47 protein-coding genes, 2 tRNA genes and 1 pseudogene (1 of these 50 cut by a window edge) are annotated in these 56,408 nt (G+C 71.0%); 20 read left to right on the plus strand and 30 right to left on the minus strand.

Annotation, left to right across the window (positions count from 1 at the left end; all coding sequences use genetic code 11):
• Window positions 1-264: 264 nt before the first annotated feature.
• The 7 genes from ACZ49J_RS00280 to ACZ49J_RS00310 form a co-directional block, all read right to left on the minus strand.
• Window positions 265-338: transfer RNA gene (locus ACZ49J_RS00280), tRNA-Lys, on the minus strand.
• Complete coding sequence (locus ACZ49J_RS00285; RefSeq protein ID WP_467454833.1) at window positions 329-976, minus strand: bifunctional DNA primase/polymerase; 648 nt, start codon at window positions 974-976, stop codon at window positions 329-331. Before ACZ49J_RS00285 ends, ACZ49J_RS00280 begins: the two co-directional genes overlap by 10 nt.
• Before the next feature lie 189 nt (window positions 977-1,165).
• Window positions 1,166-1,528 (minus strand): hypothetical protein, encoded by a 363-nt coding sequence (locus ACZ49J_RS00290; protein WP_467454832.1) that lies wholly within the window; start codon window positions 1,526-1,528, stop codon window positions 1,166-1,168.
• Between the two features lie 106 nt (window positions 1,529-1,634).
• A complete protein-coding gene (locus ACZ49J_RS00295) occupies window positions 1,635-3,008 on the minus strand; it encodes an AAA domain-containing protein (protein ID WP_467454849.1) in 1,374 nt (457 codons plus the stop codon).
• 23 nt (window positions 3,009-3,031) lie between these two features.
• Window positions 3,032-4,651, minus strand: coding sequence for a hypothetical protein (locus tag ACZ49J_RS00300; RefSeq protein WP_467454848.1), 1,620 nt, complete (start codon window positions 4,649-4,651; stop codon window positions 3,032-3,034).
• A 124-nt stretch (window positions 4,652-4,775) separates the two neighbouring features.
• Window positions 4,776-5,915 carry a hypothetical protein gene (locus ACZ49J_RS00305; RefSeq protein ID WP_468347441.1) on the minus strand — a complete coding sequence of 380 codons (1,140 nt, stop codon included), beginning with the start codon at window positions 5,913-5,915 and terminating at the stop codon, window positions 4,776-4,778.
• Complete coding sequence (locus ACZ49J_RS00310; protein ID WP_467454831.1) at window positions 5,866-6,903, minus strand: phosphatase PAP2 family protein; 1,038 nt, start codon at window positions 6,901-6,903, stop codon at window positions 5,866-5,868. Before ACZ49J_RS00310 ends, ACZ49J_RS00305 begins: the two co-directional genes overlap by 50 nt.
• Window positions 6,904-7,183: 280 nt before the next feature.
• Between ACZ49J_RS00310 and ACZ49J_RS00315 the strand changes: the two genes are divergently transcribed.
• Entirely contained in the window at window positions 7,184-7,789 is a 606-nt protein-coding gene (locus ACZ49J_RS00315; RefSeq protein WP_467454830.1) for a histidine phosphatase family protein, read from the plus strand.
• 22 nt (window positions 7,790-7,811) lie between these two features.
• On the opposite strand, the gene ACZ49J_RS00320 is transcribed toward ACZ49J_RS00315, so the two are convergent.
• Window positions 7,812-9,245 (minus strand): hypothetical protein, encoded by a 1,434-nt coding sequence (locus ACZ49J_RS00320; RefSeq protein ID WP_467454828.1) that lies wholly within the window; start codon window positions 9,243-9,245, stop codon window positions 7,812-7,814.
• Window positions 9,246-9,589: 344 nt separating this feature from the next.
• Between ACZ49J_RS00320 and ACZ49J_RS00325 the strand changes: the two genes are divergently transcribed.
• Both ACZ49J_RS00325 and ACZ49J_RS00330 read left to right on the plus strand, forming a co-directional pair.
• Window positions 9,590-9,958: a hypothetical protein gene (locus ACZ49J_RS00325; RefSeq protein ID WP_467454827.1), complete on the plus strand. Its 369-nt coding sequence runs from the start codon at window positions 9,590-9,592 to the stop codon at window positions 9,956-9,958.
• A 58-nt stretch (window positions 9,959-10,016) separates the two neighbouring features.
• Complete coding sequence (locus ACZ49J_RS00330) at window positions 10,017-10,886, plus strand: spermidine synthase (protein ID WP_467454826.1); 870 nt, start codon at window positions 10,017-10,019, stop codon at window positions 10,884-10,886.
• Window positions 10,887-10,933: 47 nt separating this feature from the next.
• Here the strand turns inward: ACZ49J_RS00330 and ACZ49J_RS00335 are convergent, their stop codons facing one another.
• The gene (locus ACZ49J_RS00335; protein WP_467454824.1) at window positions 10,934-11,467 is read right to left on the minus strand and encodes a hypothetical protein; all 534 of its coding nucleotides are present in this window, start codon (window positions 11,465-11,467) and stop codon (window positions 10,934-10,936) included.
• A 127-nt stretch (window positions 11,468-11,594) separates the two neighbouring features.
• Here ACZ49J_RS00335 and ACZ49J_RS00340 point away from each other — a divergent pair, with 127 nt between their 5' ends.
• Both ACZ49J_RS00340 and ACZ49J_RS00345 read left to right on the plus strand, forming a co-directional pair.
• Complete coding sequence (locus tag ACZ49J_RS00340) at window positions 11,595-12,299, plus strand: response regulator transcription factor (RefSeq protein WP_467454823.1); 705 nt, start codon at window positions 11,595-11,597, stop codon at window positions 12,297-12,299.
• Window positions 12,296-13,717: a HAMP domain-containing sensor histidine kinase gene (locus ACZ49J_RS00345; protein ID WP_467454822.1), complete on the plus strand. Its 1,422-nt coding sequence runs from the start codon at window positions 12,296-12,298 to the stop codon at window positions 13,715-13,717. The genes ACZ49J_RS00340 and ACZ49J_RS00345 overlap by 4 nt, the downstream gene beginning before the upstream one ends.
• Before the next feature lie 12 nt (window positions 13,718-13,729).
• On the opposite strand, the gene ACZ49J_RS00350 is transcribed toward ACZ49J_RS00345, so the two are convergent.
• Window positions 13,730-16,279, minus strand: a complete 2,550-nt coding sequence (locus ACZ49J_RS00350) for an AMP-binding protein (protein ID WP_467454820.1) — start codon at window positions 16,277-16,279, stop codon at window positions 13,730-13,732.
• Between the two features lie 373 nt (window positions 16,280-16,652).
• On the opposite strand from ACZ49J_RS00350, the gene ACZ49J_RS00355 reads away from it, so the two are divergent.
• The 10 genes and pseudogenes from ACZ49J_RS00355 to ACZ49J_RS00400 all read left to right on the plus strand — a co-directional run bounded on the left by ACZ49J_RS00355 (window position 16,653) and on the right by ACZ49J_RS00400 (window position 26,856).
• Window positions 16,653-17,702, plus strand: a complete 1,050-nt coding sequence (locus ACZ49J_RS00355) for an iron ABC transporter substrate-binding protein (protein WP_467454819.1) — start codon at window positions 16,653-16,655, stop codon at window positions 17,700-17,702.
• A gap of 167 nt (window positions 17,703-17,869) precedes the next feature.
• Window positions 17,870-19,354 (plus strand): ABC transporter permease, encoded by a 1,485-nt coding sequence (locus ACZ49J_RS00360; RefSeq protein WP_467454845.1) that lies wholly within the window; start codon window positions 17,870-17,872, stop codon window positions 19,352-19,354.
• A complete protein-coding gene (locus tag ACZ49J_RS00365) occupies window positions 19,351-20,394 on the plus strand; it encodes an ABC transporter ATP-binding protein (RefSeq protein ID WP_467454818.1) in 1,044 nt (347 codons plus the stop codon). The genes ACZ49J_RS00360 and ACZ49J_RS00365 overlap by 4 nt, the downstream gene beginning before the upstream one ends.
• A 244-nt stretch (window positions 20,395-20,638) precedes the next feature.
• Complete coding sequence (locus tag ACZ49J_RS00370) at window positions 20,639-21,952, plus strand: ABC transporter substrate-binding protein (protein ID WP_467454817.1); 1,314 nt, start codon at window positions 20,639-20,641, stop codon at window positions 21,950-21,952.
• Window positions 21,952-22,932 carry a carbohydrate ABC transporter permease gene (locus ACZ49J_RS00375; protein WP_467454816.1) on the plus strand — a complete coding sequence of 327 codons (981 nt, stop codon included), beginning with the start codon at window positions 21,952-21,954 and terminating at the stop codon, window positions 22,930-22,932. The genes ACZ49J_RS00370 and ACZ49J_RS00375 overlap by 1 nt, the downstream gene beginning before the upstream one ends.
• Window positions 22,929-23,816 carry a carbohydrate ABC transporter permease gene (locus tag ACZ49J_RS00380; RefSeq protein WP_467454815.1) on the plus strand — a complete coding sequence of 296 codons (888 nt, stop codon included), beginning with the start codon at window positions 22,929-22,931 and terminating at the stop codon, window positions 23,814-23,816. The genes ACZ49J_RS00375 and ACZ49J_RS00380 overlap by 4 nt, the downstream gene beginning before the upstream one ends.
• 26 nt (window positions 23,817-23,842) lie before the next feature.
• Window positions 23,843-23,983: pseudogene (locus ACZ49J_RS00385) on the plus strand (alpha-galactosidase); the annotation flags it as partial.
• Between the two features lie 29 nt (window positions 23,984-24,012).
• Window positions 24,013-26,019 (plus strand): beta-galactosidase, encoded by a 2,007-nt coding sequence (locus tag ACZ49J_RS00390; RefSeq protein WP_467454814.1) that lies wholly within the window; start codon window positions 24,013-24,015, stop codon window positions 26,017-26,019.
• A 211-nt stretch (window positions 26,020-26,230) separates the two neighbouring features.
• Window positions 26,231-26,440: a type II toxin-antitoxin system VapB family antitoxin gene (locus ACZ49J_RS00395; RefSeq protein ID WP_467454812.1), complete on the plus strand. Its 210-nt coding sequence runs from the start codon at window positions 26,231-26,233 to the stop codon at window positions 26,438-26,440.
• Window positions 26,437-26,856 (plus strand): PIN domain-containing protein, encoded by a 420-nt coding sequence (locus ACZ49J_RS00400; protein WP_467454810.1) that lies wholly within the window; start codon window positions 26,437-26,439, stop codon window positions 26,854-26,856. The genes ACZ49J_RS00395 and ACZ49J_RS00400 overlap by 4 nt, the downstream gene beginning before the upstream one ends.
• 60 nt (window positions 26,857-26,916) lie before the next feature.
• On the opposite strand, the gene ACZ49J_RS00405 is transcribed toward ACZ49J_RS00400, so the two are convergent.
• The 4 genes from ACZ49J_RS00405 to ACZ49J_RS00420 form a co-directional block, all read right to left on the minus strand.
• Complete coding sequence (locus tag ACZ49J_RS00405; protein WP_467454809.1) at window positions 26,917-28,350, minus strand: GH1 family beta-glucosidase; 1,434 nt, start codon at window positions 28,348-28,350, stop codon at window positions 26,917-26,919.
• A 110-nt stretch (window positions 28,351-28,460) separates the two neighbouring features.
• The gene (locus tag ACZ49J_RS00410; RefSeq protein ID WP_467454808.1) at window positions 28,461-29,369 is read right to left on the minus strand and encodes a carbohydrate ABC transporter permease; all 909 of its coding nucleotides are present in this window, start codon (window positions 29,367-29,369) and stop codon (window positions 28,461-28,463) included.
• Between the two features lie 12 nt (window positions 29,370-29,381).
• On the minus strand, window positions 29,382-30,395 hold the full coding sequence (locus tag ACZ49J_RS00415) for a carbohydrate ABC transporter permease (protein ID WP_467454807.1): 1,014 nt from the start codon (window positions 30,393-30,395) through the stop codon (window positions 29,382-29,384).
• Window positions 30,396-30,400: 5 nt separating this feature from the next.
• Window positions 30,401-31,720, minus strand: a complete 1,320-nt coding sequence (locus ACZ49J_RS00420; RefSeq protein ID WP_467454805.1) for an ABC transporter substrate-binding protein — start codon at window positions 31,718-31,720, stop codon at window positions 30,401-30,403.
• Between the two features lie 416 nt (window positions 31,721-32,136).
• Between ACZ49J_RS00420 and ACZ49J_RS00425 the strand changes: the two genes are divergently transcribed.
• The gene (locus ACZ49J_RS00425) at window positions 32,137-33,192 is read left to right on the plus strand and encodes a LacI family DNA-binding transcriptional regulator (RefSeq protein WP_467454804.1); all 1,056 of its coding nucleotides are present in this window, start codon (window positions 32,137-32,139) and stop codon (window positions 33,190-33,192) included.
• A 231-nt stretch (window positions 33,193-33,423) separates the two neighbouring features.
• On the opposite strand, the gene ACZ49J_RS00430 is transcribed toward ACZ49J_RS00425, so the two are convergent.
• The 4 genes from ACZ49J_RS00430 to ACZ49J_RS00445 all read right to left on the minus strand — a co-directional run bounded on the left by ACZ49J_RS00430 (window position 33,424) and on the right by ACZ49J_RS00445 (window position 36,578).
• Window positions 33,424-33,496, minus strand: a tRNA-His gene (locus ACZ49J_RS00430).
• 114 nt (window positions 33,497-33,610) lie between these two features.
• Window positions 33,611-34,213, minus strand: a complete 603-nt coding sequence (gene orn / locus ACZ49J_RS00435; RefSeq protein WP_467454803.1) for an oligoribonuclease — start codon at window positions 34,211-34,213, stop codon at window positions 33,611-33,613.
• A gap of 391 nt (window positions 34,214-34,604) precedes the next feature.
• Window positions 34,605-35,828 (minus strand): helix-turn-helix domain-containing protein, encoded by a 1,224-nt coding sequence (locus ACZ49J_RS00440; protein ID WP_467454802.1) that lies wholly within the window; start codon window positions 35,826-35,828, stop codon window positions 34,605-34,607.
• A gap of 378 nt (window positions 35,829-36,206) precedes the next feature.
• On the minus strand, window positions 36,207-36,578 hold the full coding sequence (locus ACZ49J_RS00445; RefSeq protein ID WP_467454801.1) for a hypothetical protein: 372 nt from the start codon (window positions 36,576-36,578) through the stop codon (window positions 36,207-36,209).
• A 370-nt stretch (window positions 36,579-36,948) separates the two neighbouring features.
• Here ACZ49J_RS00445 and ACZ49J_RS00450 point away from each other — a divergent pair, with 370 nt between their 5' ends.
• Window positions 36,949-37,479 (plus strand): universal stress protein, encoded by a 531-nt coding sequence (locus ACZ49J_RS00450; protein ID WP_467454799.1) that lies wholly within the window; start codon window positions 36,949-36,951, stop codon window positions 37,477-37,479.
• A gap of 333 nt (window positions 37,480-37,812) precedes the next feature.
• Here the strand turns inward: ACZ49J_RS00450 and glmS are convergent, their stop codons facing one another.
• Together glmS and ACZ49J_RS00460 are read right to left on the minus strand one after the other, a co-directional pair.
• Window positions 37,813-39,630 (minus strand): glutamine--fructose-6-phosphate transaminase (isomerizing), encoded by a 1,818-nt coding sequence (gene glmS, locus ACZ49J_RS00455; protein WP_467454798.1) that lies wholly within the window; start codon window positions 39,628-39,630, stop codon window positions 37,813-37,815.
• Window positions 39,631-39,707: 77 nt separating this feature from the next.
• Complete coding sequence (locus tag ACZ49J_RS00460; protein ID WP_131567882.1) at window positions 39,708-39,965, minus strand: hypothetical protein; 258 nt, start codon at window positions 39,963-39,965, stop codon at window positions 39,708-39,710.
• Between the two features lie 186 nt (window positions 39,966-40,151).
• Between ACZ49J_RS00460 and ACZ49J_RS00465 the strand changes: the two genes are divergently transcribed.
• A complete protein-coding gene (locus ACZ49J_RS00465) occupies window positions 40,152-41,714 on the plus strand; it encodes a purple acid phosphatase family protein (protein ID WP_467454795.1) in 1,563 nt (520 codons plus the stop codon).
• Between the two features lie 83 nt (window positions 41,715-41,797).
• Here ACZ49J_RS00465 and ACZ49J_RS00470 read toward each other — a convergent pair whose 3' ends face one another.
• Window positions 41,798-42,691: a DUF4429 domain-containing protein gene (locus ACZ49J_RS00470; protein WP_467454793.1), complete on the minus strand. Its 894-nt coding sequence runs from the start codon at window positions 42,689-42,691 to the stop codon at window positions 41,798-41,800.
• An 81-nt stretch (window positions 42,692-42,772) separates the two neighbouring features.
• Between ACZ49J_RS00470 and ACZ49J_RS00475 the strand changes: the two genes are divergently transcribed.
• Window positions 42,773-44,368: a beta-N-acetylhexosaminidase gene (locus tag ACZ49J_RS00475; protein WP_467454792.1), complete on the plus strand. Its 1,596-nt coding sequence runs from the start codon at window positions 42,773-42,775 to the stop codon at window positions 44,366-44,368.
• A 67-nt stretch (window positions 44,369-44,435) separates the two neighbouring features.
• Here the strand turns inward: ACZ49J_RS00475 and ACZ49J_RS00480 are convergent, their stop codons facing one another.
• The 6 genes from ACZ49J_RS00480 to ACZ49J_RS00505 all read right to left on the minus strand — a co-directional run bounded on the left by ACZ49J_RS00480 (window position 44,436) and on the right by ACZ49J_RS00505 (window position 51,664).
• Window positions 44,436-46,208: an IucA/IucC family protein gene (locus ACZ49J_RS00480; protein ID WP_467454791.1), complete on the minus strand. Its 1,773-nt coding sequence runs from the start codon at window positions 46,206-46,208 to the stop codon at window positions 44,436-44,438.
• A complete protein-coding gene (locus ACZ49J_RS00485) occupies window positions 46,205-46,756 on the minus strand; it encodes a GNAT family N-acetyltransferase (protein ID WP_467454790.1) in 552 nt (183 codons plus the stop codon). Before ACZ49J_RS00485 ends, ACZ49J_RS00480 begins: the two co-directional genes overlap by 4 nt.
• Window positions 46,753-48,045, minus strand: coding sequence for a lysine N(6)-hydroxylase/L-ornithine N(5)-oxygenase family protein (locus ACZ49J_RS00490; RefSeq protein WP_467454788.1), 1,293 nt, complete (start codon window positions 48,043-48,045; stop codon window positions 46,753-46,755). The genes ACZ49J_RS00485 and ACZ49J_RS00490 overlap by 4 nt, the downstream gene beginning before the upstream one ends.
• Window positions 48,029-49,495 (minus strand): lysine decarboxylase DesA, encoded by a 1,467-nt coding sequence (gene desA / locus ACZ49J_RS00495; RefSeq protein ID WP_467454787.1) that lies wholly within the window; start codon window positions 49,493-49,495, stop codon window positions 48,029-48,031. The genes ACZ49J_RS00490 and desA overlap by 17 nt, the downstream gene beginning before the upstream one ends.
• Window positions 49,496-49,639: 144 nt before the next feature.
• Window positions 49,640-50,497, minus strand: a complete 858-nt coding sequence (locus tag ACZ49J_RS00500; protein WP_467454786.1) for a siderophore-interacting protein — start codon at window positions 50,495-50,497, stop codon at window positions 49,640-49,642.
• 117 nt (window positions 50,498-50,614) lie between these two features.
• Window positions 50,615-51,664 (minus strand): ABC transporter substrate-binding protein, encoded by a 1,050-nt coding sequence (locus ACZ49J_RS00505; protein ID WP_467454785.1) that lies wholly within the window; start codon window positions 51,662-51,664, stop codon window positions 50,615-50,617.
• 412 nt (window positions 51,665-52,076) lie between these two features.
• Here ACZ49J_RS00505 and ACZ49J_RS00510 point away from each other — a divergent pair, with 412 nt between their 5' ends.
• Entirely contained in the window at window positions 52,077-52,553 is a 477-nt protein-coding gene (locus ACZ49J_RS00510) for a hypothetical protein (protein ID WP_467454783.1), read from the plus strand.
• Between the two features lie 11 nt (window positions 52,554-52,564).
• On the opposite strand, the gene ACZ49J_RS00515 is transcribed toward ACZ49J_RS00510, so the two are convergent.
• The 3 genes in view from ACZ49J_RS00515 to ACZ49J_RS00525 are tightly spaced (at most 6 nt apart) and all read right to left on the minus strand, a layout consistent with a single transcriptional unit that may run on beyond the window.
• Entirely contained in the window at window positions 52,565-53,725 is a 1,161-nt protein-coding gene (locus ACZ49J_RS00515) for an acyl-CoA dehydrogenase family protein (protein ID WP_467454782.1), read from the minus strand.
• 6 nt (window positions 53,726-53,731) lie between these two features.
• Window positions 53,732-54,694: a hydroxymethylglutaryl-CoA lyase gene (locus tag ACZ49J_RS00520; RefSeq protein WP_467454781.1), complete on the minus strand. Its 963-nt coding sequence runs from the start codon at window positions 54,692-54,694 to the stop codon at window positions 53,732-53,734.
• A protein-coding gene (locus ACZ49J_RS00525; protein WP_467454779.1) for an acetyl/propionyl/methylcrotonyl-CoA carboxylase subunit alpha crosses the window boundary here: on the minus strand, window positions 54,691-56,408 show its 3' portion. 199 nt of this gene lie beyond the right edge of the window; the window shows 1,718 of its 1,917 coding nt (coding positions 200-1,917); its start codon lies off the right edge, out of view — the gene reads right to left on this strand; the stop codon is at window positions 54,691-54,693. The genes ACZ49J_RS00520 and ACZ49J_RS00525 overlap by 4 nt, the downstream gene beginning before the upstream one ends.

Raw genomic sequence — 56,408 nt, forward strand, 5'->3', positions numbered from 1 at the left:
GCCGTCCTGCGGGTCTCGTTTCTCGCCCTGGGGGTTCGCCGGTCTCCGGTGTCCGTCCTGCGGGCCTCGCTTCTCACCCTGGGGGTGCGCCTTGCCTCCGGCGTCCGCCCCGCGCGGCCCTCACCTCTCAGCCCACGGTCCCCCCGCCTCCGCCGATGGGGGTGTGGGTGGCGAAGCCCCCACAACGCGCGGCGAAGCCGCGCAAAAACAACGATGGCGAGGCCGGTTCGCGCTTTCCGCGAACACGCCTCGCCATCGCCATCGTGCGCCGCCAGGGACTCGAACCCCGGACCCGCTGATTAAGAGTCAGCTGCTCTAACCAACTGAGCTAGCGGCGCCTGCTGACGTCGTAGACCTTAGCACCCTGATCGGCGGGAGGAAAAATCGATATCCGCACGGCCGAAGAGGCCGCGGAACGGGCCGCGCGGACGGCCGCCCACAGCAGAACCTCGGGTCCGGGAAGCCAGGGGGCGCGGGTGCCGGGGGCGACGAGCCAGCGGCTCGCGAGCCGGTCCGAGGGGGTGCTCTCGGGCTCAGACCGCAGGGCCGGAACGGTCACCGCGTCACCGGCCCCGTGGCACAGCAGCGGCGGCACGGCCCCCGTCCTGCCGGGCGAGCCCCACTCCTCCCACGCCATGAGCGAGGGCAACCGCTGGGCGGTACCGGGCGAGGCGAACAGGAGTATGCGCCCCCGGTGCGCGGCCACGGGCCCCGAGCCCGGGCCGTCGTCCCACAGCCGGTCCAGCATCCGCCGCCCGAAGAGCGTGGGCACGCTGACGACATCGAACGCCGTGCCGCAGGGCAGGACGACCGGCGCGCCGGGCCGTTCCTCCCACAGCGTGAGCGTGCTGCGCGGATACGTTCCTGCCGAGGCAAGCCAGGCCGCCCCCTCCGAGGTGACCTCCGAGACGGTCGAGGCGGTGCTGCCCGGAGCGTCGGTGTCGTCGGGGATGCGGTGGTGGGGGCGCGCGCTCACCGAACGATTCTGCGGATGAGTGTGCTTGCTCATGCCGTACAGATCTACCGGCGGTGAGCGCCCGATTCCGAAGGGTTGCCGGAAATCGGGACAGTGGGTACGCGAGTGGGGTATCTTCCCGCCCGGCATATGCCAGCGTCGTAGCCGAGGGTCATGGGTTCGCGTTGTGAGCCGGCCTTCGGCCCTCGCTCACAGCACCTCGGGGCCCTGCCCGTCCCGCCCCCGCATCAGGTCCCGGCCGAACTCGACCATCTTCTTCGCGTAGTCCTCGGTCCACTCGGCCCGCTCGGCGATGTCCGCCGTGGTCAGCCGGTCGAAGCGGCGCGGGTCGGCGAGCTGGGCGGCGGCGATCGCCTGGAACTCCACGGCCCGGTCCGCCGCGGCGCGGAACGCCTGCGTCAGCTCCGTCGCACGGGCCAGCAGCGCCCGCGGGTCGTCCATCGACTCCAGGTCGAAGAAGTGCTCCGGGTCGGAGGCCGCCTCCGCGGGCTCGAAGAGCAGGGGCGCGGGGCGTAGCCGCGGTTCGTTCCGACGCGGCGTGGGCTCCGCCATGTCTTCTCCTCCTCGTACGGGTCCGGTGGCCTCCTGGGGGTGGGCCACCGTCCATTGTCTCCCGCCCACGCAAGTGGGCCTCGAACCACAGCCGTGGCACCCAGGCTCAGGGCCGCCAGGACACCCGGTGCCGCGCCAGGTGCGACAACACCGCGTGGTTCGCCTCCCAGCCGTCCGGGAACTTCACCGTGACCCCGAGCTGGACCGGCTCCGTCGACGGATGGTCGTCCAGGAGCTCCGGGACCCCCTCCCGGCAGACCACGATGCACGCGTGCCGGTGCCGGGAGGCCAGCACGCACAGCCGTCCCGTCTCCAGGTGGAACGCGGTCGCGTCCGGGCGGCCGGACAGCGGGTGCAGGACCACCGTCACGTCGTACTCGCGGCCCTGCAACCGGTTCGCCGTGTCCACGACCACGTCGGTGACCCCCAGGGCGGCCAGCGCGGACCGGACCGACGCGGCCTGGTCCCGGTGCGCCGTGCCGACGGCGATCCGGTCGGCGGTCAGCGGCACGGGCTTGTCCGACCGCTCGGAGACCGCCGCGCCGCCCCGGTCCAGCAGCCGCCGTACGACCCGCGCGACCGCCCGCACCGCCTCCGGGTCGGTGCGGGGCGTGTGCCGGGCGGGGAGCTCCAGCAGGCCCCAGCCCGCCTGCGCCGCCTCGTCGATGACCCGGTCCGGGCCGGAGCCGTCCGACGGGACGGCGAAGGTGAGCCCCCGGTCGCCGTGGTCCGTGCCGCTGCGGAAGGGCGTGTACGGGTAGAAGGCGTCGGAGACGAGGGGCGCCGCGGACGCCGGCAGCCGCCACGACACCGGCAGACGGTGCTGCGGCAGCTCCGGGTTGTGGGCCAGCAGTGTCGTGACCGCCGAGGCCGACGGGTCGTACGACAACCCCGCCCACTGCTCGCTGCCCACGATCGCGAACGGGTCCAGCTGCCCCGGGTCGCCCACGAACAGCGCCCGCTCGAACAGCCCCGCCACGGCCAGCAGCGCGTCCGACCGCATCTGGTACGCCTCGTCGACGATCGCGTGCCCCCACGGCTCGACGCCCTTGACGTGGGCCCACTTGGCGGCCGTCGAGATCACGACGTCGAGGCCCGCGAGGTCGGCCGCCTTGGCCGACTTGCGGACGTTGGGCAGGTCGTCGAGTGCCTTGTCGTACGGGTCGGTGTCGCTGCTGTGCAGCCGGCCGACCGGCAGTTCGGCGTCCTTCTCCGCCAGCCTCAGCACCAGGTCGTCGACCTGGGCGTTCGTCTGCGCGATGATCATCAGCGGGCGTCCGGCGGAGGCTAGTTCGAGCGCGGCGCGCACGACCAGGGTCGACTTCCCGGCGCCGGGCGGCGAGTCGACGACGACTCCGCGGTGCGTGCCGTGCAGGGTGTCACGCAGGATCGCGTCGGTGGCCCGGCCCGCCGCGGCGCCTGGATCGAACACCGAGCCGGCCGTCGCGGCCGGGACCGCGGTCTCGGCCTCGGTCCCGATCTCGGTCTCGGTCTCGGTCTCGGTCACAGCAGGTCCTCTTCGGTCGGCGGATCCGGCTGCTCCGGCAGCGGTACGGCATCGGGCTCGCCCGGCGGGCCGCCGTGGGTCCACGGGGTCTCCTCCGGGTCGGGCAGCTTCGCGCCGCCCCGCTGGTCGTGCTCGAAGAGCGTGAAGCAGACGCGGTCGCCCTTCTCCGGCACCGAGCCCTCCTCCGGCTCCTTGCCGCGGCCCATCTTGTCGACGATCCGCAGTACGACGAGATCGGCGTGGTCGCCTCCCTCGGGCCCGTCGTACCCGACGAACTCGGCGGCCTGCGGCTTTCCGCCCAGCGAGCGGTACACCTTCGTGCGCTCCCCGAGGTGCGGCCGGTCGTCCGTGCGGACCGTGACGAGGGGGCGGGGGCTGGGCCGCTTGCCCTCGCTGTACGCCATCACCACGTCCGTGACCTCGCCCGCGAAGGCCTCCCCGGCGAGGCGGCGGCCTGCCATGACGAGCGGGTCGTCGAGGGCTTCCTGGGCGTCGAGACGGGCCTGTTCGCGCTCGCGCGTGGCCAGCTTGTTCGCCGCGGTGACCGCGTCGTCGCGGCGCGGCTGCGGGGGTTCGCCGGCGACGACCCGGTCCCGGTGGCCGGTGAACGACCAGCGGTCGCGGGTCCACCGGTCGGCGACATGGGCGCCCTCGGGCAGCGTCCGCAGGAGGTCCAGGCCGTGCCACACCGCGTCCCAGGTGGGGCGGGTGCGGCTCTCGACCAGGGCGCGGATCTCCCGCTCGGCGGCGGTGAGGTCACCGAGCCGGTCGTCCGCCTCAAGGCCGTCCTCGGCGGCGGCGAGCGCGGACCGCGCGCGGTCGTAGCGCTCGATGGCCGGGGCGAGCAGCTTGTTGTCGAACGCCGGGTCGGTGGCGGGGCCGGCCGACGGATACAGCAACTGGCCGTCGGCGTCGCGCGCGAGCTCCGCCCGCCGCGCCGCCGCGTCGCCCGACTCTCCCTCCGGGGGGTCGATCCAGGCGAGCAGTGCCCCGAGGTGCTGGTCCTCCAGGCTCGACTGCCCGGTGGCCCAGTGCCGCGTCAGCAGGTCGGTGGCGGCGAGGAGGAGCGAGGAGCCGGGCACACGCGCCCGCTCGCCGAAGTGCGTGAACCAGCGCCCGAGCAGCGGCACCCGGGGCGGTGCCGGGTGGGGCGCCTCCGGCTCCTGCTCGGCGGTGCGCCGGAACCGCATGGAGCGCCCGAGCAGCCGTACGAAGTCGATGCCCGTGCGGCTCGGCACGATCAGCTGCGGGGCGTCCGCGCACAGGTCGACCTCGACCTTGACGCGCTTGCCGGTCTCCGGGTCGGTCTCGCTGCGCTCGGCCGCCTCCACGACGTCGGCGTAGGCGTCCACGTACGGCAGGACGATGTCCGCGAGTTCGGCGAGGAACGCGAACCGCAGGTCCCGGTCCCGTGGCTGCGGTACCACGAGCAGCCGGGGCGCGTCCCGGTCCGTGCCGACGAGCGCGCCGAGCGGGGCCCCGGCCTCACCGGCGGTGATGAGCGGCACGAAGACGAGCGGCCGCTCGGACAGGTGCCGGTGCCGGACGGTGGCGGCGGGCTGGGCGCGGCCGGAGCGGACGGCCTCAAGCCGGGACAGAGTCGCGATCAGGGACATGGGGTGCTGCCCTTCCGGCGGGCGGCCGCCGACGTGCTGGTGCTCGGCAGGACGGCTCTTGATACGGCGGCCCTTGGTACGGCGGCCCTCCATGCGACGGTCCGGAGCCGAGTGAGCCGTGCGGTCAGTGACACGGGGCACCCTCCCGGCGGGCGGCGGCGCCCAGGGCCTCCGCCCGCAGCTCCGCGGCCCTGCGCAGGGCCGCCACCGCGGGATCCTCGGGGTCGCCCGCCGTGCCGTGGGCCGCCGCCAGGACGTCGTCCACCGTCGTCAGGTTGCCGAGCTCGGCCCGCAGCGAGCGGCCCAGGGACGTCACCGCGCCCTCCTCGCGGGAGCGGGTCCGGCAGTGGAAGGCCAGCTCACAGGCGGCGAGGCACTCGGGGGCGTACGTCGCGGGGAGCGCCTCGACGGCCGCGGCCAGCTGCTCCTGGGGGAGGTCGGGAGCGAAGCAGGTTCCCTCGGGGAGTGCGTCGGCGATCTCCTCGATGCGGGTCAGGCGGGCCAACTGCCTGCGTGTGACCGCCCGCTGCTTGCGGACGTCCACCGCGGCGGCCGTCGGCAGGTTGGTGAAGTCCTTGGGGCAGACCAGCAGTACGCGGTGGCGCACCTCGGGTGCCGGATCGAGCCTGGCCGCGACCTCCTCCAGTGCCAGCACGTACACGGCGGACTGCCGGGCGGCGGCGCCCACCTTCGCCGGGTCCGCGGAACCGTCCAGCATCGGGAAGGACTTGATCTCGACGACCGTCCACGTCCCGTCCGGGTGCACCACCACCGCGTCCGGCTCAAGGAAGGCGGGGGAGCCGGCCACGTCGAGCGCCAGCATGGGGTGGTCGAGGAGTGCCCAGCCGCCGGACGCGGAGGCCTCGCGCAGCGCCAGTGCCGTACGGGCCGCGCGTCCCTCAGGGCCGATCGCGGCGAGGTCGGGGACGGCCGCGTCGGCGGGCGGCTCGGCGGAGGAGTCAAGACTCTCGTGCACCAGGCGCAGCAGCTCCGCGCCGCCGTCCGCCTTGACCCGCGCCTCGAACGCGTTGCCCCGCATGAAGGCGAACTGCGACATGCCGAAGGCGGAGGGGGAGCCGAGCGCGCTCGCCAGCGCCGTCTTGTTGACACCCGCCCCGTCGAGGAGCGCGCGTCGTCTGCAGCCCGGGTTCGCGGCGAGGGCCGCGAGGGCACGGGCGTCCAGCGCCTTGGGCGGGACCTCGGGTCCGCGCAGCTCAGCGAGCCGGTGCCGGAGCGCCGCCCCCCGCGTCCGTGGGGGCGGCACCCGGCTCGGCTCCTGAGGTGCGCTGCCGTGGAATTCGCTCACCCGTGGAAGTCTGGCATCCGCCACTGACAATCGGGGCACCTGTGCCCACAGACGCGTCCGGGACAGAGGAGAACCGACCGGCGTAGCTCCCGGCGAACCGACCGGCGTAGCTCCCGGCGAACCGCCCGGCGAGCCGCCCCGCGAGGGCCTCGCCGGGCGTCCCCTCGTACCGCTCCCTGAGCCCTGCCCACATCCGGTCCGCGAGCCGCAGCACCAGCGGTGTCAGCAGCAGGCCGACTCCCATCACGGCGGCGCCCGCCACCGCGTCGAGGAAGTAGTGGTTCGCGGTGCCCATCACGACGATCGTGGTGATCAGCGGATACGCGACGGCCGCGACCCGGGTGGCGCGCGTGCGGCCGTACCGCCAGAGGATCACGCCGCACCACAGTGCCCAGCCGACGTGCAGGCTCGGCATCGCCGCGTACTGGTTCGTCATGCCGCCCAGGCCGCGCGGCGCGCTGGCCTCGCCGCCCCACCAGCCCCACGAGCTGTAGTACGCCATGGTGTCCACGAAGCCGTGTGCGGGGGAGAGGAGGCGGGGCGGGCAGGTCGGGAAGAGGGTGAAGCCGACCAGCCCTATGAGGGTGGACGTCATCAGCCAGGTGCGGGCCGCGCGGTAGAGCGTGCTGCGGGACCTGAAGAGCCATATCAGGAGCGCGGGTGTGACCAGGTAGTGCAGGGAGGCGTACCAGAAGTCGGCGGGTATGCCGAGCCAGGGTTCGCGGGTGAACAGACGGTTCAACGGGTGTTCGGCGTTGAGCCACACGGCCTTCTCGACGCGCAGGATGGCCAGGCCGTGGTCCACGGCGGTGGTGACGTCGCCGCGGGCGAGGAGCCGGCCCGCCGAGTACAGCGCGTACACGAGCACGAGCAGCGGCAGTTCGGTCCACCAGCGGAGCCGTATGTGCGATGCCACCTCGGTACGCGATGCATCGGACTGCGGCATCCGATCGCCCTCCCCCATCTGCGATGTGTGGCCCCTGGCCACTGCGTCAGGTGGCCCGCCAGATTTTACGGTGTATACGAGTGCCCTCTCGGGGCGCCTCATGTGTTCCTCGACCACCATTGCGGCGTCTGGTTGTCGAAGACGCAGAGATCGCCCGCGGGGTTGCCCCGTGCAAGCGTGCGCGATGATGGGACGATCCGCCTCCGATTTCTCGGAGCGGGTCCGGGGACGCGGCCGTACGTCCCCCGACCCGCTCGGCTCCTGGAAAGGTCCCTTCCTCATGGCACCGCGCATCCTGCTGGCCCGGCACGGCCAGACCGCATGGTCACTGGCCGGGCGGCACACCGGCAGGACGGACGTGCCGCTGATGGACGAGGGCCGGCGCGGCGCGAAACTGCTCGGTGAGCGCCTGAACCGGTCGCCCCTGGACGGACTCCCCGACGCCGAGGTCCGTACGAGCCCCCTCTCCCGTGCGCGTGAGACCTGCGAACTCGCCGGCTTCGGCGACCGGGCCACCGCCTGGGACACCCTCCTGGAGTGCGACTACGGCGCGTACGAGGGCCTCACTCCGGCCGAGATCCAGGCCGTACGCCCCGGCTGGCTCATGTGGCGTGACGGTGTTCCCGAGGGCGAGACCCTGGAGCAGATCTCCGCGCGCGCGGACGAGGTGGTCGACTGGGCCCGCTCGGCCGACCGCGGGGGCCGTGACGTGCTCCTCTTCGCGCACGGTCACATCCTGCGCTCCATAGCCGCCCGCTGGCTGGGCCAGGACATCGGCTTCGCCGCCCGTATCCGCCTGAATCCCACGTCGCTGTCGGTGCTGGGCTGGGCCTACGGGGAACCGGCGATCGAGTCGTGGAACGACACGGGGCACCTCTCCGCGTAGCCACGCGCAAGGGCCGACGCCGTCACACCGTGCGCGGCAGCGCCGCGTGCCGTTCCAGGAACGCCGACACCCCGGACGCGCGCCGGTGCGGCAGCAGCACCCTGGCCGTGCCCGCGAGCATCGTCTGGATGCGGGAGGACTGCACCTCGTCGAGCAGGTCGAGGACGTCCATTCCGGCCGCGGCCGCCTCGTCGGGACGCCCTCCGCGCGCGAGGTCGTCGGCGAGCTCGGCCGTGTAGAGGGCGATGTTGCGCGTGAAGTGCGGATCCTGGAGGCGGGCGGCGCGCCGGGCGTGCCGGGCCGCGCGCGTCCAGTCACCCAGCGCGGACCAGCACTGCGCCTCCAGCCCCTCCAGTTCGGCCTCACCGTAGAAGGTCATCCACTCCGGGTCGGCGTCCGACGGACCCCGTTCGTACAGGGCCTGCGCACGGGCCAGCGCCTGCTCGCAGCCGGTGCGGTCGGTCAGCCCGGCCCAGCCCCCCGCCTCCCTGAGCGCGAGCAGCGACATCAGCCGCGGCGAGCCCAGCGGCCGGGCCACCCGCTGCGCGGCCTGCGCCGCCCGCACCGCCTCACGCGGACGGCCCGCGTCGCGCGCGAGGAACGCCGTGTTGCAGAACGCGTGTGCCTCAAGGCCCGGGTCCCCCGACATCCGGGCCGTCGCGAGGGCCTCCGCGTAGTGCGAGCGCGCGTCGTCGAAGCGGCCCGAGTCGTGCGCGAGCCACCCCACGGAGATGGCGAGCTCCCCGGCCCCCGCGTACAGCCGGTCCGTCGTGGCCTGCCGGGCCGCGCCCGCGTCGAGCAGCGCGTACGCCGTGCGCAGCGGTGCCGCGGCCCTGCGGTACAGCCCGTCCGCGCCGTGCCGGTCGTCCAGCAGCCGGATCCTGCGTACCGCTTCCTCGAGCTCCCCGGCCTCGGACGTGCCCACCCGGCGCACGGGCCGCCCCGCCGCGGCGGCCGCTCCGCCGAGCGTCAAGGGGCCCAGTGAGACGGCCGCCACAGTGGCGGTACCGCCGGTCATGAATGCGCGACGCTGCACGTCGCTCTCCTCGTGGTTCTGGTGTGTTTCTTGCGTGTCATACGGCTCACACGCACCTTGCGTTTCATGCAGGGCGTACGACGGGCTCTCGGTGCGCGCGGAGGAGCCCTCCTTCATGGCGCGCGCCCCCCGGCCGCGTACCACGGAACGAGGAGCGAACCCCAGGTCGGCCAGTGTCCGGCCGGGGAACATGTGCAGGAACACCCGTTCGTACGCGTAGTTGGGGCAGCGGATCTCCCCCGACTCGACCCGCCCGACGTACCGCGCGTCACAGCTCACTCGCTCGCCGATCTCACGCGCGGCCCGCCGCACCGCGGCCGCGAACTCGCCCGGCGAACGCTGCCCGCGCAGCTTCCGGAAGGCGAGGTTCGGCCGCGGTGGCCGCGGGGACTGGGACGAGGTCACCGATGACGACGCCATGGGCGGGCCCTCTCTTGCGAACCGTCGAACCGTGCCGGATCCGCAGGGGTTTGTCCGTGTGGTGCACGGTTGGTTCCCTGTGTCCGGCGGGGCACGAACGTACTAGCCCGGCGGGTGCCGCCACGCGAGGTTTGGCTACAAACCGGATATCTCATGCTGGATCCGCCATGAACTGCCATCCTTTGCGGCGCACTTCGGCCGTTGCCGTTGACGATCCCGCGCGTTGGACAACACGGACTCGCGTTGGACACAACAGGGACTCGCGTTGACGACACGGACCGGGAACCGTCCGAACTCCCGAGTCCCCGCTCGCTGGAGGAGGGCCCCAAGTGGTGGAGGCCGGGATGCCACGCATCGAACCGTGCGACCTCGTGACCGTGCCCGCCCGGCAAGGGCTGGAGGCGGTCGACATCCTCCGCCGCGGTGCCCTCGACGCCACGGGCCCCCTCCCACCCGCGGTGGGCCCGGTGCTGCACGACGACGGCTGCGACACGCTCGGCTTCCTCGTCCCGCCCGGCACCGCCGACGCCTGGGACGTCCCCGGCAGCACGTGCACGCAGTCCGACGGCCAGGCAGCGGTCCTCGCCCCCGAGGAGGGCTCCGCCTGGCTGCTCCCGCCCGGTGAGGCCGACCTCGCGACCGACCCGGCGGCCCTGCGCGCGGCCCTCGGCGAGGCGGCCCGGCTGATCGCGGCGGCGGACAACCGCCGGTAGCACCCGCGCCTGCCCCGGTGCTGAGCCGCCGCTTCCGAAGACCGTCGATAATGGCCGGATGGGCAGGTCACGGAAGTCGCGGCGCGATCAGGCGGCCGCCGAAGCCGTCGTCGAGACGGTGGACGGCGGGCTCGCCGAGCTGATACCCGACCGGGACCGGGCGCGCGCCTGGACCCTGCTCATAGACGGCGCCCCGCAGTCGCACGTCGACCTCGACGACCCGGCGTACCTGTCCTTCGAGTACCAGCGCCGCCTCGGCCACGTCATCGACCTCGCCGCCCCGCCCGGCCGACCCGTGCACGCCGTGCACCTCGGTGGCGGCGCCTTCACCCTCGCCCGGTACGTCGCCGCCACCCGCCCGCGCTCCACCCAGCAGGCCGTCGAACGTGACGCCGCGCTCGTCCAACTCGTCCGCCGCGTACTGCCGCTGGACCCGGGCGCCCGGATCCGGGTGCGGTCGGTCGACGCGCGCGACGGGCTCGCCAAGGTGCCCGACGGGTGGGCCGACCTGGTCATCACGGACGTGTTCAGCGGAGCGAGGACTCCGGCGCACCTGACGTCCACGGAGTTCCTCGCCGACGTCCGAAGGGCCGTCAAGCCCGGCGGCTGGTACGCCGCCAACCTCGCCGACGGCCCGCCGCTAGCCCACCTGCGCGGCCAGATCGCCACCGCCGGGGCCGTCTTCCCCGAGCTCGCGCTGGTCGCCGACGCGGCCGTGCTGCGGGGCAAACGGTTCGGCAACGCCGTCCTCGTGGGCTCCGACCGGCCGCTCCCCATCGCCGAACTCACCCGCCTAGCCGCCTCCGACCCGCACCCCGCGAGGGTCGAACACGGCAGGACGCTCACCGACTTCACGGGCGGGGCGGCTCCGGTGACGGACGCGGCGGCGGTGGCGTCACCGGCACCGCCGCCGTCGGTGTTCCGCTGACGGCCGCCTGCCTGTCAGCAGTTCTTTGCTGTCGGTGGTTCTCGGCGTCAGTAGTTCTCGACGGACACACGCGGCGCGCTGTCGTGCCACGTGCAGAACACCGTCGCCCGGTCCGCCCCCGAGGCGAACTCCACCCGGATCCATGTCTCCGTCTTCCAGACCTGCATCGACCAGTCGGAGCCGGGCGTCGCGGAGACGAGCGTCGCGTAGGTGCTGTTGAGCGAGAAGACGACGCGGCCGCCTTCCGTGTCATAGCTCCTGATCCGGCCCGAGGCGGACGGACTCGGCGACGAGCCGGCCTTCTTGGCGGGCGACGGGGTCGGGGACGCGGTCGGTGACGGTGTGTTCGGGCGGTTCTTCCGCGGCTTCCCGTCGCCGCTCGCCGACGGCCCGGGGCGCGTCGTGGCCGGGGCCAGCGCCTGTGCGCCCGGGCCGGACGCGTCGTCGGCCGTGATCGGCAGGGCGCGCGGGGGGTCGTACGCTGTGCCCGCCATCACCGTGTGGACACCCCACCACGACAGCGTGACCGCCGCGCCCGTGGCGAGCAGCCAGGCCAGTACGTGGACGAGTCCTCTGCGCATCGCGGCCATACTGCACCACGAGCCCCGGGAGTGTCCTGCGTTGCCCCGGACACCCCTGGGCCGACGGGTCCGGGAAGTTATCCACAGGCCCCAACCGGCGCTGCCCGTTTGGCGTACGGTGCGGCGCATGGCAAGTGTGCTCGTGGTCGAGGACGACCAGTTCGTACGCTCGGCGCTGATCCGGCACCTGACCGACGCCTCGCACACCGTGCGCAGCGTCGGTACGGCACTGGAGGCGCTGCGCGAGGTCGCCCATGTCCGTTTCGACCTGGTGATCCTGGACCTCGGACTGCCCGACCTGGACGGGTCCGAGGCCCTGAAGATGCTGCGCGGGATCACCGATGTGCCAGTGATCGTCGCCACCGCGCGGGACGACGAGACGGAGGTCGTCCGGCTGCTGAACGCGGGCGCGGACGACTACCTGACCAAGCCGTTCTCGGTCGAGCACCTGTCCGCGCGCATGGCGGCGGTCCTGCGCAGGGCCCGGTCGGGCGCCGGTGACGTGCCGCCGTCGACGGTGATCCGGGTCGGAGGCCTCGCCATCGACCCTCGGCGCCGCGAGGCCGAACTGGACGGCATACGGCTCGACCTGACCCGGCGTGAGTTCGACCTCCTCGCGTTCCTCGCCGGACGGCCCGGGGTGGTCGTGGCCCGCAAGGAGCTGCTCGCGGAGGTCTGGCAGCAGGCGTACGGGGACGACCAGACCATAGACGTCCATCTGTCGTGGCTCAGGCGGAAGCTGGGTGAGACGGCGGCCAGGCCGCGCTATCTGCACACCCTTCGCGGGGTCGGCGTGAAGCTGGAGCCGCCTGAGCCGGAGCGATTGCCATGAGGTGGGCGCTGGTCAAGGTGTGCCTGGCGGTGACCGCGATGGTCGTGATCGCCTTCGCCGTGCCCCTCGGCCTGGTCATCAGGGAGCTGGCCCGCGACCGGGCGTTCTCGAACGCCGAGCGGGAGGCGGCCGCGGTCGCGCCCGCCCTGTCCATCACCACCGACCGGGACCAGTTGGAGCGTGTCGTGGCCTCCGCGGGCTCGGACGACGGGATGGCCGTGCACATACCTGCGGGCGACGGCGAGCGGGCCGTCGACCTCGGCCGGCAGCGCGCCCTGGACGAGGATGTCGCCACCGTCCGCAGACTGGGCCGCGCCTCCACCACCGAGGTGCCCGGCGGGTTCACGCTGCTCCAGCCCACCGCGATCGGCTCCGGCGCGATAGCGGTCGTCGAGGTGTACGTACCCGAGGCCGAGGTCGGCCAGGGCGTGGGTACGGCGTGGGCCGTGCTCGCCGGAGTGGGGATCGCGCTGATCGTCGGCTCGGTCGCGGTGGCCGACCGGCTCGGTGTCCGCATGGTCAAGCCGGCGCGGCGCCTCGTCGAGAGCGCACACGACCTGGGGGAGGGGAAGCTGGGGGCGCGTGTCCCCGAGGAAGGGCCGAAGGAACTGCGGCTGGCGGCGAAGGCGTTCAACTCGATGGCCGACCAGGTGGTCCAACTACTGGCGAACGAGCGCGAGTTGGCGGCCGACCTGTCCCACCGGCTGCGGACACCGCTGACCGTGCTGCGGCTGAACGCGGCCTCGCTGGGCGACGGTCCGGCGGCCGAGCAGACCAGGGCCGCGGTGGAGCAACTGGAGCGCGAGGTCGACACGATCATCCGTACGGCGCGGGAGGCCAAGCCGCAGACGGCGGCGCCCGGCCCCGGTGCGGGCTGCGACGCGGCGGAGGTCGTCCGTGAGCGCATGGCGTTCTGGTCGGCCCTCGCGGAGGACGAGGGGCGCAAGGTGCGGGTCGCGGGAGTGGAGCGTCCCGTCCGCATACCCGTCGCCCGCGCCGACCTGGCCGCCGCGCTCGACGCCCTGCTCGGCAACGTCTTCCGGCACACGCCAGAGGGCACGGCCTTCGCGGTCGACGTGCACAACGGGGAGGACGCGGTGATCGTGCTGGTGTCCGACGCGGGCCCCGGGGTACCGGACCCCGAGGCGGCGATGGCGCGCGGACGCGGCTCCGGCAGCGACGGCTCGACCGGGCTCGGCCTGGACATCGTGCGGCGGCTCGCCGAGTCGACGGGCGGTGATGTGCGGATCGGCTCGTCGGTGCTGGGCGGGACCGAGGTGCGGATCTGGATCCAGTTGGACGGCGGCACCCGGACACCACTCGGCCGAGGGCACCGCGGGGCGATGCGGCGCCGCGGAACCTCACGCCTGGTCTCGACTCTCCACCGCTCCCGATCCCGTCCGCGCCCCCTTCCCTGAGAGCGCTCCGCCTCACAGCCGCCGCACCAGCCGGTTCGCCACGGCCGCGTATCCGACGCCGACCAGCAGGGAGGCGAAGAGGGCCATGACCGGGAAGTCGTCGCGGAGGTACGGATAGACCTGGAAGTGCGTCAGGTAGATGTAGAGCGAGCTGCTCGCCAGCAGCCCCGCCGCCTTGTTGAGCGGGCCGAGGCTCGGGAGCGTCGGCACCCAGATCAGCAGGGTCAGGCCGGCCACGACGGTGGCCGTGCGGAGGAGTTGGTCGCCGAACAGGCCCGGTGTGGTGAGAGCCAGGGCGGCCGTCAGCAGGGCGCGCTGCCGTGTCGTGGTCGCCCGTGCGGCGGCCCAGCCCAGGGCGAACAGCCAGAACACCACGGTGGGGCCCAGGTGGTAGCGGGCGGGAGCCAGTCCCGGCAGGTCGTAGCGGCCGATCAGACCGATCGCCATGAGCGCCAGGGGCACACCGAAGGCGTACCGGCGCTCCAGCCGGTCCAGCCGCGGTATCGCCATCAGGGCACCCAGCACGACCAGGAAGCAGATCAGGGCCTCGACGAACCAGTAGTGCCACTCGTGGCGTTCGGTGCCCTGGTCCAGGACGCTGTTGAGTAGCACGGCGTTGGCCGGGTCGTACAGGCCGGTCAGCAGGACGGCACCGGTGATCCACACCATGCTCGGTACGGCGATGCGGGCGACGCCGCGCCACAAGTGCCGCAGACGCTCGCGGCGTCCGGCGGCGGTCAGGTGGAAGCGGGCGAAGTTGAAGCCCGCCACCCCGATCAGGATGTGGGCGCTGCCCTGGAGGGAGAAGACGGGGATGTGGGAGCCGACGATGAGGACGATCCCGACGGCCCGCAGGGCGATGCCGGTCTCCAGGGAACGGCGGACGCGGTGGACGCGGTGATGGCGCTGCCAAGGGCGCCGGCGCGCCGCGGGCGACTTCGTCTCCTGCGCTTGGGATTGTGCCAGCGCCTGTTCGCGGGCTTGTGCCCGCGCCCGTTCACGCGCCGGTCGGCGGCGCAGCTCGCGGATCGGGCGCGTGTGCCAGTCGGCGGGCAGGGTGCCGAGTACGGCCTCCAGGCGCAGGGACATCTCCACGTAGCAGAGCGAGTCGCCGCCCAGGCTCACGAAACTGCTGTCCTCGGTGGCGTCCGGGCGGTCGAGTATCTCGGCGTACAGGGCGCGCAGGTCCTCGTCGGGGAGCGGCGGTTCCGCCGGCGCCGGGCGCGCCAGGCGGCGTACCGCTTCGTAGTCGGGCTTGCCCGTGGCGAGCCGCGGCAGTTCGGGGAGGACGCGGACGCGCACCGCGCGGGCCGGGAGCCCGCAGTCCCGCGTGACCAGCCGCCGGATCCGGGCCTCCTCGTCGTCCACGCCGCCCCGCGTCACCACCGCGAGCGCGTCACCGTCCCCCGCGCAGTACGCCGTCACCCCGTGCCGCTCCAGCAGGGCCTCCACGCCCTGCGGGTCGATGCGCAGGCCGAGTATCTTCGCGAAGCGGCTGCGGCGGCCGACGATCTCGTACAGTCCGTCGGGCGCCCGACGGGCGAGGTCGCCCGTGTGCAGTTCCTGGACGGTGCGGCCGAGGGCGAGGTCCGCGGGGCTCTCCGCGTACCCGAGCATCACGTTCGGCCCCGAGTAGACGAGTTCGCCGACTCCCGCACCGTGCCCGTCCACCGGATCCAGCCGGAACGACCCACCAGGGATCGGTACGCCCACGGCCTGGGGGCGCTCCGCGGCCAGCCGCGGCGGAAGGTACGCCATACGGGCCGTCGCCTCGGTCTGGCCGTACATCACGAACAGGTCCCAGCCGGAGCGGCGCCCCAACTCGGCGTAGTGCGCGACGCGTTCGGGTGCCAGTCGGCCACCCGCCTGGGTGACGCGGCGCAGGTGCGGCAGTTCCATGTGCGCGAAGCCGACGCGGTCGAGCAGGTCGAAGGTGTACGGGACTCCGGCCAGTGAGGTGCCGCGGGCCGCGCGGAACTCCTCCCAGAAGGCGGCGTCCGACACCGACCGGTCGGTGAGGAGCAGCGCCGCGCCGCTCAGCAGGTGGCTGTGGACGACCGACAGGCCGTAGCAGTAGTGCATGGGGAGGGTCGTGGCCGTGCGGTCGGTGTCGGAGATGCCGAGGTAGGCGGCGATGGACTCCGCGTTGGCCTGCACGTTCTCGTGGGAGAGCCGCACCAGCTTGGGCGACCCGGTCGAACCGGAGGTGCTCAGCAGCAGGGCGAGGTCCGGGTGGAGGGTGTGGGCGCCGGCGTCCCGCCGCTCGTGCAGGGTCCAGATGCCGCGGCCGTCCGCCCGGGCCACCACGGCCGGGTCGTACGCGGCGGTCAGGGACCCGATCGTGCTGTCGCTGTCGCCGGGGACCAGGAGGACGGGGTGGCCCGAGGCGAGGGCCGCGAGGTGGACGACGAGCGCGTCGGGGTTGTTGGCCCCTGCCAGCAGCACCAGTCGGCGTACGGGGCCCAGGCGTTCGGCGGTGGCGGCGACGCGCTCGGCGAGCTCCCGGTAACTGATGTGTCCGGTCGGGGTGATGAGGGCGACGCGGTCGCCGTGTGCGGCCAACGCGCGTGCGAACGGCACTCCGTGCGGACGTGGGGGGCGCTCACCGGGCGGCTGTACGCGCGACGGTCGCGGCCCGGCGGACGGGTGCGACCGCGGGTGCGACCGCGGGTGCGGGTGCGGAGCCGGGAGGCGGTGCGGGGCCGGGACACCCGAGGGCACGGCAGACGGAACGGGGAGTGGCTCGGGCGGCGAGATCACGGGCGCGCAACCTTTCTGCGGCAGCGTCCGCAAATAGCACAGACCCCTTGACGCTTAGGCAAGGTTTACCTTATTCATAGCATGTTCACAGCTGGCTTGAAAGCATCGCTTCGCCGCTCGCTGCCGACGACGCGAACTGCGGTGTTCCGGCGAGCCATGGAGGAAAGGCACAGATATGCGACGCCCCCTGGCTGGCCGAATCACCGCGATCGTCGCGGCCGGTCTGCTCTTCCCCGTCCTTGCCGCCTGCGGCTCCGACGACGACAAGAGCGGCTCGGAGGCGGGCGGCGACTCCCCACTCGTCATCTACTCCGGGCGCAACGAGAAGCTGGTCAAGCCGATCCTCGACAAGCTGGAGAAGGCCGTCGGCACCGAGGTCGAGGTGCGCTACGGCGACAGCGCCGAACTCGCCGCGCAGATCCTGGAGGAGGGCGACCGCACCAAGGCCGGGCTGTTCTTCTCCCAGGACGCCGGAGCTCTGGGCTCCCTCTCCAAGGAGGGCATGCTGCAGAAGCTCCCGCAGTCCTCCCTCGACGAGGTGGACGAGGCCTACCGGAGCGGCGAGGGCGACTGGGTGGGCCTGTCCGGGCGGGTCCGCGTCATCGCCTACAACCCCGGCGAGGTCAGCGAGGACGAGGTCCCCGACAGCGTCCACGACGTGGTGAAGCCCGAGTGGAAGGGCAAGGTCGGCTTCGCGCCCACGAACGCCTCCTTCCAGGCCTTCGTGACCGGCATGCGCGTCCTCGAAGGCGACGACGTCACCCGGAAGTGGCTGACGGACCTCAAGGCCAACGGCGCGAAGACCTACGCCCACAACCTCGCGACCCTGGACGCCATCGAGGCCGGCGAGGTCTCCCTCGGCCTGGTCAACCACTACTACTGGTACGAGCGCGTGGCCGAGAAGGGCGAGGACAAGGTCGACGCCGAGCTGCACTTCCTGCCCGGCGAGGACCCCGGCGCGCTCATCAACGTCGCCGGCGTCGGCGTCCTGAAGGACAGCGGACAGGGCGAGGCGGCGCAGAAGGCCGTCGACTACCTGCTGTCCAAGGAGGCGCAGACCTACTTCGCCGACACGACGAAGGAGTACCCGCTGGCCGCGGGCGTCACCAGCACCGTCGAAGGACTGCCGCCGTTCGACTCCCTGGAGGCCCCCGACATCGACCTCGGCGAACTGGACTCCCTCCAGGAGACCCTGGCCATGCTCCAGGACGTCGGACTGGTCTGACGGTCGTGCCCACATCGCAGTCCGGGCGCCCCGACACGAGCAACAAGGCGCCCGGCGCACGTCAGCCCTGTACGGGGAACAAGTCCCGCGCGGGGAACAGGCCCCGTACGGGAGGCAGTTTCCGTGCGGGAAACCGTTCCCGCGCGCGAAACAGGCCACCCCTCGTCCTGCTCGTCCCCGCCTGTGCCGCGGCCCTCTTCGCCCTGCTCCCGCTCGGCTACCTCGCCGTCCGCGCCCTCGAACGCGGGCCCGGCTACGCCTGGGACGTCGTCGCCGACGAGCGCACGCTCGGCCTCCTCGGCCGCAGCCTCGGCCTCACCGTGGTGGTCGTCGCCGCCTGCCTCGTCCTGGGCGTCTCGCTGGCCTGGCTGACCGTGCGCACCGCCCTGCCCGGCGCCCGCGCCTGGTCGGTGCTGGTCACCCTGCCGCTGGCCGTACCGAGTTACGTCGCGGCCTTCACCTGGCTGTCCGCCGAGCCCGCGCTCGCCGGCTTCGGTGGCGCCGCGCTCGCGCTGACCCTGGTGAGCTTCCCGTACGTGCACCTGCCGGTCGCCGCCGCGCTGCGGGGCATCGACCCGGCGCAGGAGGAGGCCGCCCGCTCGCTCGGGCACGGCCCGCTGGGCACTTTCCTGAGGGTCACGCTGCCCCAGTTGCGCCCCGCTGCCGCGGGCGGTGCCCTGCTCGTCGCGCTGTACGTGCTCTCCGACTTCGGCGCGGTCTCCCTCATGCGGTACGACACGTTCACACGTGCGATCCACACCTCGTACCGCGCCTCCTTCGACCGCACCCCGGCAGCCGCCCTCAGCGTCGTGCTGGTGGTGATGACCGTGGCGCTGGTCGCGGCGGAGGCCCGTACCCGCGGCCGGGCGGGACACGCGAGGACCGGAACCGGCACCGCCCGCCCGGCCGTCGCGCGCCCGTTGGGCCGGTGGAGGCCGCTCGCCCTGCTGTGGTGCGCGGCCGTGGTCGCCGTGGCCGTCGCCCTGCCCCTCGGCACCCTCGGGTACTGGCTCACCGCCGGCTCCTCGGCCACCTGGGATCCGGCCGGCCTCGTGGACACCGCGTGGACCACCCTCACGGTCGCCGCCGCGGGCGCCGCCCTCACCACGGCCCTCGCGCTGCCGGTCGGGGTGATCGCCGCCCGGTACCGGGGCCGCGGCGCTCGGCTGCTGGAGCAGGCGGCGTACGCGGGGCACGCGCTGCCCGGCATCACGGTCGCGCTGTCGCTCGTCTTCTTCGCGGTCCGCTACGCCTACCCGCTCTACCAGCGGCTTCCGCTGCTGGTCTGCGCCTACGCGGTCCTGTTCCTGCCCGTCGCGGCGGCCGCCACCCGGGCCGCCGTGCTCCAGGCGCCGCCCGTGCTGGAGGACGTGGCCCGCTCGCTGGGCCGGCGGCCGTGGCAGGTGCTGCGCGAGGTGACGGTGCCGCTGGCCGCGCCCGGGGTGGCGGCGGGGGCGGCCCTGACGTTCGTCGTCTGCATGAAGGAACTGCCGGCCACGCTCCTCCTGCGCCCCACCGGCATGGACACCCTGGCCACCCGGCTGTGGACCGAGACCGGCGCCGGTTCGTTCGCGGCGGCCGCCCCCTACGCGGCCGCGCTGATCCTGCTGGCCGCCGTCCCCTCCTACCTCCTGGGAAGGCACCGCCCATGAACGAGCTCCACGTCGAAGGACTGGCCAAGTCGTACGGAGCGGGGGAGCCGGTGCTGCGCGGCCTCGACCTCACCGTGCCGTCCGGCTCCCTGGCCGCCGTTCTCGGCCCCTCCGGCTGCGGAAAGACGACGCTGCTCCGGATCGTCGCCGGCTTCCTGCACGCCGACGCGGGCACGGTCCGGCTGGGCGACCGGACCCTGACCGGCCCGGGCACCCGGCTCCCGCCCGAGCGCCGCCGTATCGGCATCGTGCCCCAGGAGGGTGCGCTGTTCCCGCACCTGAGCGTGGCCCGCAACGTGGCTTTCGGGCTGCGGGGCACCGACCGGACGCAGCGGCGCCGGCGCACCGAGGAGATGCTCGACCTGGTGGGTCTGGCCGGGTACGGCGACCGCATGCCGCACGAACTGTCGGGCGGCCAGCAGCAACGCGTCGCCGTCGCCCGGGCGCTGGCTCCGCGGCCTCAGCTGGTGCTGCTGGACGAGCCGTTCAACGCCCTGGACAGCGCGCTGCGGGCGGGGGTGCGGGCGGACGTGCGGTCCGCGCTGCGGGCGACCGGGGCCACGGCGGTCCTGGTCACCCACGACCAGCAAGAGGCCCTGTCCGCCGCCGATCTGGTCGCCGTCGTGCGGGAGGGCCGGGTCGCCCAGTGCGCCGCGCCGCAGGACCTCTACCGGCGTCCCGCCGACACCTGGGTGGCGGGCTTCGTCGGCGACGCGGTCCTCCTGCCCGGCGAGGTCGCCGCCGACGGCACGGCCCGTACCGCACTGGGCGGCGTCGCCCTGCTCGCCCCGCCCGCCGGCGTCCGCGCCGGCACGGTCCTGCTGCGCCCGGAACAACTCCGGCTGACCGGACCGGACACGGAAGGCGCGGTCCGGGGTACGGTGAGCGATGTGTGTTATTTCGGACACGATGCCCTGGTCGTGGTGCGTGTTTCCGGCCATGACGCACCGGTCGGTGTCCGAGTCTCGGGTCCTCTCTCGGTCCGGCCGGGCGAGGAGACGGGCATCCGGATCACAGGTGAGGCGACATTGCATCCGTAGGCAGGCAGCGGCGACGGGTTGTTGGATCAGGGGGTGCACGCGCTGTGCACCCCCTGATCGTTTACCAGAAGGTTCCCTGAACGCGTCGATTACGTTTCGACAACCGAGCTGTCCGACTCTTGACGCGTGACGGGATATGGGGCTGTTATTGCGCCACGATGTTCGGTCAAGTTGATTTCTGGTCGTTTTCGATCAGTCTCAATGTCGCCCATCCTCTGGCCGAACCCTGCCCCAGGAGGCGTTCATGCACCACCTCACACCCTCCGGTCTCTCCGCCCCGGACCCGAGCCGCCGCACCCTGCTGCGCGGTATCGGCGGTGCCGCCGCCCTCGGCGCGGGCATACCCCTGCTGTCCGCCTGCGGCGGCAGCGGTTCGTCCGCCTCCGACTCGAAGACCGTCACCCTCGGCTCCAACGCGTCGGACGCGGTGCCGAAGAAGGCGTTCGCGGACGTCTACGCGGCCTTCCAGAAGCAGTCCGGGATCACCGTGAAGGTGAACACCAAGGACCACAACACGTTCCAGGAGCAGATCAACTCCTACCTCCAGGGCACGCCGGACGACGTGTTCAACTGGTTTGCCGGTTACCGCATGCAGTTCTTCGCGAAGAAGGGCCTCGCCAGCCCGATCGACGACGTGTGGGAGAAGATCGGGGGCAACTTCCCCGAGGCGATGAAGAAGCTCAGCAAGGGCGAGGACGGCAAGTACTACTTCGTGCCGCTGACCACGTACCCGTGGGCGCTCTTCTACCGCAAGAGCGTCTTCGAGCAGCACGGCTACGAGGTCCCCACCACCTGGGACCAGCTGGTCGCCCTGTGCAAGCGGATGAAGAAGGACGGCCTGGTCCCGATCGCCTTCGGCGACAAGGACGCCTGGCCGGCGATGGGCACCTTCGACCAGATCAACTTCCGCGTCAACGGCTACGACTTCCACGTCGAGCTGATGGCGGGCAAGGCCTCCTGGACCGACGCCAAGGTCAAGGCCGTCTTCGACCACTGGTCCGAGCTGCTGCCCTACCACCAGGACGGCTTCATGGGCCGCACCTGGCAGGACGCGGCCCAGACCCTGGTGTCGAAGAAGGCCGGCATGTACCTCCTGGGCACCTTCGTGGCGCAGCAGTTCACCAACAAGGCGGACCTGGACGACCTCGACTTCTTCGCCTTCCCGGAGATCAACTCCGCGTACGGCCAGGACACCGTCGAGGCGCCGACCGACGGCTTCATGGTCAGCAAGTCCCCGAAGAACCACGACGGTGTCGTGAAGCTGCTGGAGTACCTGGGCACCCCGGCGGCCGAGGAGCTCTACCTCAAGGGCGACCCGAGCGTGGTGGCCGCCTCCGACAAGGCCTCCACCTCCGCGTACTCGCCGCTGCAGAAGAAGGCGTTCGAGATGATCGCGGGCGCCAAGAGCCTCACCCAGTTCATGGACCGCGACTCGCGGCCGGACTTCACCTCCACCGTGATGCAGCCCGGTCTGCAGAAGTTCCTGCAGAACCCCAAGGGCGTCGACAGCCTGCTGTCCTCGATCGAGCGCCAGAAGAAGACGATCTTCGCTGCCTGATGGCCTCCGAGACGACCACGAAGAGCCCGGAGGCGGCCGCCGTGCCGTCTCCGGGCACCACGCCCGGGAAGAAGCGGGTTGCGCGGGGCCACCAGCGCCTGCTGACCCGCCGTGACCGGATCACGCTCGCCTTCATGGCGGGCGTGCCCACGGTCCTGCACGTCGCCCTCGTCTGGGTCACCGCCCTCGCCTCGATCGCGCTGGCCTTCACCACCTGGGACGGCATCGGCTTCGACGCGATCAAGTGGGTCGGCCTGGACAACTTCCGGCAGTTGTTCACCGACAACCCGCAGTTCTGGCCCGCCGTCCAGCACAACGTCATCTGGTTCGTCGCGCTCATCCTGATCCCGACACCGATGGGCCTGTTCCTGGCCGTCCAGCTGGACAAGAAGATCCGCTTCTCCCGCGTCTACCAGACCGCGTACTTCCTGCCGGTCGTGGTCTCGCTGGCCGTCACCGGTTTCGTCTGGCAGCTCGTCTACAACCCCGACACCGGCCTGATCAACAGCCTCATCGGGGCCAACGAGCCCGGCCACTACATCGACTGGATCGGCGACCCGGACCTCAACCTGTGGGCCGTCCTGGTCGCCGCGTCCTGGCGGCACACCGGCTACATGATGATCCTCTACCTGGCCGGCCTGAAGGGCGTCGACCCGGCGCTGCGGGAGGCCTCCGCGCTCGACGGCGCCAACGAGTGGCAGACGTTCAAGAACGTCGTCTTCCCCACCCTGCGCCCCACCAACACCGTCGTCCTGGTCGTCACCATCATCGAGGCCCTGCGCGCCTTCGACCTGGTGTTCGTCTTCAACAAGGGCGCCCAGGGCACCGAACTGCTGTCGATCCTGATCACCAACAACATCATCGGCGAGTCCAGCCGCATCGGATACGGCTCCGCGATCGCCGTGGTCCTGCTGGTGATCTCCCTCGCCGTGATCATCCCGTACCTGATCGCGACCTTCCGGAAGGAGCGGCGCGCATGAGCACCGTCACCGGCGTGCACCGGCAGCGCACTCCCCTCCGCCCCGCCCGCATCCTGCTGCACACCTTCCTCGCCGGCACCGCACTGGCCTGGCTCGCCCCGCTGCTGTGGGCAATCTACGCGGCCCTGCGCCCGTACGCGGAGACCAGCGACAAGGGCTACGTGTCCTGGCCGGACAAGCTGACCTTCGACAACTTCACCAACGCCTTCCAGCAGTCCGACATGCTGCACTACTTCGGCAACACGCTGATCATCGCGGTCCCGGCCGTGCTGCTGACGCTGCTGCTGGCATCGATGGTCGCCTTCTACGTCAGCCGCTTCGACTTCCGCCTCAACCTGTTCCTGCTGCTGGTCTTCACCGCGGGCAACCTGCTCCCGCAGCAGGTCATCATCACCCCCCTGTACCGCCTCTACCTGCTCATCGACCTGCCCGGCATCACGATGAGCGGCAAGCTGTACGACTCCGCCCTCGGCCTGGTCCTCATCCACGTGGCGTTCCAGTCCGGCTTCTGCGCCTTCGTGCTGAGCAACTACATGCGGATGCTCCCGCACGAGCTGACCGAGGCCGCCCTCGTCGACGGCGCCTCGGTGTGGCGGCAGTACTGGCAGATCGTGCTGCCGCTGTGCAAGCCCGCGATGGCCGCCCTGGCGACCCTGCTCTCCATCTGGATCTACAACGACTTCTTCTGGGCCATCGTGCTGATCTCCACCGGCGAGAACATGCCGATCACCTCCGCCCTGAACAACCTCTCCGGCCAGTACTTCACCGACCCCAACCTGGTCGCCGCCGGCGCCCTGCTCACCGCGATCCCCACCCTGATCGTCTACTTCCTGCTCCAGCGGCAGTTCGTCAGCGGCCTCACGCTCGGCGCCAACAAGGGCTGACGCCCGCCATGTGAAAGAGAACCACCGTGTCCCACGTCTTCACCCCGGTCGCCTCCGTGCCCGTGGACCGGGCACGTGCCCGTGTCCACGAGGAGGGCCGGCAGTCCTGGAGCCCCAGCGGCGCCTACGCCCTCGGCGCCACCCCGCACCGCCCGGCGAACGCCAACGTGGGCGGACATCCGGGAGGGGAGAACCGATGAGCACCCTGAAGGTCCCCGGCATCGCGTATGGCGGTGACTACAACCCCGAGCAGTGGCCCGAGGAGGTCTGGGCCGAGGACATGCGCCTGATGCGCGAGGCCGGGGTCACCATGGTCAGCGTCGGCATCTTCTCCTGGGCCCTGCTGGAGCCGTCCGAGGGCGTGTACGACTTCACGCTCCTGGACCGGGTCCTCGACATGCTGTACACCCACGGCATCGCGGCCGACCTGGCCACGCCCACGGCAGCACCACCGGCCTGGTTCTTCCGGGCCCACCCGGAGGCGCTGCCGGTGGACCGGGACGGCCGGCGCCTGTCGTACGGCAGCCGCCAGACGTTCTGCCCGAGCAGCCCCGCCTACCGCAGGGCGGCCCTGCGCATGGCGGGCGAGCTGGCGCGGCGTTACGCGAAACACCCGGCGGTCGCGATGTGGCACGTCCACAACGAGTACGGCTGCCACAACGCGGAGTGCCACTGCGACACCAGCGCCGAGGCGTTCCGGGGCTGGCTGCGCATGCGGTACGGCAACGACCTTGCCGCCCTCAACGACGCCTGGGGCACCACCTTCTGGAGCCAGTGGTACTACGACTGGGACGAGATCCTGCCGCCGCGGGCGACGGGCGCGGTCCCGAACCCGACGCACCAGCTGGACTGGCGCCGCTTCTGCAGCGACGAACTGCTGTCCCTGTACACGGCGGAGCGGGACGTACTGCGGGAGGCGGACCCCACGATCCCCGCCACCACCAACTTCATGGTGATGTACAACTTCGACGCCCTCGACTACTGGCGCTGGGCCCCTCAGCTGGACGTCGTCTCCAACGACCACTACCTCCGCTCGACCGACCCCGAGTCGCAGATCGACATCGCGATGAGCGGCGACCTGGTGCGGTCACTGGCGGGCGGCCCGTGGCTGCTGATGGAGCACTCCACGGGCGCGGTGAACTGGCAGCCCGTCAACAGGGCGAAGACAGCTGGCGAGTTGCGCCGCAACGCCCTCGCCCACGTGGCCCACGGCGCCGACGGCATCGCGTACTTCCAGTGGCGGGCCGCGAAGGCCGGCGCCGAGCAGTGGCACTCGGCGATGCTGCCCCACGCGGGCACGGACAGCCGGATCTGGCAGGACGTCGTCCGACTGGGCGCGGACCTGAAGGCGCTGTCGGAGGTACGCGGCAGCACCGCCGTGTCCGAGGTGGCCGTCGTCTGGGACTGGAACGCCCGCTGGGCCCTGGAACTCCCCTCCCAGCCGAGCGCCGAGACGCGCTTCCTGGACCTCGTCCGCTCCTGGTACGAGCCGCTGTGGCGCGCGGGCGTCGCCGTGGACTTCGTACGCCCCGACGCGGATCTCTCCTCCTACCGCCTGGTCCTGGCGCCCAGCCTGTACCTGGTGGACGACGAGAGCGCGGCGAACCTCGTGGCCTACGCAGAGGGCGGCGGCACCCTGGCGGTCGGCTTCCACAGCGGGGCGGTCGACGAGAACTGCCATGTCCGGCTGGGCGGTTACCCCGGCGCGTTCCGGGACGCCCTGGGAGTGAGGACGGACGAGCTCTTCCCCCTCCTGCCGGGGGAGTCGGTGGGGCTGAGCGGGGGCGGCACGGGCGCACTGTGGTCGGAGCGGGTGGAACTGGCGGGCGCGGAGGCGATCACCTCGTACACGGACGGTCCTCTCGCCGGGGTCCCGGCGGTGACGAGGAACGCCTGCGGCTCGGGCACCACCTGGTACCTGGCCACACGCCCCGACCCGGCCACGCTCGCCGCCCTGCTGGACCGCATCCGCACGGAGGCGGGCGTCGACCCGGTCCGTACGACCCCGGAAGGAGTGGAGGCGGTACTGCGACGCGGCCCCGACGCCGACTACCTCTTCCTGATCGACCACGCCGGCGAGGGAGCCGAGGTGGAGGTCGCGGCGGACGCCACCGAACTGCTGTCGGGCAAGCCGGTGGAGGGCGGTTCGGTGCGGGTGGCGCCGGGGGAGGTCGTGGTGGTGCGGGAACCGCACGGCGGGTGACTTCGCGTCTGGGACGGCGGGGGCGAGGCCGTACGGTTCGAGCCCCCGTGGAGGCCGGGGCGCCGGTCGCTGTCAGCCGTGAGGGCGGGCGGGGACGCGAGGGCGCGGCTGCGGGCGTCGCCGCACGTCATCCGCCGGCCCATGCTCGCAGGAGTAGCTCCCGGGTGCTGGATATACTGAATTAGCTGCTGTATATCCAGGAGGTTCTCTCGTGACCAAGACCCTGATCGACATCGACGAGGAACTGCTGGCCGAGGCCGCCATAGCTTTCGGAACGAAGACCAAGAAGGACACCGTCAACGCCGCGCTCAAGGAGGGCGTCGAGCGGAAGAAGCGGGCGCTCGCCCTGGCCCGGCTCGCGGCACGGGCGGACGCGGGCGACTTCGACATGCTGCTGGAGAAGGAGAGCTACCGTCGATGAGCGCGGCCACCTACCTCATCGACACCAGCGCTCTGGTCCGCATCCTGAAGCAGCCTGCCCGGTCGAGGTGGGAGAAGCCCCTGGAAGAGGGGCTGATCGCACGCTGCCCGCTGACCGAGGTCGAGCTCCTGTACAGCGCCAGGAACGCCGAGGACCGGGCCGAGCTGGTCCGGGATCTGGACGCGCTGTTCGGCTGGACCCCTCTGGACGACCGGGCCGTGACGCGGGCCTGGGACGTGCAGCGGGAGCTGACCGAGAAGGGGCGGCACCGATCCGCGGGCGCGGTGGACCTGCTCGTCGCCGCGACCGCCGAACTCCAGGGGCTCACCCTCCTGCACTACGACAACGACTTCGAGACCATCGCCGCGGTCACCGGGCAGCCGACCCAGTGGCTCGCCTCTCCCGGCAGCCTCTGACCGAGGGGCGCGGCACTCCCCTCACCCGTGCCGCGCCCCGGAGAACCGCCTGCCGGGCCCCTACTCGGCCGTCGCCAGCGGAGGCAGCGCCCCCGTCCGGGCCGCCTGCCCGTACCACTGCGCGCTCGACTTCGGCGTCCGTGCCAGCGTCGCGTAGTCCACGTACACCGCCCCGAACCGCTTCTCGTAGCCGTACGCCCACTCGAAGTTGTCCATCAGCGACCAGAGGAAGTAGCCGCGGACATCGGCGCCCTCGGTGATCGCGCGGCGGACCGCGCGGAGGTGGCCGTGGAGGTAGGCGATCCGCTCCGGGTCGTGGACGCGGCCGTCCGGGTCCGGCTTGTCGTCGTACGCGGCGCCGTTCTCGGTGATGTACAGCGGCAGGCCCGGTGCCTCCCGCGTGTACCGCATGATCAGCTCGTGCAGGCCCGTCGGGTCGATCGTCCAGCCCATCTCGGTGCGCTCACCGGGCGTCTGGTGGAACTCCACGTCGTCCGCCCCCGGCCACGGGGAGTGGTCGCTCTGGCCGTGGCCGTCCGCGCGCGAGCCCGCCGACGACTCCGGGTCCGCGGCGCCCACCAGCGCCGGCGTGTAGTAGTTCAGGCCCAGCGCGTCGAGCGGCTGGTTGATGAGGGCCAGGTCGCCGTCCAGGACGTAACCCCAGTCCGTCAGGGACGACGTCGCCGCCAGCAGGGTCTCCGGGTACGCGCCGTGCAGCATCGGGCCGTGGAAGACGCCGTTCGCCAGGTCGTCGATCTTCCGGGCCGCCGCCAGGTCCTCCGGTGACTCCGAAACCGTGCGCACCACCGAGGAGTTGAGGCTCACCGCCACCTGGTTGCGGGAGGGCATCGCCGCGCGCAGGGCCGATGTGCCCAGACCGTGCGCCAGGTTCAGGTGGTGGGCCGCGCGCAGGGAGGCCGCCGGGTCCGTGCGGCCCGGGGCGTGGACCCCGGACGCGTAGCCCAGGAACGCGCTGCACCACGGCTCGTTGAGCGTGATCCACTGCTCGACACGGTCGCCGAGGGCCTCGCCCACGATGCTCGCGTAGTCGGCGAACCGCAGGGCCGTCTCACGCTCCGGCCAGCCGCCCGCGTCCTCCAGCTCCTGCGGGAGGTCCCAGTGGTAGAGGGTGACGGCCGGTTTGATGTTCTTCGCGAGCAGTTCGTCCACCAGGCGGCGGTAGAAGTCCAGGCCCTTCTGGATCGCCGGGCCCCGGCCCGTCGGCTGGACGCGCGACCAGGAGATCGAGAAGCGGTACGCGCCGAGGCCCAGGTCCGCCATGAGCGCCACGTCGTCGCGGTAGCGGTGGTAGTGGTCGACAGCGATGTCACCGGTGTCGCCGCCGTGCGTCTTGCCCGGCGTATGGCTGAAGGTGTCCCAGATCGACGGCGTGCGGCCGTCCTCCCGCACCGCCCCCTCGATCTGGTACGCGGAGGTCGCCGCGCCCCAGAGGAAGGCGGGAGGAAACGTCACCGGGGTAACGGGCTCAGGCATGGAAGCGCTCCCAATGGTGGTCGTCGAGACCGACGGTGGTTGGGGGGAAGGAAGGGGCTGGGGCGGCGGTGACCCAGCCCCCGAGAGCTCGTGTTCGTGGGCGCGCGGGCTCAACCCTTGACCGCGCCCTGCATGATGCCGCCCACGATCTGCTTGCCGAAGATCGCGAAGACGATCAGCAAGGGCAGCGTGCCGAGCAGGGCGCCCGCCATGATCAGGGACTGGTCGGGGGTGTAGCCGCGGCCGAGGGCCGAGACCGCGACCTGCACGGTCGGGCTGCCGTTCTGGGTCAGCACCAGGAACGGCCACAGGAAGTCGTTCCACGTCTGGACGAACATCAGCATCCCGAGCACGGCCATGGCCGGGCGAGCGGCAGGGAACACCACGTGCCAGACCACACGCCAGCTGCTCGCGCCGTCCACACGGGCCGCCTCGATGATTTCGTCGGGCAGCGCCTGCAGCAGGTACTGCCGCATGAAGAACACACCGAACGCGCTCACCAGCGACGGGAAGATCACCGCCTGGAGCTGGTCCGTCCAGTCGAGCTTGGCGACCATCATGTACAGCGGGATCACGCTGAGCTGCGGCGGCACCATCATCGTGCCGATCACGACCAGCATCAGCGCGTTGCGCCCCTTGAAGCGCAGCTTGGCGAAGGCGAACCCGGCGATCGTCGACAGGAACACGATGGTCGCCGCCGAAACGCCCGCCACGAAGGTGGTGTTGAAGAACGCCTCGCCCAGGTTGGCGTCCTTCCAGGCGATCTCCAGGTTGTTGAAGAGGTTCGAGCCGAACCAGAACGGCGGCGGGTTCTCCGCGAGGCGCTGGGTGTCGCGCGAGGCAGCGATCGCCGTCCACACCAGCGGGAACAGCGAGCCGATGGTGAACAGCGCGAGGATGACGTACGCGATCGGCCCGGCGTGCAGCGTGCCGCCGGCACGCGCCGACTTGGGGCGCCGCCCGCGTCTGGACGGCTCCGGTACGGCGTCGGCCGGGGGTTTCGTCAGGGTCGTCGTCACGGCCGGTTCTCCTTAACTACTGGCGCGCAACCGGCGCGAGATGACGTAGTTGACGATCCCGACCACGATGAGGATCAGGAACATCGTCCAGGCGATCGCGGACGCGCGGCCCAGGTGCTGGTTCACCCAGCCCTGCTCGTACAGGTACAGGCCGAGCGTCTGGAACTGGTGCTCGGCGCCGCCGGACGCGCCCTTGTTGGCGTCGAACAGGAGCGGCTCACCGAAGACCTGACTCGCCCCGATCGTCGACACCACACAGGTGAACAGGATCGTCGGGCGCAGCGACGGCAGCGTCACGTGGAAGAACTGCTGCCAGCGGTTCGCGCCGTCCAGCGCCGCCGACTCGTACAGGTCCTGCGGGATCGCCTGCATCGCCGCCAGGTAGATCAGCGCGTTGTAGCCGGTCCAGCGCCAGATGATGATCGACGACACGGCGATCTGCGAGGGCCACTTGTCGTTCTGCCAGTCGATCGCGTCAATGCCGACGAAGTCCAGCGCCCAGTTGATCATGCCGTAGTCGCGGCCGAAGAGCAGCACGAACACCAGCGAGGCGGCGGCGATCGACGTCGCGTACGGCGCGAGCATCACGACCCGGTAGAAGGTGGAGCCCCGCAGCTTGTAGTTGAGGATGTGGGCGATGCCCATCGCCATCAGCAGCTGCGGGACGGTGGAGATGACGCCGATGGTCAGGGTGTTCTTCGCCGCGTTCCAGAAGAAGTCGTCGTCGAAGATCCGCGTGTAGTTGCGCAGGCCCGCCCACTCCATGTCGGTGGGCGCCGTCAGCTCCACCGTGTGCAGCGAGGCCCAGGCCGTGTAGATCAGCGGGAACAGCCCGAACGCGACGAACAGCAGGAAGAACGGCGAGACGAACGCGTACGGGCTCCAGCGCACGTCCCGCTGCCAGCGGCGGGAGCGCCGGGCCCGGCGGCGCTGCTCCTTTTCGGGCAGGGCGTCCGCGGGCGGACGGGCCGGGGCCGCGCCCCCCTCCTTCACGGGGGGCGCGGCGGTGTCGTGCCGGGTGGCCATACCGGTCACTTCTCCAGGTTGTTGTCGATGGTCTTGGTGGCCGTCTCCCAGGCCTCCTTGGCCGACTTGCCCTTGGTGACGAGGATGACGCCGTTGTCGGTCAGGCCCTGCTGGATGATCTGGTCCTTCGGGCCGATCACCTGGGTCGGGATGGACTGGGCGGCCTCGGCGAAGATCTTGCCGATGGGCGTGTCACCGGTCATCTCGTTCTTCGCGTCCGTCACCAGCGGCAGGGTGTAGGCGCCGGGCGTGCTGGGGAAGCTGCCCTGCACGCTGAACAGCTTCGCCAGCTGCTCGGGCGCGGTCAGCCAGGCGGCCAGCTTCTCGGCCTCCTTCACGTTCTTGCCGCTCTTGGGCACGGTCAGGAAGGTGCCGCCCCAGTTGCCGGCCTTGGGCGCCGCGGCCACGTCCCACTTACCGGCGTTCTCCGGCTTCGACTTGCCCTTCAGGTAGCCGAGCATCCACGGCGGGCAGGCGACCGCGGCGAACTTGCTGTTGGCGATCGTCGTGTCCCAGGCCGGCTGGAACTGCGTCTGCGCGCCGACCAGCTTGTCCTTGGCGGCCTTCGCGGTCAGGTCGAAGGCGTTCTTGATGGCCGGGTTCGACTTGTAGATGACCTTGCCGGAGGCGTCGTAGTACTTGTCCTGCTCGCTGCTGACGATCGCGTTGAGCAGACCGCCGGGGGAGTCCATGAAGTAGGTGCCCTCGGGCGCCTTCTTCTTGTACGTCGCGCCGGCCGTGACGAGCTTGTTCCAGTCGCCCGCCCAGAGCTTGCCGACCTCCTCGCGGTCGGTGGGCAGACCGGCCTGCTCGAAGAGGTCCTTGCGGTAGCAGATGGCCATCGGGCCGATGTCGGTGCCGAGGCCGATGGTCTGGCCGTCCTTGGTGGTGGCCTGCTTCCACTTCCAGTCCAGCCAGGTGTCGCTCTTCACGCCCGACACCTTGGAGAAGTCCACGAGCTTGCTCGCCTGGGTGTCGGCGACCTCGGCGATGTTGCCGACCTCGACGGCCTGGATGTCCTGCAGGCCGCTGTTGGTGGTGAGGTGGTTGACGAGAGCCGGGTAGTAGTTCTCGTTCCGCTCGATGACGTTTTCCTGGATCTTGATCTTGGGGTTGAGCTTCTCGTACTCCTTGTAGAGCCCGGCCTCCTTGAAGCCCTGCGTGCCGAAGAGCCCCAGGGTGATGGTGGTCTTGCCGCCGCCACCGTCCGAAGACGAGCTGCCGCTGCCACCGTCGTCGGCACATCCGGCCAGCAGCCCGGCACCCAGCGCGGCGACGGCCGCCAGGGCCCCCGTTCTGCGGGCCATTCGGGTACGTGCTCGCATTGCGTCCTCCTGTTGCCCTGACGTGCCGACCCCCCGGCCAACTGCGTTGTTGGACCCGTTTTATCCTGCTGCGGCTCGGGCGGGGAACGTGCGGGTTGTGTATGTGTCAGGTACTGTGGGAGCGCTCCCACAAGTGATGTGTTGAAGAGTCGTCGGTTCGTGCGGGGGTGTCAAGGGAGCGGACGCAGAGATATGTCTTCGGTTATCGGCCTGTTAACTAACCCGGCGGGCTCCGGCCGGGCGTGCCCCGGCGCGGTGCCCGTGGGACTGCTGCGACAGGATCAGCCTTCAGGGCGTGGCGGGGCGACGGGCTGTGGGGACGGGTGGTGGCAGGCGGGCCCGGAGACTCCCGGACATCGTACGGGGAGCAGGACTGTTAGATTCCACGCCAGCGCGGTGGTGACAGGAGGCGGACCATGGTTGGTCATGCGGGGCGGGGCCGGACGGGTCGGCGGCCGACGCTGGAGGAGGTCGCCGCGCGGGCCGGTGTCGGCCGCGGGACGGTCTCCCGGGTGATCAACGGCTCGCCCCGGGTCAGCGACGCGACCCGCGCGGCGGTCGAGGCGGCGGTGGCCGAGCTCGGCTACGTCCCGAACACGGCGGCCCGGGCGCTCGCCGCGAACCGTACGGACGCGATCGCCCTCGTCGTCCCCGAGCCGGAGACCCGCTTCTTCGCCGAGCCGTACTTCTCGGACATGGTGAAGGGTGTGGGCGGTGCCCTGACGGACACCGAGATGCAACTGCTGCTGATCTTCGCGGGCAGCGACCGCGAGCGCAGCCGCCTGGCCCAGTACCTGTCGGCGCACCGGGTGGACGGCGTCCTCCTCGTGTCGGTGCACGCCGACGACCCGCTGCCCGACCTGCTGGCCCAGCTGGAGATCCCGGCCGTGATCAGCGGCCCGCGCTCGGCCCACGAGACGCTGCCGTCGGTGGACTCCGACAACTACGGCGGGGGCCGCTCGGCCGTGGAGCACCTCATCGCCCGGGGCCGCACCACGATCGCCACGATCACCGGCCGCCTCGACGTCTACGGCGCCCAGCGGCGCATCGACGGCTACCGCGACGCGCTGACCGACCACGGCCGCCCCGTGGACGAGCGGCTGATCGTCTCGGGTGACTTCACGGAGGAGGGCGGCCGCCGGGCGATGGCCGAGCTCCTTGAGCGGTGCCCCGAGCTGGACGCGGTCTTCGCGGAGTCGGACGTGATGGCGGCGGGCGCACGCCAGGTGCTCCGCGAGGCGGGCCGCCGAATCCCCGACGACGTCGCCCTTGTCGGCTACGACGACTCGGCGATCGCCCGCCACATGGACCCGCCCCTGACCAGCGTCCGCCAGCCCATAGAGGAGATGGGTCGCGCGATGCTCGACCTCCTCCTGGACGAGATAGCGGACCGCCGCCCGGCGGTGTCGCGGGGGCTGGAACGGCGCCAGGTGGTGCTGCCGACGGAGCTGGTGGAGCGGTTCTCGTCGTAGGCGGCCGGGGATGCCGTCCATGTGAAGTGTTCACAACACGAACGAGCGGGTGCGCGGGGTCGCGTCCGAGAGGTGGATCGGGGAGTGCGCCACCTCGAACTCTCCGGCTTGCCCCGCGCGAGGGGGTGCGGGTGGCGAAGCCCCCGCCCGCGCGGCGAAGCCGCGCAAGAAGCACCGAAGGCGATGTGCGCCCGCGCAATCCGCGGGCGCACATCGCCTGTCGCCTTCGAGGGTGAGTGACGGGACTTGAACCCGCGACATCCTGGACCACAACCAGGTGCTCTACCAGCTGAGCTACACCCACCATGACCGGCGGTTCTCCGAGTGGTTCACCGACCGGCCGAGAAAAAGTGTACAGGGTCCGAAGGGGTGCTCGCGCCAGGCTTTCGGCGGGCCCCTCCGGCGCCCCGGCGGGCCGTCACCCGGAGGGCAGGACGTGTTTCGCGGCGATCGTCCTCGCCGTGTCGGAGTCCGGGCCCGGCTGGGGGACGAAGATCGCCTCCCGGTAGTAGCGGAGCTCCGCGATGGACTCGCGGATGTCGGCGAGCGCCCGGTGGTTGCCGTTCTTCTCGGGGCTGTTGAAGTACGCCCTCGGGTACCAGCGACGGGCCAGCTCCTTGATGGAGCTGACGTCCACGATCCGGTAGTGGAGGTAGCCCTCCAGCGCCGGCATGTCGCGGGCGAGGAAGCCGCGGTCCGTGCCGACCGAGTTGCCGCACAGCGGGGCCTTGCCGGGTTCCTTGACATGCTCGCGGACGTAGGCGAGGACCTGTTCCTCCGCCTCCACCAGCGTCGTGCCGCCGGCGAGTTCGTCCAGCAGTCCGGACGTGGTGTGCATCTGGCGCACCACCTCCGGCATCGTCTCCAGCGCCTTGGCCGGCGGACGGATGACGATGTCCACGCCCTCGCCGAGTACGTTCAGCTCCGAGTCGGTGACCAGCGCGGCCACCTCGATGAGCGCGTCGTCGGACAGCGAGAGCCCGGTCATCTCGCAGTCGATCCACACCATGCGATCGTTCATTGACACTCCTTGCGTGAGGGACACCCGGGCTTCGGGCCGGGAGGTGGCGCGTCCGGACATCACGGGACACGCAGCGTCCCGGGTGCGCTACGCTGTGTCGCACCCGGTGGTGACAGCCAAGCCGCCGGGTCTACCGCCGGACTGGCGGGAAGTCAGGTCTGTGGAGCTCGTGTAAGACCGTGGGCGGCACACCGTCCCTTCACTGGTAACCCCAGGCGGCGGCGGGCTGCGAAGCAGAAAGCCCGACCCGCGAGGGAAGGATCCCCGTCGTCCACGGTGGGGGAAGAGGTCAAGTGTCTCACCTTACGACCCTGGGCCCGTCACAGCCGTACGGCCCGGTCCCGCACCTGGATGATCAGTGCGGGACCGGGCCGATGACGTCTCGGAGCGGCTACGGGGCGCTGCGCTGGCCCGGCAGGCGTCCCGTGGCGTACAGCTCCGGCTTGGCGCCCTCCGTGGAGAGCGAGGTCGCCGGGGCCAGGGCGCTCGCGGCCGCCGTACGGCGCGTCTGGAGCGGCAGCGGATGCGGCTCCTGCTGCACCGGCTGCGGTCCGCCGGAACTGGAGTGGGCGTCCACGCCGTCCGGCTTCTCGCTCTGGGGCCGCCGCGCCCGGTACGCCGCCCGGTAGGCGGCGGGCGACGAGCCCAGCTGGCGGCGGAAGTGGCCGCGCAGGGCGACGGGGGAGCGGAAGCCGCAGCGTCCGGCGACCTCGTCCACCGAGTAGTCCGACGTCTCCAGCAGGCGCTGCGCCTGCAGCACGCGCTGGGTGATCAGCCACTGCAGGGGAGCGCTCCCCGTGAGCGAGCGGAAGCGGCGGTCGAAGGTACGGCGGGACATGTACGCGCGCGCCGCGAGGGTCTCCACGTCGAACTGCTCGTGGAGGTGCTCCAGCGCCCAGGCGACGACCTCGGCGAGCGGGTCGGCGCCGATCTCCTCCGGTAAAGACCGGTCGAGGTAGCGCTCCTGGCCGCCACTGCGGCGCGGCGGGACCACCAGACGCCGGGCCAGCGCCCCGGCCGCCTCGTTGCCGTGGTCCGTGCGCACGATGTGCAGACACAGGTCGATGCCCGCGGCCGTGCCGGCGCTGGTGAGGACGTCTCCGTCGTCCACGAACAGCTCACGCGGGTCGACATGCACCGACGGGTAGCGCTTGGCCAGCGTCGGCGCGTACATCCAGTGGGTGGTGGCCGGCCGCCCGTCCAGCAGCCCGGCGGCCGCCAGAACGAAGGCGCCCGTGCACAGCCCGACGATGCGGGCGCCCTCCTCGTGCGCCCGGCGCAAGGCGTCGAGCGCCTCCTCCGGTGGCGGCGAGGTGATCGAGCGCCAGGCCGGCACGACGACGGTGCCCGCCCGCGAGATCGCCTCCAGCCCGTTCGGCGCGGTGAGTTCCAGGCCCCCCGTGGTCCGCAGCGGGCCCTCCTCCCCGGCGCACACCAGCAGTCGGTAGCGCGGCACTCCGGCGTCCTGGCGGTCAATCCCGAACACCGATAGTGGAATGGAACTCTCGAAGATGGGGCCGCCGCTGAACAGCAGCACCGCAACGATCTCCTTGCGGCGTCGCCCGGAAAGTTTCCGGGCCGCGGCTTCCGGCGCGGCAGCGGAGTCGTGGCTCATACTGCTAAGCCCCCCTCGGTGGTCGCGGCTCCTCGGTTGTGTCGCTCCTGCACGTTTCCCCTTGGTCCTGCACGAGTCCCCCGCCGTAAGACAGTCAAGATCGAATCTACTGCGTCCCGTGGTGCCGGCGTGGCCAGTTCGGCAACCGGCACATTGTCGACTTGGCAACTTGGCGTGAAGCATTCGATCACGAAGCGTTGCACTCGTGGACCCCACAGGGAAGTGCGCCTCGTCGCGGTGGCCAATCCACGTAGGGTGCGCGCGCCCCACGAGCCCCTTTCAGTGCAGGTCGAACGGGGGGTCCAGGGGTGTTCGAGCAACAGATGCACAGGAACCCGAAGTTGGCTGAAAAGATACGGGGGCGTGCACCGAAACCGGTCAGTCGACCGGCGTGTTCCGCCCCGAGTGACGTCCGCCCCTGTGCGCCCCCGAACCGGCCCGGCCGCGCCGTGCTCGGCGTGGCGCACTCCCGCCGACCGATTCGTCGGCCGACTCGCCGGCCGACGCACGCGCCGCGCTCCGCTCCGACAGGCGCAGCAGCAGCCGGCAGGCTCCGGTGACGGCCGCGAGGCCCAGGGCCGCGCCGGCCGCCCCGGCGAGCGAGGTGCCGTACCCGACGAGGACCACGGGCACGAGGACGCAGCTGAAGGCCGCCCAGCGGATCAGGTCGCCCGCCGTGTCGGGGGCGGGGCGCCCGGCGGGGCGCGGGGGCCTGCGGGTGGACCGGGAGGCCGTCGGGTGTCCGGGCACTGCGTGCTCCCTGCGGGGGATGACTTACCCGGGTTCAACGCGTACCCGGCCGCTCGGTCACTGCCGGGAGGCGGATCCGTCACCGCGGGGATATGGATCCGTGTCCGTAGAGGCCCGTACTCTGGGGGGACCCTGTGCGGGACGCCCGGGTGAACCCTGTGCAAAGCGCCTGTACGGGGCAGCAACCATTGCGTTACGGGCGTCCGCTCGTGCATGCTCCCTGGAACCCCGCGCAGCCGGTGCGGGGCGTGGGATAAGGAGGCGTGCCGCCGTACCCTTGGGGGTATGGGGTTGGGAAGATGATTCCCGGACACAGCTCCGCAGCACACTGTCGTCCCACACCCACGAGGACCCGAACGCCGAGACACCCATGGCCGGTCACGAATTCTTCGAACCCGCGGACCGCAAGCGGCGGCCGGTAGCCGATCCCACGGCGGCCGACCCCCTGGCGGCGGAAGAAGCACGCCCCACCTGCGATCCCGCCTTCCAGCACGGCGTCGTCGTCGGCTTCGACGGTTCGACGTCCAGCGAGCGCGCCCTCGCCTACGCGATCGGCATGGCCCACCGCTCCGGCTCGGGCCTGATCATCGTGCACGTCGCCAACCGGCTGCCCACGACCGTGTGGGCCGGCTGTGAGCCACCGGTCTTCGTCGACGTCCCCGACCACCGCACCGAGGTGCTCGGTCTCGAGCTCGCCTGCGCGGACTACCTCGCCGAAGTCCCCTGGATCCTCGTCGAGCGCGGCGGCGACATCTGCCACGAACTCGAAGAGGTGGGGCGGGAGTACGAGGCGGACGCGATCGTCGTCGGCTCCACGCACGGGATCGTGGGCCGCATCTTCGGCTCGGTCGCGGGCCGGCTCGCGAAGCGTGCGCAGCGCCCGGTAATCGTCATTCCGTAACGCGCTGTTGTCCCATGGGAGATGTGCTCGTGGGACAGCCAACTCTTTTTTCGGCTGTGGGTAAGTCTACTGGCGCGTAGAGGTGTTTGTGCCCTTGTGAAGGGCATATACCGGTCGCTACTGCTCAGGCGCGCTGCCGGTCGGGGTGTGACGGCCACCGGATCGCTGCGCGGGCTGGGGGGTTGGGCGGCTCCCCGGCGACAGAGACGGACCCTCACGGTGTTGGTGGCACGCGTGAGGGTCCGTCCTCTTGTTCGGCCTCTGCGGGTGTGTGGGGGCTGGTCGCGAGTTCCCCGCGCCCCTTGCAGGGGCGCGCCCTCAACGGGGCGTTTCCTACTCCACCGTCACCGACTTCGCCAGGTTCCTCGGCTTGTCGATGTCCCGGCCCAGGGTCAGGGCCGTGTGGTAGGCGAGGAGTTGGAGGGGGATGCCCATGAGGATCGGGTCGAGTTCGTCCTCGTTCTTCGGGACGACGATCGTCTGGTCGGCCTTCTCCTGCTCCTGGTGGGCCACCGCGAGGATCCGGCCGCTGCGGGCCTTGATCTCCTCAAGGGCCGCGCGGTTCTTCTCCAGCAGGTCGTCGTCGGGGACGATCGCGACCGTCGGCAGGGCCGGCTCGATGAGCGCCAGCGGGCCGTGCTTGAGCTCGGAGGCGGGGTAGGCCTCGGCGTGGATGTACGAGACCTCCTTGAGCTTCAGCGAGGCCTCGCGGGCCACCGGGTAGCCCCGTACCCGGCCGATGAAGAGCATCGAGCGGGCCTCGGCGTACTCCTGGGCCAGCTTCTTGATCTCCTCCTCCTGCTCCAGCATCTCGGAGATCTGGGCGGGCAGCTTCCGCAGGCCCTCGATGATCCGCCTGCCGTCGCGGACCGAGAGGTCACGGGTGCGGCCCAGGTGCAGGGCCAGCAGCGCGAAGGCCACCGTGGTGTTCGTGAAGCACTTGGTCGACACCACGCAGACCTCCGGGCCCGCGTGCACGTAGATGCCGCCGTCGGCCTCGCGGGCGATCGCGGAGCCGACGACGTTCACCACGCCGAGGACCCGTGCGCCCTTGCGCTTCAGCTCCTGGACCGCAGCCAGGACGTCGTAGGTCTCGCCCGACTGGGAGACCGCCACGTACAGGGTGTCGGGGTCCACGACCGCGTTGCGGTAGCGGAACTCGGACGCCGGCTCGGCGTCGGCGGGGATGCGGGCCAGCTCCTCGATCATCTGGGCGCCGATCATGCCCGCGTGGTACGAGGTGCCGCAGCCGAGGATCTTCACGCGGCGGATCTGGCGCGCCTCGCGGGCGTCCAGGTTGAGGCCGCCGAGGTGCACGGTCGAGAACCGGTCGTCGATGCGGCCGCGCAGCACACGGTCCACGGCGTCGGCCTGCTCGTGGATCTCCTTGTGCATGTACGTGTCGTGGCCGCCCATGTCGTACGACGCGGCCTCCCACTCCACGGTGGTCGGCTCGGCGGTCGTGCGGGTGCCCTCGGTGGTGTACGTGCGGAAGTCGTCGGCCTTGAGGGTGGCCATCTCGCCGTCGTCGAGGGTGACGATCTGGCGGGTGTGCGCGACCAGGGCCGCTATGTCCGAGGCGACGAACATCTCCTTCTCGCCGATGCCGAGGACGACCGGGGAGCCGTTGCGGGCCACCACGATCCGGTCCGGGAAGTCGGCGTGCATGACCGCGATGCCGTACGTGCCCTCGACGATCCGGAGCGCCTGGCGGACCTTCTCCTCCAGCGTCTCGGCCTGGGAGCGGGCGATCAGGTGGGTGAGGACCTCGGTGTCGGTCTCGGAGAGGAACTCGACACCGTCGGCCTCCAGCTTGCGGCGCAGCTCGGAGGCGTTGTCGATGATGCCGTTGTGCACGACCGCGACCTTGTTGTCGGCCGACAGGTGCGGGTGCGCGTTGACGTCGGACGGGGCGCCGTGGGTGGCCCAGCGGGTGTGCGCGATGCCGGTGGTGCCCTTGAAGCGGGCGGGGACCTTGGCCTCCAGGTCGCGGACCCTGCCCTTGGCCTTGACCATCTTCAGGCCCGCCGTCTTCGGCGACGTCACGACGATTCCCGCCGAGTCGTAGCCGCGGTACTCCAGCCGCTGCAGGCCCTCCAGCAGCAGCGGGGCCACATCGCGCCTACCGATGTATCCGACGATTCCGCACATACAGTTTTCCCCTTTTCTCCCCGTTCGGGCCGGTCGTGCCGTGACCGTTTGTCTGGTGGTCGTTCGTCCCGACGGCCTCAGCCGTAGACGATGCGGCGCAGTTGTCTGAGCGTGAGCTCGGGCGGTGCCACCGCGCGGTACTTCAGATCCGCCTCGATCCGTTCGAAGATCGCCGAGTTCACCAGGCCCTGGGCCTGGAGCTCCCGGTGGCGGCGGCGGACGTAGTCCTCCGTCGTCTCGTCGAAGTACGCCAGCACGTCCTGGATCACGCGCAGCGCCTCGCCCCGGCTGAGGGGCGTGGACCGCGTCAGATGATCAACAAGTTCGTCGTGCACCCGGTAGATCCTGGGGTACCGGCGGCCTTTTCGCAAGAATCCTGCCCGATTCCGGGCAGGCGGCTGTTGAAACTCCTTGGGTGAACATTGGATCTCTCATGAGTGTCTGTTCGTGCGCTGTCCATCCGGCGTCCCGCGATCCGTTGCCTGAGCAGACGACTTTCAGACGTCATGGACATTCCTCGCATGGGAGTACCCGAGCGGCTCGCCGAGCGCATGAGCATGGCCGAGCAGCACGAATACCTGCGCGCCAGATTCTCCCGGCGCACGATGATCAGAGGCGGCGCCGTCACGCTGGGCGCCGTCGCGGGTGGCGCGTTCGTGCCGGGCGCCACCGCCCGGGCCGCCGTGCCCACGCGGACCGTGGCGAGCACCGGGACCGTCGACGGTTCGCTCGTCGCCCCCTTCGGCCGCCACCTCGCCTTCGGCAACGACCCCCGCACCGAGATCACCGTCTCGTGGCAGGTCCCCGTCGCGGTGAAGAAGCCCTTCATCCGCGTCGGCGCCACGCCCTGGGGCCTCTCCCGCAAGATCGACGCCGAGGTCCGCACCCTCTACACGCCGGCCGGTGTCGGCGCGAGCGGCGACCACACGCAGTACTACCTCCACGCCAGGCTGACCCACCTGCGCCCCGGGAAGACGTACTACTACGGCGTCGGCCACGCCGGCTTCGACCCGGCCGAGACGCACCTCCTCGGCACCCTGGGCACCTTCACCACCGCACCCGCCCACAAGGAGCCGTTCACCTTCACGGCCTTCGGCGACCAGGGCGTCAGCTACCACGCGCTCGCCAACGACAGCCTGATCCTCGGCCAGAACCCGGTCTTCCACCTGCACGCCGGTGACATCGCCTACGGCGACCCGACCGGCCAGGGCAAGACCTCCGACACGGGCTTCGACTCGCGCACCTGGGACCAGTTCCTCGCGCAGACCGAGTCGGTCGCCAAGTCCGTGCCGTGGATGGTCAGCTACGGCAACCACGACATGGAGGCCTGGTACTCGCCGAGCGGCTACGGCGGCGAGGAGGCGCGCTTCACACTCCCCGACAACGGGCCGGACAAGGCGCACCTCCCGGGCGTCTACTCCTTCGTCTACGGCAACACGGCGGTCATCTCGCTGGACCCCAACGACGTCTCCTTCGAGATCCCGGCCAACCTCGGCATCTCCGGCGGCACCCAGACCACGTGGTTCGAGGCGCAGCTGAAGAGGTTCCGGGCCGCGAAGGACATCGACTTCATCGTCGTGTTCTTCCACCACTGCGCCTACTGCACCTCCACCGCGCACGCCTCGGAGGGCGGTGTGCGCCAGGAGTGGGTGCCGCTGTTCGAGAAGTACACCGTCGACCTCGTCATCAACGGCCACAACCACCAGTACGAGCGCACCGACGTCATCAAGGCGGGCGAGGTCGCCAGGAAGCTGCCGATCGGCGCGACGGCCTACCCCGAGACCGAGGGCGTGGTCTACGTGACCGCGGGCGCGGCGGGCCGCAGCCTGTACGCGTTCTCCGCGCCCGACTCGTACGAGGGCCACGAGAACGAGGTGGACTCCGTGGCCTCGTTCGTCAACCTCGAGGACGGCAAGCAGAACGAGACGGTCGCCTGGTCGCGCGTGCGCTACCTGAACTACTCGTTCCTGCGCGTGGACGTCACTCCCGCGCCCAGGGGCCGCTACACCACCCTCAAGGTCCAGGGCATCGCCGAGACCGGTGACCGGATCGACCACTTCACGGTGGCGCGCAGGGCCGAGTAGGCGTCCGTCAGTGGCCTTACGGCTGCGGGCATCCGTGCGCCCGGAAGGCGGGGCGCACACCCGGCAACCCCGGCAGGCGGTCCTCACATGCGCTTGAGGACCGCCTGCTTGGCCATGGCGAACTCCTCGTCCGTGAGGACGCCCGACTTGTGCAGCTCCCCGAGTTCGCGCAGCCGGCGCAGCAGGGCGTCGTGGTCGTCCTCGCGGGTGGCCGGGGCCTCTTCGGGCCCCGGGGAGGCCTGGGTGAGCTGCTTCGGCGGCTCGTCCGCGGTCGGGGACGAGGGGTGCGGGAGCCGTGCCTGGACGGCCGCAGCGACCAGCGCCATCAGCGGGTCCTTCTTGAAGCCCCACAGCTCCACCGAGTTGGGGTCGTACTTGGGCGGCGCCTTGGTGGGCGCGTTCCTCACGGTGAAGCGGAGGCAGCCGTTCTCCAGGCCCACCGCCGGATGCCACTCCACGGACCGGATGTCGGTCAGGGCCAGGGTGCGGGAGCCGGCCGCGGCCTTCGCGTCCTCCGTCTTCCAGTTCCACTCCAGGCGCACGTGCTCGCCGTCGAAGTGCGCGGTGCCGTCCCCGGCCGACGCCGACAGCGGGACCGCCGGGCCGGGCAGCAGGTACTCCTCGACGGCGTTCGCCGGGACCTGCTCCAGGAGCAGGGCGCCGCGGACCTCGTCCACGAAGTACTCGGCGACGCCGTAACGGTCCGACTCGACGGTGAGCTGGTACGGGTCGTGGGAGTCGGTGAGCCGGCCTCCCGTCGCCTGGAGGAGGGGGTCCGCGCCGTCGCGCAGCCTGAGGCGCAGCCGCCCGGACTTCTTTCCGTGTTCCAGGGATATCCCCGCCAACGCGGCCAGCGGGACGTTCAGTTCACCCAGTGTCCTGCGCAGCAGGCTCACGTTCTTGTCGCGTCCCGGCGTCAGCCTCAAGGTGTCGCCGTAGAAGGCCCAGGTCCCGTCGCGCTGGATGATTTCCGCCATGAAGGGATTGTTCCACCGCCCGCGCGGGGAGGTTGGTCCATACCATTTGGGTGACAGGTGGGCTGACGGAAGGGAACACTGGTGGGACAGCACCGCAGAACGACTCGCCTTCTCGGATCGCTGCTGCTCGTGACGGCGACCGGGGTCTCCGCCGCCGGAGCGGCAGCGGCCGGGCAGACGCCCACACCGCTCGACCGTGTGATCCCGGCTCCGGCGTCCGTGAAGGCGGGCGGCGAGCCGTACCGGATCACGGACAGCACCCGCATCCACGTGGACGACTCGCGCGAGGTCCGCCGGATCGGCACGTACCTCGCGGACATCCTGCGTCCCTCGACCGGCTACCGCATCCCGGTGACGGACCGTCAGGGGCCGGGCAGCATACGCCTCAAGCTGGGCTCCAAGGACGCCTCCCTCGGCGACGAGGGCTACCGCCTCGACAGCGGCCGGCGCGGGGTCACGATCACCGCCCGGGGGCCCGCCGGGCTCTTCCACGGCGTGCAGACCCTGCGCCAGCTCCTCCCGGCAACCGTCGAGAAGGACACCGTGCAGCCGGGTCCCTGGCTGGTCGCGGGCGGCACCATCAAGGACACCCCGCGCTACGGCTGGCGCGGCGCGATGCTGGACGTCTCCCGGCACTTCTTCACCGTTGACCAGGTCAAGCGCTACATCGACCAGTTGGCGCTCTACAAGGTCAACAAGCTGCACCTGCACCTCAGTGACGACCAGGGCTGGCGCATCGCGATCGACTCCTGGCCCCGGCTCGCCACGTACGGAGGCTCCACCCAGGTCGGCGGCGGACCCGGCGGCCACTACACCAAGGCCGACTACAAGGAGATCCTCCGGTACGCCTCCTCCCGCTACCTGGAGGTCGTGCCCGAGATCGACATGCCCGGCCACACCAACGCGGCCCTCGCCTCCTACGCCGACCTCAACTGCGACGGTGTCGCGCCCCCGCTCTACACCGGAACCGACGTCGGCTTCAGCTCCCTGTGCGTGGGCAAGGAGATCACGTACGACTTCGTGGACGACGTGGTGCGGGAGATCGCCGCGCTCACCCCCGGCCGCTACCTCCACATCGGCGGCGACGAGGCGCACTCCACCAGTCACGACGACTACGTCAAGTTCATGGACCGGGTGCAGCCGATCGTGGAGCGGTACGGCAAGACGGTGATCGGCTGGCACCAGCTGACCGGCGCGACCCCGGCGAAGGGCGCGCTCGCACAGTACTGGGGCCTCGACAGCACCAGCGCGGCGGAGAAGGAGCAGGTCGCGGCGGCGGCGCGGAACGGCACCGGGCTGATCCTGTCGCCCGCCGACCGGGTCTACCTCGACATGAAGTACACCAAGGACACCCCCCTGGGCCTGGACTGGGCGGGCCTGGTGGAGGTGAGGCGGTCGTACGACTGGGATCCGGCCACCTACCTTCCGGGAGCCCCGGCTTCGGCCGTGCGGGGCGTCGAGGCGCCGCTGTGGACCGAGACCATCGTGACCTCGCAGAACATCGACTACATGACGTTCCCGCGCCTCCCGGGCGCCGCCGAGCTCGGCTGGTCGCCGGCGTCCACGCACGACTGGGACGCGTACCGGGTGCGGCTGGCCGCGCAGGGGCCGCGGTGGGACGCGCTGGGGATCGGGTACTACCGGTCGCCGCAGGTGGACTGGCCCACCGCGGGATAGTCCGGACCACGATGACGGGCACCTCGGAGGACCGTACTCCGAGGTGCCCGTCTGCCTGTGGGGGCCGTTACAGCCCCGCGATGGGGTTCTTCAGGTTGCCGACGAGCTGGAGGGCGCCCGCCGGGTCGGCGAGATCCACCATCTGCTTGTTGTCGCGCAGCTGGAGCCGGTTGAGGCAGGACAGCGCGAACTCGGGGGCGAACATGTCGTACTGCCGGAACTTCTCGGCGAGTTCGGGTGTCGCCGCCTGGTACTCGCGGACGGCGTCGGCGACCGTGCGCCAGAAGTCGTCCTCCGCCAGGACGCCCTCGTCGGCGAGGTTCGCGGCGAGGAAGCGGAAGAAGCAGTCGAAGACGTCCGTGAAGATCGACAGGAGTTTCTTCTCCTCCGGGACCTCCACACGCAGCCGCTCGACCGTCGGCGGCAGCACCGCCTCCCGGTCCATCACCGCGATCTCCTCGGCGATGTCCTTGTAGATCGCGCGCTGCACCACGCCGTCCTTCAGGACGAGGATGACGTTCTCGCCGTGCGGCATGAAGACCAGGTCGTACGCGTAGAAGCTGTGCAGCAGCGGTGTGAAGTACGCCCGCAGGTAGTGCCGCAGCCACTCCACGGGGGTGAGGCCGGAGCGTTCGATCAGCGCCGCCGCGAAGCCGTGGCCCTCGTGGTCGACGTGGACGAGCGAGGCCATCGTCGCGAGCGACTCGCCCTCCTGGAGGGAGGACACCGGGCTCTCGCGCCACAGGGCGGCCAGCATCTTGCGGTACGGGGAGTAGCGGTCCGTGGCGGCCTCGTACTCCAGGTGCCGGTAGCCGACCGCAGCCCGCTCGCGGATGATCGACAGGCCCGTCGACTTCAGCACCGGGTCGCCCTCGATGAGCTGGGCCAGCCAGTCGTTGATCGCCGGGGTCGCCTCCATGTAGGCGGCCGAAAGACCGCGCATGAAGCCCATGTTGAGGACGGACAGGGCCGTCTTCACGTAGTGCTTCTCGGGATGCGACTGGTTGAAGAACGTCCGGATCGACTGCTGGGCGAGGTACTCGTCGTCGCCCTCGCCGAGGCACACCAGGTGCTTCCTCGCGACCTCGGCGGCGAAGGTGACCGTGAGCTTGTTCCACCACTGCCAGGGGTGGACCGGGATGAACAGGTAGTCGGCGGGGTCGAGGTCCTGGTCCGTGAGGACCTTCTCGAAGCGCTCGACCGTCGCCTCTCCCAGCTCGTCCCGCAGGAACGACTCGTACTCGATGCCCACGCCCGCCGTGAAGGCCGCCCGCGAGCGGTGCGCGGCCAGCCAGACCAGCCGGACGGGGCTCGCGGTCTCGGGGGCGTACGAGAGGTACTCGTGGACGCCGAAGCCGAGCCGGCCGTTGTTGGCGACGAAGCAGGGGTGGCCCTCGGTCATACCTGTCTCGATGGCCTGGAAACCGGAGCCGGCCAGCTCGGCGACGGGCACCCGCGGCTTGGTGAGCTTGTAGCAGGTCCCGGAGAGGGTGGAGGAGATCTCCTCCAGGTAGACGGGCAGGACCTCGTCGCTCAGACCGAGCGTCTTCTTCAGCTCGATGAAGAAGTCCAGTGCGGCGAGCGGGAGTTCGCGGCCGTCGCGGTGGCGGGTGATCGACTCGGCGTCCACCTGCCAGTGGTCGAGGGCGCGGACCCGTGCCGTGAAGGTGTACCGGGTGAGGCCGTCGTCACCGCGGACGACGTACTGGTCCTCTCCGGTGGCCTCAGGAGTGATCAGCCGCTCGTGGGCGAACTCCGCGAGCGCCTTGCGGATGAGGAGACGGTTGGCCGTCGCCCAGCGGTCGGGGGACAGGTGCGCCACGGCGTCGGACAGGGTCATGCGGCTACTCCTCGGGCGGCCAGGTACTGCTCGCGCGTGCAGAAGCTCAGCAGCGCGCGCTTCTCCGGCTTGTCGATCTCGCGTACGGGCACGAAGCCGACGGCTTCGTTCAGCGCGTGCACGGCCTTGTTGGTCACGTCGGGTTCGACGACGACCCGCCGGGTGCGCGGGTCGGCGAACAGCTCGTCCATCACCGCGGTGATGACGGCCCGCGTGAAGCCGTGGATCGGCCGGTCGGTGGGGGCGACCAGGAAGTGCATGCCGACGTCACCGGGCTCGGGTTCGTACAGCCCGACCAGCTCGATGTACCGCGGGTCGTACTTCTCCATCAGGAACGCGGGCTCCCCGTCGTGCAAGCCCAGGTACGCGTGGTGGTGCTCGCTGGCCGCGATGCCCATGTACTCGCGCTCGACGTCCTGCAGTTTCGCGTCCTGCATCATCCAGAACGCCGCCTTGGGATGGGTCACCCAGCTGTGCAGCAGTTCGGCGTCCTTGAGGGGGTCGAGGGGCCGGATCGTGAAGGTGCCGACAGTGGAGGTGGTGCTCATACGCTGAACTCCTGGAACGCGATCGTCTTCTCGACGGGGTAGTACTCGGTGCCGAGCAGCTCGCGGATGATCGACGAGTTCCGGTACGCGCCCATGCCCAGGTCCGGGGACGTGATGCTGTGCGTGTGCACGCCCGCGTTCTGCAGGAAGACCCCGCGGCCCGTGGTGTCGATGGCGTAGTTGCGGCCCACGTCGAAGCGGCCGTGGCCGTCGAAGCGGAGGCGGCCCCGGATCGGGTCGAGGAAGGCCGGCGGCTCGTAGTGGTAGCCGGTGGCGAGGACGAGGCCCTCGGTCTGGATCTCGAAGTCCTTGTCCTGCTCGTCCTGGTGGAAGTCGAGGGTGTAGAGCCCGTCCTCGTAACGCGCGGTGTTGAGGGAGGAGTTGGTGAGGAGGCGGGTGGGGACCGGGCGGCCGCCGCTGGTGACGTTCTTCTGGTACAGCAGGTCGAAGATCGAGTCGATCAGGTCCGAGTTGATGCCCTTGAACAGGCCCTTCTGCTGCTTCTCCAGCCGGTAGCGGGTCTCCTCGGGCAGCGCGCGGAAGTAGTCGATGTAGTCCGGGGACGTCATCTCCAGCGTCAGCTTGGTGTACTCGAGGGGGAAGAAGCGCGGGGAGCGCGTGACCCAGTTGAGCCGGTAGCCGTGGACGTCGATCTCGGCGAGGAGCTCGTAGTAGATCTCCGCGGCGCTCTGGCCGCTGCCGACGATGGTGATGGACTCCTTGGCCTGCAGCTCCGCCTTGCGGTGCATGTAGTGCGCGTTGTGGAAGAAGTCGCCGCCCAGGCCACGGCAGGCCTCGGGGACGAACGGCACGGTGCCAGTGCCGAGGACGAGGTGGCGGGCTCTGTGGGTGCCGCCGGCCTCGGTGCGTACGAGGTACAGCTCGGCCTCGTCGTCGTACGTCACCTCGGTGACCGTGGTGCCGAAGCGGACGTTGCTCAGTTTGTTCGCGGCCCAGCGGCAGTAGTCGTCGTACTCGACCCGCAGGGGGTAGAAGTTCTCGCGGATGTAGAACGAGTACAGACGGCCGGACTCCTTGAGGTAGTTGAGGAAGGAGTACGGGGACGTCGGGTCGGCCAGCGTCACCAGGTCCGACATGAACGGGGTCTGGAGGTGGGCGCCGTCGAGGAACATGCCCGAGTGCCACTCGAAGTGGGGCTTCGACTCCAGGAACACGCCGTCGAGTTCGGCGATGGGTTCGGTGAGGCAGGCCAGCCCGAGGTTGAAGGGGCCGAGCCCGATGCCCACGAAGTCATGGGTGGTGTCCGTGGGTTCAGGAAGCGCGGTCAAGGGACTCTCCCAGGTACTGCTCGGCGTGGCCGGCGATCAGGTCGAGGACGGCGGCGATGTCGTCGGCCGTGGTCTCGGGGTTGAGCAGGGTGAACTTCAGGTAGTGGCGGTCGCCCACCTTGGTGCCCGCGACCACCGCGTCACCCGAGGCGAACAGGGCCTTGCGGGCGTACAGGTTGGCCCGGTCGATCTCGGCCGGGTCGGTGACGGCCCCGGGTATGTAGCGGAAGACCAGCGTGGACAGGCTCGGCTCGACGACGACGTCGTAGCGCGGGTCGGCGGCGAGCAGCTTCCAGCCCTCCTCCGCCAGGTCGCAGACCTCGTCGAAGAGCTGGCCGATGCCGTCGGCGCCCATCACGCGCAGTGTCATCCACAGCTTGAGCGCGTCGAAGCGGCGGGTGGTCTGCAGGGACTTGTCGACCTGGTTGGGGATGCGCTCGGTCACCATGCGGCGCGGGTTGAGGTACTCCGCGTGGTAGGTGGCGTGGCGCAGCGTCGCCGCGTCCCGGACCAGTACCGCCGACGAACTCACCGGCTGGAAGAAGGACTTGTGGTAGTCCACGGTGACGGAGTCGGCGCGCTCGATGCCGTCGAGCAGCGCCCGGCGCTTGAGCGAGGCGAGCAGACCGCAGCCGTACGCCGCGTCCACGTGCATCCACGTCCCGAACTGCTCGCACAGCTCGGCGATCTCGGGCAGCGGGTCGATGGAACCGAAGTCGGTGGTCCCGGCGGTGGCGACGACGGCCATGGGGATCAGGCCGTCCCGCTCGCAGCGCTCCAGCTCGTGGGCGAGGGCCACGGTCTGCATGCGCTTGTCGTGGTCGACGGGAACGGAGACGACGGAGTCGGCGCCGAGCCCCAGCAGTTTCGCCGACTTCTTCACGCTGAAGTGGCTGACCTCGGAGGCGAAGATCCGCAGTTTGGCGAACGAGGCTGGTACCTCCCACCCATCCCGCCCTGGCTTGGCCTCCTCACGCGCCAGCAGCAGGGCCTGGAGGTTGGACTGGGTGCCGCCGGAGGTGAACACGCCGTCGGCGGCCGGGCCGAGGCCGATGCGCTCGGTCGTCCAGTCGATGAGCTTGCGCTCGATGAGGGTGCCGCCGGCGGACTGGTCCCAGGTGTCCAGCGAGGAGTTGACGGCGGAGAGGACGGCCTCGCCGAGCACGGCCGGGATGACGACCGGGCAGTTGAGGTGGGCGAGGTAGCGCGGGTGGTGGAAGTAGACCGCGTCCCGGAGGTAGACCTCCTCCAGCTCGTCCAGCACCGCTGTGGTGTCGTGCAGGGGCCGGTCGAGGTCGATCTGCTCGATGCGGGGGGCGAGGGCGTCGACGCTGACGCCCGTGAACGGACGGTCGGTGGTGGCGAGTTTGGCCGCCACCCGCTCGATTCCTTCGGTCACGGAGTGGCGGTACCGCTCCGCGGTCGTGTCATTGAGCAGGTGCGAGCGCATGGTGGGCGTTCCTCCGAGCGGGGACAGTCCGTACGGACGGGATGTGGGGAGTGGAGTGAGGAAGCGGAATCGCGGGGTCAGTTTAACTTAGGTAAGCCTAACCTAATTAACTGGCCTGAAACGTCGTCACGCCGGTGACCGCCGTCACTCTCCTCGCTCGCGCAACTGCTCCTCCGTCAGCCCCTCGCGCCAGTAACCGACAAAGGTCACGCACCTCTTGTCGATCCCGCGCTCACGCACGAGATGACGGCGCAGCTCCTTCACACGACCGGACTCGCCCGCGATCCAGGCGTACGGGCGCTCGGCGGGCGGGAGTTGGGCGTCACGGATCGCGTCCAGGGCCGCGGGGGCCCCGTCGGCGCGTACGAGCCAGGTGATCTCGGCGTCCGCCTCGGTCGACAGGTCCTGGATGTCCCCGGCGTGGTGAACCTCCAGCCAGACCCGGGCGCGGGTGCCCGCGGGCAGCGACTCCAGGATCGCGGAGGCGGCGGGAAGGGCCGTCTCGTCGCCCCAGACCAGCACCAGGTCGGTGTCCTCGGGCGGACGGAAACGGATCGCCCGGTTGTCGGGGACGGCGGGGCCGAGAAGGAGGACACGGTCTCCGGCCGTGGCTCCGGCCGCCCAGCGGGACGCGGGCCCCGCGGGCACGGCGGCCCCCGGCTCCACGCCGTGCAGGACGAAGTCGATGTCGACCTCGACGGTGTCTCCGTGGTCGTCCCGGCGCAGGGCGCGCAACGTGTACGAGCGCATCACCGCCCGTACGTCGTCCGGCAGTTCCCGCCACCCCTGCCACCAGCTGTCGCCCAGCTCGATCGGCACGACCGGCTCGGGCTGCCCCGGATGCGGCAGGAACAGCGACAGGGACTGGTCCCTGCCGTCGGAGAGGAAGGCGCGGAGGTCATCGCCGGCGAACGTGACACGGACGAGGGAGGGCCCGAGCCGCCTCGTCCGTACGACGTGGAGGGAGAAGAAACGGAAGGGGGCGGCTACGGCCGTCGTCATGGGGGCTCCTGAGGTGTTGTCAGGGGCGCCTGTTCGGGCGGTGGGGCACCGCGCCCCGTCAGGGGCGCGGGGAACTGCCCGACCAGCCACAGACGACCCGCAGTGTCGCTACGGCGCTCAGCTGACCTTCTTCGCCTTCTCCAAGGCTTCCGCGAGGTTCTCGAGCAACGGCACGCACTTGTCGTAAGAGAGAATCGGCTCGGGGTCACGCGCGATGACCTGCCCCGCCTTCACCGCCGGCAGCTTCTTCCACGTGGCCTCGGTGATGTCCGCCGGCTGGATCGCCGAGGACCGGTTGTCCATCATGATGATGTCCGCGTCGTACTTGTCGACGTTCTCCCAGCTCAGGTTCTCGAACCAGCCGCCGCTCGCCTTCAGGGCCGCGGCGGAGGGCTCGACGAAGTTCACGCCGAGAGCCTTGAAGTACTCCAGGTCGGCGGAGAGGTTCGAGCCGGAGACGTAGAAGATGTCCTGGGCTGCGGAACCGGCCAGCACCTTGATGTCGGGGTTGGCCTTGGCGGCGGAGCGCAGGCGGGCGGCGGCGTCCTCGAAGCGCTTCTTGGCGGAGGTGACCTTCTCGGCCTTCACGTCGGCGCCGAGGGACTCGGCGAGGTCCAGCATGCGCTGCAGAGGCTCGGTCAACTGGCGGTCGTACACGGAGATGCCGACGCTCGGGGCGCCGACGGCGAGGATCTTCTTCTTGGACTCCTCGGGCACGTACCAGAGGGTGCCCGCGTCGTCGAACAGCGTGGTGAGGAGCGCGTCGGGGGCGAGGGCCGCGTACTTCTCGATGTTGAACTGGCCCCACTCGTTGCCGAGGATGGTCACCTTGTTGATGTCGAGGTCGCCGGCCTGGACGTCGGCCTTGCCGTCCTTCGTCTTCGTCGGGCCGAAGACACCCTTGACCGCGATCCCGTAGTCGTGCAGCGCGGCGGCGACACCGACGAACGCGACGATGTTCGTCGGGATCTTGTCCGCCTTGGCGGTCTCACCGCGGTCGTCCTTGAAGGACCAGGGACCGGACTTCGCCGCGGCCGTCTCCTCGCTCGAACCACCGCTCTTGGCGTCTTCGTCTCCGCAGGCGGCGAGCACGGCACCGAGGCCGAGGGCACCGCCGGCGGTGAGGATGCCGCGGCGGGTCGGGTGAGTGGCACGGGCGTTGAACATGTGTGGCTGCTTTCGAACAGGGCTGGACTGCCCGCGGACAAGTTCGAAGGTAGGTTAGCCTAACCTGACTGCTTGTCCAGAGGGTGGTTCCGAGTGCTGGGACGCCCGTGACGACGTATGCCCGTTTCTGTGAGCAGCCTGTGGATCGAAGGCCCGCCTGAGTGGGTTCCCGGGAGTTGGGGCGCGAAACCCTTGGCTGTATCGCGAATGCGAAGGTCGGGTCGCCGGGGATGCGGTGACCGCCCTGCACGGCGAACTTCCTTGACTCCGGCGCTTGTTGACGCTGCGCGAAGGGCTGGAAGCGGGCTGTGGAAGGTGGAAACCAGCCTCTGTTCACTGAGCCTGTTTGCTGTCACCCTCCCTACAGGCGTGCGGTCGGCCGGACGCGCGGACCACGCCCACGGGGGTAGTTGTGGAACCGGTTCGCTCGGACGTCGAGTTCCACCTCGTCCACAACGGCCGGGACCAGCGGAAGGCGCGGATGCGTCTTCGCCGGCCCGAACGTGGCCGCGCCACGCACGACGTCGCCTGCCCCAGGTGCGGGAAGACCGTCACCGTCCGCGTCCTCGACGCGGGGGAGACGTCGCGGCGCCAGGCCCTCTACCGCGGGTGGGCCTGGCTGTTCGGCCTCGCCGCGGTCCCCTTCGCGGGGATGACCGTGTACGGGATCGCCACGGACTCCGAAGGCCCGGGGAACGGCGGGTTCCTGCTGACGGTCCTCAGTGCCGTGGCCGCGGGGAACCTGGCCTACGGGGCGCGGAACACCGGGCTGTCCGCCGCCGGACTGGGCGGCCACTACACCGAGGTGATCCATGCCCGGGGGAACCGCCCGCAGACCTGGGCCCGCTTGAGGGGCTGGGTGCGGGCGGCTCGCGGCCGGAACCGCTGACCGGGGAACGCTCAGCCCGCCAGCCCCAACTCCCGTGCGATCAGCATCCGCTGCACCTCGCTCGTCCCCTCGCCGATCTCCAGGATCTTCGAGTCGCGCCACATGCGGGCGACCGGGTACTCGTTCATGAAGCCGTAGCCGCCGTGGATCTGGGTGGCGTCGCGGGCGTTGTCGACGGCGATCGTCGACGAGTAGAGCTTGGCCAGGGCCGCCTGCTTCTTGAAGGGTTCGCCGGAGACGAGGCGGCTCGCGGCGTCGCGCCAGGCGAGGCGGGACGTGTGGGCCTTCATCTCCATGTCGGCGAGCTTGAACTGGATGGCCTGGTTGGCGCCGATCGGGCGGCCGAAGGCGTGACGCTCCTTCGCGTACTTCACCGACTCGTCCACGCAGCCCTGCGCCAGGCCCGTGGCGAGGGCCGAGATCGCGATGCGGCCCTCGTCGAGGATGCGCAGGAACTGGGCGTAGCCCCGGCCTAGTTCACCGAGGAGGTTGTCCGCCGGGACCCGTACGTCCGCGAAGGACAGCTCGCGGGTGTCCGAGGCGTTCCAGCCGACCTTCGAGTACGGTGCCGCGACCGTGAAGCCCGGTGTGCCCGAGGGGACGATGATCGAGGAGATCAGGGGCTTGCCCTCCGGGGTGCGGCCCGTGACCGCCGTGACCGTGACCAGGCCCGTGATGTCCGTGCCCGAGTTGGTGATGAAGCACTTGGTGCCGTTGATCACCCACTCGTTGGTCTCCGGGTCGAGCTTCGCCGTCGTGCGCGTCGCGCCCGCGTCCGAGCCGCCGTCGGGTTCGGTCAGGCCGAAGGCGCCCAGCATCTCGCCGGAGCACAGGCGCGGGAGCCACTGCTGTTTCTGGGCCTCCGTGCCGAAGAGGTGGATCGGCATGGCGCCCAGCGACACGCCCGCTTCCAGCGTGATCGCCACCGAGGAGTCCACTCGCGCCAGTTCCTCCAGCGCGATGCCCAGCGCCAGGTAGTCGCCGCCCATGCCGCCGTACTCCTCCGGGAACGGCAGCCCGAACAGCCCCATGCGGCCCATCTCGCGCACGATCTCGTACGGGAACTCATGGCGCTCGTAGAAGTCGCCGATCTTGGGCGCCACGACGTCGTGTGCGAACTCCTCGACCGTGCGGCGGAGTTCTTCCAGTTCGGGGGAGAGTCGGTGGTCCATCGCGGGTCACTGCTCCTTGTGGGAGTCTTCGGAGCCCTCGGGGGAGAGGGCTCGTACGGTGCGGGACGGGCTGGGGCGGCCCAGGTGGCCGGCCATCCACACGCTTGTGGCGGTGAGACGGCCGAGGTCCACTCCGGTGTCGATGCCGAGACCCCTCAGCATCCACACGAGGTCCTCGGTGGCGAGGTTGCCGGTGGCGGACTTCGCGTACGGGCAGCCGCCCAGGCCGCCCGCGGAGGCGTCGACGGTGGTCACGCCGTGCTGGAGGGCGGCGAGGGTGTTGGCGAGCGCCTGGCCGTAGGTGTCGTGGAAGTGCACGCCCAGGGCGCCGGCGGGGATGTTCCGCTGGTTGAGGGCGCTCAGCAGGGACACGACGTGGCCGGGGGTGGCCACCCCGATCGTGTCGCCCAGGCTCAGTTCGTCGCAGCCCATGTCCATGAGTGCCTTGCAGACGCGTACGACCTGCTCCAGCGGGACCGGGCCCTCCCACGGGTCGCCGAAGCACATCGACAGATAGCCGCGGACGTGAACGTCCGCCGCCTTCGCCCGCGCCACCACCGGCTCGAACATGGCCAGCGCCTCGTCCACCGTGCGGTTCAGGTTGGCCTTCGCGAAGGACTCCGTGGCGCTCGCGAAGACCGCGACACGCCTGGCGCCGAGCGCCAGGGCGCGGTCCAGGCCCCGTTCGTTCGGGACGAGCACCGGGAGCGCCACCGGAAGGTCGCTCACCAGCGGCAGCAGCTCCTCCGCGTCCGCCAGTTGGGGCACCCACTTGGGGTGGACGAAGCTGGTCGCCTCGATCGTCGTCAGGCCCGCGCCGGCCAGGCGGCGGATGAACTCCGCCTTGACCGCCGTCGGCACGTCCGTCTTCTCGTTCTGCAGTCCGTCCCGCGCGCCCACCTCGTGGATGCGGACGCGGGCGGGCAGGCCCGCGGCCGGTACGGCCATGGGGAGTCGCTCGACGGTCATTCCGGCACCTCCTCGTGCGGCTCGATCACGGCCAGCACCTGGTCCATGGCGACCGTCGTGCCCGGCGCGACGTCCAGTTCGGCGACCGTGCCGGCGTGCGGGGCGGAGATGACGTGCTCCATCTTCATCGCCTCGACGACCAGCAGGCTCTGACCCGCGGTCACCTCGTCGCCCACGGCCACCTTGACGACCGTCACGGTGCCGGGCATGGGGGCGGTGAGCGAGTCGGCGCCGCCCGCTCCCGCGCCGGTCAGCGAGGCGGCCACCGGGTCGTGGTCCCGTACGTGCCAGGCGTCGCCGTCGCGGCCCAGCCAGTCGGCGGCCCGGTGGAAGGTGTGGCGGACGCCGTCGAGGGTGACGGAGACGGTGTCCTCGGTGACGGTGTGGGTGCCACGTGGGGCGTGTTCCAGCGGCTCGGTGACCCGGAGGTGGAAGGCGACGGGCCGGGGGGTGCCGCCCAGCCGCCAGCCGCTCGGCACGGAGAACGGGTCGGTCCAGCCCTCGCCCCGTGGCTTCAGCGCGTCCAGCCGTACGGCCGCCGCCGCCTCGTAGACCTCCCGCGGTACGTCGGTGGAGACGAGCCCCTCCACCTCCCGCTCCACCAGCCCCGTGTCCAACTCGCCCGCCACGACCGCCGGGTGGGCCAGCAGCCGGCGCAGGAACCCGGCGTTGGTCTGCACGCCCAGGGTGACCGTGTCGGCGAGGGCGGCGCGCAGCTTGCGCAGGGCCGTCGCGCGGTCCGGGCCGTACGCGATCACCTTGGACAGCATCGGGTCGTACAGGCTCCCGACCTCCATGCCCTCGCTCAGCCCGGAATCGGTGCGCACGCCGGGGCCGGACGGCTCGTTCAGCATCAGCACCGTGCCGCCCGACGGCAGGAACCCGCGCGCAGGGTCCTCGGCGCAGAGGCGGGCCTCGATCGCGTGCCCGGTGAGCGTGATGTTCTCCTGCGCGAAGGCGAGCTTCTCGCCGGCCGCCACCCGCAGCTGCCACTCCACCAGGTCCAGGCCGGTCACCAGCTCGGTCACCGGATGTTCCACCTGCAGGCGGGTGTTCATCTCCATGAAGTAGTAGGAGGAAGGATCGCCGCCCGGCACGATGAACTCCACCGTGCCCGCGCCCCGGTACCCGCACGAGCGCGCGGCCTGCACGGCGGCCTCGCCCATCGCCGCCCGGGTCTCCTCGTCGAGGAGCACGCTGGGCGCCTCCTCGATGATCTTCTGGTGGCGGCGCTGGAGGGAGCACTCGCGCTCGCCGAGGTGGACGACGTTCCCGTGGCCGTCGGCGAGGACCTGGATCTCGATGTGCCGGGGGCGGTCGATCCAGCGCTCGACCAGGAGCGTGTCGTCGCCGAAGGAGGCGCGGGCCTCGCGGCGGGCCGCGGCGATCTCCTCGTCCAGCACGGCCAGGTCCCGCACCAGCCGCATGCCCTTGCCGCCGCCGCCGGCCGAGGGCTTGAGCAGCACGGGCGCACCGAGATCGCGGGCCGCCTCGGCCAGTTCGGGATCACGTCCGCCGGGGACGACCGGGACTCCGGCCGCCCGCACCGTCTCCTTGGCGCGGATCTTGTCGCCCATCAGGGCGATGGCCTCCGCGGGCGGCCCGATGAAGACCAGCCCCGCCTCGGCGCAGGCGCGTGCGAAGCCGGCGTTCTCCGCGAGGAAGCCGTAGCCGGGGTGGACGGCCTGTGCGCCGGTAATCGCCGCCGCCTCCA

This window comes from Streptomyces sp. NPDC030840, assembly GCF_055572015.1.

What these genes read in the sequence shown, in the direction of transcription:
- ACZ49J_RS00290 (WP_467454832.1), bottom strand. Translation starts at nt 1,528, where the DNA reads ATGGCGGAGCCCACGCCGCGTCGGAACGAACCGCGGCTACGCCCCGCG.
- ACZ49J_RS00300 (WP_467454848.1), bottom strand. Translation starts at nt 4,651, where the DNA reads ATGTCCCTGATCGCGACTCTGTCCCGGCTTGAGGCCGTCCGCTCCGGC.
- ACZ49J_RS00310 (WP_467454831.1), bottom strand. Translation starts at nt 6,903, where the DNA reads ATGCCGCAGTCCGATGCATCGCGTACCGAGGTGGCATCGCACATACGG.
- ACZ49J_RS00315 (WP_467454830.1), top strand. Translation starts at nt 7,184, where the DNA reads ATGGCACCGCGCATCCTGCTGGCCCGGCACGGCCAGACCGCATGGTCA.
- ACZ49J_RS00320 (WP_467454828.1), bottom strand. Translation starts at nt 9,245, where the DNA reads ATGGCGTCGTCATCGGTGACCTCGTCCCAGTCCCCGCGGCCACCGCGG.
- ACZ49J_RS00325 (WP_467454827.1), top strand. Translation starts at nt 9,590, where the DNA reads ATGCCACGCATCGAACCGTGCGACCTCGTGACCGTGCCCGCCCGGCAA.
- ACZ49J_RS00330 (WP_467454826.1), top strand. Translation starts at nt 10,017, where the DNA reads ATGGGCAGGTCACGGAAGTCGCGGCGCGATCAGGCGGCCGCCGAAGCC.
- ACZ49J_RS00335 (WP_467454824.1), bottom strand. Translation starts at nt 11,467, where the DNA reads ATGCGCAGAGGACTCGTCCACGTACTGGCCTGGCTGCTCGCCACGGGC.
- ACZ49J_RS00340 (WP_467454823.1), top strand. Translation starts at nt 11,595, where the DNA reads ATGGCAAGTGTGCTCGTGGTCGAGGACGACCAGTTCGTACGCTCGGCG.
- ACZ49J_RS00345 (WP_467454822.1), top strand. Translation starts at nt 12,296, where the DNA reads ATGAGGTGGGCGCTGGTCAAGGTGTGCCTGGCGGTGACCGCGATGGTC.
- ACZ49J_RS00355 (WP_467454819.1), top strand. Translation starts at nt 16,653, where the DNA reads ATGCGACGCCCCCTGGCTGGCCGAATCACCGCGATCGTCGCGGCCGGT.
- ACZ49J_RS00365 (WP_467454818.1), top strand. Translation starts at nt 19,351, where the DNA reads ATGAACGAGCTCCACGTCGAAGGACTGGCCAAGTCGTACGGAGCGGGG.
- ACZ49J_RS00370 (WP_467454817.1), top strand. Translation starts at nt 20,639, where the DNA reads ATGCACCACCTCACACCCTCCGGTCTCTCCGCCCCGGACCCGAGCCGC.
- ACZ49J_RS00375 (WP_467454816.1), top strand. Translation starts at nt 21,952, where the DNA reads ATGGCCTCCGAGACGACCACGAAGAGCCCGGAGGCGGCCGCCGTGCCG.
- ACZ49J_RS00380 (WP_467454815.1), top strand. Translation starts at nt 22,929, where the DNA reads ATGAGCACCGTCACCGGCGTGCACCGGCAGCGCACTCCCCTCCGCCCC.
- ACZ49J_RS00390 (WP_467454814.1), top strand. Translation starts at nt 24,013, where the DNA reads ATGAGCACCCTGAAGGTCCCCGGCATCGCGTATGGCGGTGACTACAAC.
- ACZ49J_RS00400 (WP_467454810.1), top strand. Translation starts at nt 26,437, where the DNA reads ATGAGCGCGGCCACCTACCTCATCGACACCAGCGCTCTGGTCCGCATC.
- ACZ49J_RS00405 (WP_467454809.1), bottom strand. Translation starts at nt 28,350, where the DNA reads ATGCCTGAGCCCGTTACCCCGGTGACGTTTCCTCCCGCCTTCCTCTGG.
- ACZ49J_RS00415 (WP_467454807.1), bottom strand. Translation starts at nt 30,395, where the DNA reads ATGGCCACCCGGCACGACACCGCCGCGCCCCCCGTGAAGGAGGGGGGC.
- ACZ49J_RS00420 (WP_467454805.1), bottom strand. Translation starts at nt 31,720, where the DNA reads ATGCGAGCACGTACCCGAATGGCCCGCAGAACGGGGGCCCTGGCGGCC.
- ACZ49J_RS00425 (WP_467454804.1), top strand. Translation starts at nt 32,137, where the DNA reads ATGGTTGGTCATGCGGGGCGGGGCCGGACGGGTCGGCGGCCGACGCTG.
- orn (WP_467454803.1), bottom strand. Translation starts at nt 34,213, where the DNA reads ATGAACGATCGCATGGTGTGGATCGACTGCGAGATGACCGGGCTCTCG.
- ACZ49J_RS00440 (WP_467454802.1), bottom strand. Translation starts at nt 35,828, where the DNA reads ATGAGCCACGACTCCGCTGCCGCGCCGGAAGCCGCGGCCCGGAAACTT.
- ACZ49J_RS00450 (WP_467454799.1), top strand. Translation starts at nt 36,949, where the DNA reads ATGGCCGGTCACGAATTCTTCGAACCCGCGGACCGCAAGCGGCGGCCG.
- glmS (WP_467454798.1), bottom strand. Translation starts at nt 39,630, where the DNA reads ATGTGCGGAATCGTCGGATACATCGGTAGGCGCGATGTGGCCCCGCTG.
- ACZ49J_RS00465 (WP_467454795.1), top strand. Translation starts at nt 40,152, where the DNA reads ATGGGAGTACCCGAGCGGCTCGCCGAGCGCATGAGCATGGCCGAGCAG.
- ACZ49J_RS00470 (WP_467454793.1), bottom strand. Translation starts at nt 42,691, where the DNA reads ATGGCGGAAATCATCCAGCGCGACGGGACCTGGGCCTTCTACGGCGAC.
- ACZ49J_RS00480 (WP_467454791.1), bottom strand. Translation starts at nt 46,208, where the DNA reads ATGACCCTGTCCGACGCCGTGGCGCACCTGTCCCCCGACCGCTGGGCG.
- ACZ49J_RS00485 (WP_467454790.1), bottom strand. Translation starts at nt 46,756, where the DNA reads ATGAGCACCACCTCCACTGTCGGCACCTTCACGATCCGGCCCCTCGAC.
- desA (WP_467454787.1), bottom strand. Translation starts at nt 49,495, where the DNA reads ATGCGCTCGCACCTGCTCAATGACACGACCGCGGAGCGGTACCGCCAC.
- ACZ49J_RS00500 (WP_467454786.1), bottom strand. Translation starts at nt 50,497, where the DNA reads ATGACGACGGCCGTAGCCGCCCCCTTCCGTTTCTTCTCCCTCCACGTC.
- ACZ49J_RS00505 (WP_467454785.1), bottom strand. Translation starts at nt 51,664, where the DNA reads ATGTTCAACGCCCGTGCCACTCACCCGACCCGCCGCGGCATCCTCACC.
- ACZ49J_RS00515 (WP_467454782.1), bottom strand. Translation starts at nt 53,725, where the DNA reads ATGGACCACCGACTCTCCCCCGAACTGGAAGAACTCCGCCGCACGGTC.
- ACZ49J_RS00520 (WP_467454781.1), bottom strand. Translation starts at nt 54,694, where the DNA reads ATGACCGTCGAGCGACTCCCCATGGCCGTACCGGCCGCGGGCCTGCCC.